This window comes from Bacillus mobilis (assembly GCF_001884045.1).
GTDB classification, from domain to species: domain Bacteria; phylum Bacillota; class Bacilli; order Bacillales; family Bacillaceae_G; genus Bacillus_A; species Bacillus_A mobilis.
Genome location: NZ_MACF01000119.1, coordinates 287,616 through 345,286, shown reverse-complemented (window position 1 = coordinate 345,286; position 57,671 = coordinate 287,616). Strand labels below are relative to the sequence as shown.

Here is a 57,671-nt window from a genome sequence, read left to right as displayed (position 1 = left end):
TTTAACTTCTGAAATAAGAGGGGAGAATGTACCTCATTTTCTAAAAGAAAGTCCATCTGTCGTAGAAAGAATCGGACTAGATTTGCATGTAAATGTTTTACATAGTGATGAAGATTATTTTTGGCTACGTGCACTCATTTGGCCAGAACATAAAGAACGACTTGAAATGTTTGACCAAGCAGCATCTTTAGTAAAAAATGAATCAGTCCAATTAATAGAAGGAGACGGTGTTGAACTATTACCATCTATTATTGGACAAATAAGTGAAGATGCAGTAATCTGTATTTTCCATACACACGTCGCAAATCAAATACCTGAACAAGTAAAATATAATTTAGAAAAACAAGTGCAAGAAATCGGCGCAAAACGTGATGTATTCCACCTGTATAACAACATGTGGGACCGGGATCTTCATATTGATTATTATATTAACGGAAACGAATATCGTGAAACGGTTGGGGAAACGGAAGGGCATGGGAGATGGTTTAGTTGGAAACTTGGAAAGGAGACGCTTTGTTAGTATGTCTTCAAAATGAAAAATAGCTAATGGGAATATACCATTAGCTATTTTTCATGAAACTCATCAGGAGTCCAAGTGGAGATTTCATTACCCGGTGCAGCAACAACAAGCCAATCCTCACATTGAACACCAGCTTGCCAACATTCATAATCATCATAAAAACCATTTATGAAAATAATTTGCCCATTCCTTAATGTAATGATTAAATGAGGTCTTTCTATGCCGAGTTGTATATCTATAATTTTTTGTCTTCTCATTTCAAATATTCTCTTATATTCTTCTTCCTCAGTATAATCGTCATATTCATCTTCATTAGATGGGTATTTATGGGGAGGTTTATTAAATAAACGCCATTTCGTTTCAATACTGATATATAATTGCCCCTCATAATGAACAGGAGTGTAAAAATTTGTAAAATGAATCTTTATTGCGGTTGGAGAAATTCCAAATTGTAATCGATCAACTTGCGCTCCTACGAAGAGATTTTTTAACACGTTTTCAGCGTGAATTTTATCCTCTATATTCATTCTTGAAATCCTCCTTTCCTTAAAAATATAACTTATATTTTTATTGTAATAAATAAATTTCCATGTAAAATGAACCTTTTGTGAGAAACGGGCGAATATAGTGTGAAAGATTATGAGAGGGGAACGTAATTTTGGATGAAGTACAATTAAAAGAATGGCTGTATAAAATGCAGTCTGGGGACCAAGAAGCCTTTCAAGTTATTTATGAGTACACATGTAAAGATATTTATAAAACAGTAGTATTTTTAGTAGGAAGTCAAAACGAAGATGTAGACGATGTAGTGAATGAAGTGTACATACAAATGTGGAAGTCCGTAACAAACTATGATATGAATCGTTCATTTCGTTTTTGGTTACATGGACTAGTTGTGAAGCAAGTACAGGATTGGCGTCGTAAATCGTGGCGAAGGTTTCGGATTTTTGAAAAGAAAAAAATGTATGAACAAGATCGTTCTTACGTAATGCATGAAGATATTTTACATAAGGAAACGCGTAATGAATTAGTGGAGATTGTACAAAAATTATCTTATAAGCATCGTGTAGTAATAATTATGCGTTACTTCCATGAATATAGTATGGAGGATATTGCTGCACTTCTTCAAATCCCTACTGGTACAGTGAAATCCCGGTTACATACTGCGCTAAAACGATTAAGAGCTGAAATGGAGCATATGCCAGACATAAGAGAGGGAGAAGTAAATGGATTTTGAAAAATATGTAACGAATGAATTGAAAAGAAAGGCAGCGAATCTAGAGCCTTCTCCGAATCTAGAAGATAAAGTACAAGCTTCTTTTTATAAATACGAAAAGATGAAAAATAAAGAGAAAACTTCTATGAAGAAAAAGTTATTACTTGGCTTTGTAGCTGCAGCTATTTTAATCCCGACTGGTACTTTTGCAGGTACCACATTAATGGATAAAATTGTTGGGACACCAGAAAAAGCAAGACAAGATATCGGAATGACTGAGGATGGTTATAATTTAGTAATGGAACGTATAGAAATTGCTAAACGTATATTTACAGAAGAGGACTTTGAAAAGTATGTAGCTTTATTACAGGAAACGTACCATTTTTATAAGAAAGTAAGTGTCGTAGAGAATGGTGAGAGACAATATACAGTTACAAATCGTCTAAATGCTGATGAAGAAAAGAGAGATATAGAGGTAATGGAACAATTAAATACATATGAAGAAAGAATAGATCAACAATTTACCTATACATTTGAACAAGCTGAAAAAATAACTGGTTTTCCAATCAAGCATCCAACGTATATTCCGGTTGGACATCAATTAGTATTTGAAGAAGTAAAAGCAGAAGCGACATTAGACAAACCAATGCCGTTGATTTCGATGAGATATGAAAAGCGTAATGTAAAAAAAGAGCCACATACTTCAGATGTAGAATTAGGTTTTACAATTCATCAATTAGAGATCGTTGAGGGAGAATATAAAGATTATTTTCTTGATAGACCATTTGATAAACCATCTAAAAGAGGACATAATTTTACTGGAGATATAAAAAAATATAAATTAAATGGCTATGACGTAACATTCGGTGAGTATAAAGAATCGAATGTACGAGCTATGAAAATAGTGGTGCCTGCAAAAGAAGGGGAAAAAGCATATCAAGTCTATATTAATGGTAGTATGCTTTCTAAAAAAGAGCTTGAGAAAGTTTTACTTTCGATGGTTGAATAGAGCGTAATATGTAAAGAAATGCTACTTTGAGTTCAAGTGTAGCATTTCTTTTTTTATATAGTTAAATAATTGTACTCAAAATCTCCCCAGGCAATCCGTATCTTTTTCCCCAGTGCTCTGGCAAAATCATATAACCAATTTCAGCTTCTCTAACATTCTCTTCTTTTACCGTAACATGTTCAAGACCTACATATTCATTTGTAATAGAATCATACACTTTATAGGAGCCGAATATTTGATGGTTTTCATTGCGTTTTAACAGCCTTGTAAAGTCATTTTGCGCTTCATTTAACGGAATAGTGCGCTCAGTAATTTGTTCCATTACTTGTTCATTTGATACGAGTTGGAAATATAAATTGAAATCTGTTTCTTCAAATTTAGTAAAATACACCTTTTGCATAATATTCCTCCAAACCAAATTTCAATTGTTCTTCAGAAAAGAAAAAGAGACATTAAATCGTAATTTCAATTTGATTACCTTCAGGATCGCTTATTACACTTTCGTAATAGCCATCTCCAGTGAAGCGTGGCCCATTTAGTAAAGGATAACCAGCATCTTTTAAGATTGTAGTAATTTCATTTACACGTTCCTCACTGCCTACTGAAAACGCCATATGTGCATAGCCAGTTATATTAAGATTAGGCTCATTTTCAATACCTTTTTTGCGCATAAGTTCAAGCCTTGCTCCAGTTTCAAACGTAATAAAATAAGATTCGAATTGTTTCGCTTCATTATGATATAAAGAGTTTGCTTTACCATTAAAGTACTTCGTATAGAAAGTACGCATGAATTCTAAATCATTTACCCAAATTGCAATATGTTCTATTTTCATAATTTTCACCAGCCCTAACTTAACTAATTAGGTTTTCACTTTATAAAAATTGTTTTTGCATTGCAAGAATTTTGACTGGGTGTTAAAGAGGGTTGTTAATTTTTGGTTATACATGAGCATATAATGTGTAAGTAAAGAATCAACATAGTTTTTACAGAAAAGGGTGAATGAAGTATATGAATCCATTTGAGCAAATGATGTACGTTGGTGTCATCATGTCTATTGTACTATCTGTAATGATTTTAGGATCTTTATATTATAATCCACGTCTTTCGTTAACTGATTATCCAAAAGATATTCAAAAGGTAGTTTTTCCGAAATCGATTTATGAAAAAAAGCAAACAATCTACTTTAATATTGCATATCATGCGATTCTTTTCGGTACTCCGTTCGTTTCTACATATATACTACATAAACATGAAAAATTATTGTATATAGATGCCTATTTACATACTTTTGGTATTTTAATGATCTTCAATTTAGTTGATTTGTTTATAATCGATTGGCTAATTTTTTGCTGGATTACCCCGGAATTTGTTGTTATTCCTAGTACAGAGGGGATGAAGGGATATAAAGATTATAAGTTTCATTTAAGAGGTGCTATAGTCGGCGCAAAATTTTTAGCAATCGTAAGTTTATTTTTGGCGGGAATTGCGACAACGATTTAGTATGCAAAAGGGCATGAAGGGCTTATAGAAGATGAAGAGATTGATAATGTATAGAATTAGAAATGAGAATTTGATACTATTGAAGTAGGAAGTTTTAAAAACAGTATATTAAGCGGTATTAATATACTATTGCAAATGTTTTGATACGCTGTGGAATTTCCTGGTTTTATGGAAATTTTTCATAGAATACAAAAAACGTAATGGAGGCTAATATGAAAAAAGTAATTGGAGCAGCAACAGCAACTGTTTTTGGGTTGGGGGCTTTTACCACAACTGCTATCGCAGAAACGATCGTAACAGCAGATGTACTCAACGTACGTGAAAAACCGACAACGGAATCAAAAGTTGTTGAAAAGGTAAAAGAGGGACAAGAGTTAAAAGTAATAAATACCGAAGATGGATGGTCAAAAATTGATTTAAACGGTAAAGAAGTGTTTGTAAGTTCAGAGTTTACAAAAGATGTGTATCATGTAACAGCGAATTTGTTAAATGTCCGTTCTGATGCAAATACTGAATCAGAAATACTTGGTAGACTGAAAAAAGATGATGTTATTGAATCAACGCATCAAGTAAAAGACGGATGGCTGCAATTTGAGTATAAAGGAAAAACAGCTTATATAAATGTTTCTTTCCTATCAAGTACAGCACCAGTTGAAAAAAAAGCTGAAGAGAAAACGAAGCAAGTAGCAAAAGTACAAAAAACGGTTAAAGCTAAGGAAGAAGTGAAAACACAAAAGGTAGCAAAGCTTAAGGAAGAGGCGAAAGTACAAGAAGTAGTAAAACCTAAGGAAGAAGCGAAAGTACAAGAAGTAGTAAAACCTAAGGAAGAAGCGAAAGTACAAGAAGTAGTAAAGCCTAAGGAAGAAACGAAAGTACAAGAAGTAGTAAAACCTAAAGAAGAAGCGAAAGTACAAGAAGTAGTAAAACCTAAAGAAGAAGCGAAAGTACAAGAAGTAGTAAAGCCTAAGGAAGAAGAGAAAGCCCAAGAAATAGCGAAGGCTAAAGAAGAAGCAAAAGCCCAAGAAATAGCGAAGGCTAAAGAAGAAGCAAAAGCCCAAGAAATAGCGAAGGCTAGAGAAGAAGCAAAAGCCCAAGAAATAGCGAAGGCTAGAGAAGAAGCAAAAGCCCAAGAGATAGAAAAGGCTAAAGCAAGAGAAATAGCAAAGGCTAAGGAAGAAGAGAAAGCAAGAGAAATAGAAAAGGCTAAGGAAGAAGAGAAAGCAAGAGAAATAGCCAAAGCTAAGGAAGAAGAGAAAGCAAGAGAAGTAGCAAAGGCTAAGGAAGAAGCAAAAGCCCAAGAGATAGAAAAGGCTAAAGCAAGAGAAATAGCAAAGGCTAAGGAAGAAGAGAAAGCAAGAGAAATAGCCAAAGCAAAAGAAGAGTCTAAAAATAACATACAGTCTGCTAAACGTGAATTAACGGTAGTAGCGACAGCATATACTGCTGATCCAAGTGAAAATGGTACATATGGTGGACGCGTTTTAACTGCGATGGGGCATGATTTAACGGCTAATCCGAATATGAGAATTATCGCAGTAGATCCGAAAGTAATCCCATTAGGATCTAAAGTATGGGTAGAAGGTTAGGGCGAAGCTATCGCTGGTGATACTGGAAGTGCTATTAAAGGAAATCGTATTGATGTTTTAATGGGCTCAAAAAGTAAAGCTATGAATTGGGGAAGACAAACAGTTAAAGTTAAAATTTTATAATAAATATAGTTAACTAGATAGAAGTCAGTCCTCTTTATTGAGACTGGCTTTTATTTTTGGATCGCAACATCAGTAAGAATCGCATCAAATATATCTTTTTGCGTGAAGTTATCTGTAAAAATAGCTTCTCTGGTAACTTCAATTGTATCGTGCGGATTATACCATTTTTCTAGGGAATCCTCACCAAATTCATGTCGTTTGTCCCTTGTGTTATGTCGTCGAATCGTTTCTTTTAACGATAAATCAAAGTAATATGTATAGACGTTTCCTTCGAAAAAATGTATTAATTCTTTCAGCATATCACCGTATCTACGACTGTTTAAAATGCCTTCTAAAATAACAAATTTACATTTTCCTTTTCCGTACTTTGTAATTTCAAATAGTAAATCATGTGATAAATTCCCCATCGTATCGTGTACTCTAAGCATATCTCTACGTACAACATCTTGTGATACTAAAAGTGTACCTTGTCCGAAATGTTCTTGTAGTTGTTTTGCGATTGTTGTTTTACCACTTGCGGAGTTGCCTCTAAGAATGATTAAAGTTGATTTAAGTATAGGATTAGACATAATGTATTCCCCCAGCGCGAATGAGTATATAGAAAATTTTAACAAATAAAGTGCGGAAAGTGTATAATTAATAGGATTGAAATAAAAAGGTGGGAGTTAGATGGAACATGAATTAAATAAGGCGCAGCCGATTTGGAAACGGACATGGTTTCGCTATCTAGGGGCATTTATAATTGTTCAATTACTATTTATTATTTGTGAGATTACAGGATGGGCACCAAATTTTAAGCCGAGTGGAGAGTTTTTAAATAGAATTTTACATTCTGAATTTTTCACGGAATGGTTCACTCCATATGAAATTCCTCATTTTAATGTGTTTACAGCATTTTTTGCGATTACATTGTTACCATACGCATTAATTGGTGCAATGAAAGATTTCACAACTAGGAAAAATATAAATAATTAAGAAGAGGTATTATATGCTATTTCAAAAAGATTATGTATCGGTACGGTACGTAAAAGAAGAGGATGCACAGGTCATTTCAAAATGGTTAACAAACCCAGAAGTCTTGCAGTATTACGAAGGGCGAGATAATCCGCAATCTGTAGAAATGGTACTGGATCATTTCATACATAATCCCAATAGTCATGAAAAAAGGTGTGTAATAGAGTTTGATAATATGCCGATTGGTTATATTCAAATGTATCCAGTTGATTCTGAGTGGAAAGCGTTATATGGCTATGAAGAATCTCAAAATATATGGGGAATGGATCAATATATCGGTGAACCGACTTATTGGGAAAAAGGAATTGGAACGAAACTCGTTCAGGCAGCAATTACATATATTATGGAGAACACGGGAGCAGAAGCAATCGCAATGGACCCGAAAGTAAATAATGAACGCGCCATAAACTGTTATGAAAAATGCGGATTTAAAAAGGTGAAGATTTTAAAGGAACATGAGCTGCATGAGGGGGAATTAGAAGATTGTTGGATGATGGAGTATAAAACTATTGGGGGTAGATGATATAAATGAAGGCGCTACTTGTATTAGATATGCAGAAGGCGATTTTAGAGTGTAAAGATTTTTCTGTTGAAAAAGAGTTAATCACAAATCTTTTAAAACGATTTAAAGCAGAAAATGAACCTATTATTTTCTTAAAACACCGAGATAATAATCCAGAAAGTACGTTGTATTTTGAATCAGCCGGCAGCGAATTAATAGAAGAATATGCCAAGTTTGCGGATTATGTAGTTAAGAAGACAACACCTAGTGCTTTTAAAGGAACAAGTGTTGAAGAGATATTAACAAAACATAAAGTTGATCATGTTGTAATCGTTGGATTTAATACGGAATTTTGCTGTTTATTTACAAGTATCGCTGCTTTTGAAAAAGGCTATAAAGTTACGCTCATTGAAGATGCGACAGGAACTGCTAACGATGAAGAAGTATATGAAATGCCTGGGCTTGATATAAAAGATTTTATCGGATCAGTCTTGAATTGGTCTAATGTAATTGAAGTTTTGTATTATGATGAATATATAGAAACATATACAAAAAAGGGAGCTGCGCGAAATGAAAAAAGCTTTAATAGTAATTGATGTGCAAGCAGGTATGTATACAGCAGGAATGCCAGTACATAATGGGGAGAAGTTTTTAGAAATATTGCAAGAACTTATTGGGGAATGTCGGTCTAATGATATTCCAGTTATTTATGTACAACATAACGGACCAAAAGATCATCCGTTAGAAAAAGGTACAGAAGGCTGGAAAGTGCATGAGGCGATTGCTCCGCAAAAAGGGGATCGTATCGTTGAAAAGACGACGCCAGATTCATTCCATAAGACAAACTTAAACGAAGTGTTACAAGAAAAAGGGATTGAACACGTTATGATTTCAGGTATGCAAACAGAGTACTGTGTGGATACGACAACGCGAAGAGCGTTTAGTGAAGGGTATAAAGTAACGTTAGTGAGTGATGCGCATAGTACGTTTAATACAGAAGTGTTACGTGCGGAAGACATTGTAAAGCATCATAATGTAGTGTTTGGAGCATTTGCTAATGTTGTTACGTTAAAAGATTTGAAAGGGACTGCCTCTAAATAAGAGGTAGTTTTTTTATTATATGAACGATATCTTGAAAATATCGTTCATATAATTTCACGTACCATAATGAATACATAAAAAAGGAGCACCACATAATTAAAAGGGCGCTCCTGCATCAAAAAGTTACTTCTTCTTATCTTTATCCAATATATTCTGCTCTTCAGCAAATTCCGTACCATATGCAAAGCGGCGATTAATATGAATGTTATCATTGTTGTGCCTTGTGTGTGAGTTAGAAAAGCGATGCACAATTACTTCAGATAATGTAAAGACAGTAGCGGAAAGGAAACTGCCCCATGCAATTTGCATGTAATTGTCTAATAAAATATTACCGAAAATCCATACGCTTAAATACGTTAGTAAGAAATCCGACATAATGGCGCCAGTATTGCCAATTCGGTTTAATATGATTTTGTCGACGAACATATAGGATACGATTGTAACAAAGAGACTAAATGAAATAATTTGGACGAATGTTGCAGGGAAAAATAAAGCGAGTCCAATACTAAATGCGATAATGCACGATATAAACTTAATAAGTACTACAGTAAAACCATTCAATATTTACACCTCCGATTTATACATAGTTTTACAATAAATTTAGGAGTTCATACATTGTAACAAATATATTTACATAAAACTTTTTCATGTTCGTTTTTTTGTCTAAATATTAAAAAAACAAAGAAAAAATGTTATAGTAAAATGAGAGTATATGACATTTTTAGGTAAGGGGGAATCCATGGTGTGGATTACTTCAGAAGTAGAAATTCCAGATGAGTTAATTGATCATCTTGAACAAGGAAAGTTAGTACTATTTGTTGGAGCGGGAGTTTCTATGAAAGGGAAATCAAACTTACCGAATTTTGATGATCTAGTTGATGAAATTGCGAAAACGTTATATGTGGAAACACGTGAAATAACAGAACCACATGATTATTATCTTGGTAAAATTGCGAAAACAAAAGATGTACATCAAGTTGCAAGAGATTTAGTTCATACTGAAAAGTCAAAGCCGAATCCGCTTCATTATGCGATTCCGAGGTTGTTTCCTTTAGATACAGAAGTCCGTATTGTAACGACAAATTTTGATCGGCATTTTACAACTGCGATGAAAGAAATGAATAGAGAATTAAACGTATATTACGCACCTGCGTTACCTACAGGTCGAGCGTTTAAAGGTCTTGCTTACATACATGGCAATATAGAACAAGAGAAAGAAGCATTAATATTAACAGATGGTGATTTTGGAAGGGCTTACTTGACGGAAGGATGGGCAAGAAGATTTTTAGTGGATTTATTCTCGAATTATACCGTTTTATTCGTTGGATATAGCCATAATGACCCAGTAATGAAATATTTAGCGACGGGTTTACCGCCAAGTACAAGGCGTTATGCATTTGTTGCACAAGGGGAAAATACGTACCACTGGGAGCATTTAGGAATACGGCCGATTGTATATCCGAATAAAGGAAATAATCATCAATCACTCGTTAAAGCAGTGAAGCGATGGGCGGAATTAATGGGAGATAATTATATTACAAAACGAATGCGAATTCGTGACATAGTAACAGTTCCGCCTTCAGTAGAGCAGGAACAATTATCATACATAAAACAATCCATAAAAAAAATTGAAACAGTCCGCTACTTTGTTGAATTTGCTCATGATTATGAATGGGTGGAATGGCTTGAAGCAGAAGGGAAATTACAAAATTTATTTTTAGTTACATCAAATGATAATGAGGTAGATGAACTACTTGCAGAATGGTTAGTGGAACAATTTCTTTTTAGTCATCAAAAAGAATTATTTCAATTAATTTTTAAAAATCATTCTAAACTATCTCCGTTATTATGGAAAACAATTTGTAGCTACTTAAACGAGACGAAAATTGAGATGGACCCGTTGTTGTTTGCGAGATGGACACTTCTTTTACTAGAAACAGCTGAAAAAGATAGTAAATCAATTGAAAAAATTTCTTATTTACTGCAAAAATGTTCTTTTCCTGAGCATAAAGAGATTGCTTTATTGTTACTAACGTTTATTTTGGATGGAAAGCTTAAGTTGAAGCGGGAAAGAAAATGGGGAAATGATACACAAGAATCGATAGAACTTGAGGAATCGAGTCGTTTACCATTGTCTACATTTTCTTATGTGGAGCAAATGTGGAATGAGAAGATGAAACCGTATATTTCCTATTACGCCGTACCAATTATGATGATGGGAATAGAAAAGATGCGACTGTTATCACTACGACAAACGGCTTTGAAAAAAAAGGATAAGGAAAATGCTGAAAAAGAGTTTCAGCAAAATGATCTTGCCTTTTTAATTCAAATTGTAAAAGAGTGTTTAGCTTATTTATGTGAAAACAATGAGAAAAAAGCACATTATTATATTACAGAAATGATAGAAGCAAACAGCGTGCTTCAGACCCGAATTGCAATTGATGCAATGAATAAAAACATATTTGTTAGCGCTGATGACAAAATAAAATGGTTGTTACATGAAGGACTTCTTTTAGATGTCACGTATAAACACGAAGTTTTTCAACTTATAAAAAATCATTTCGCATCTTCTCTAGAAAAAACAAAGGAAGAAGTCATTCAGATTGTACTGAAAGACCTTGCAGAGGAGAGAGCATTTGATGTTTGTTTCGTATTAGATTTATTGTTCACTTGTGATTCAAATAGTCCATCTACAGCAAAAGGTTATGAGGTAATGAAGCAAAAACATCCTCACTTTCATTCTGAGCGATACAGTGTACAAAAGAAAGAAACCGCAGAACAAAGTATTACTTGTAATGTAACTGCTGATGGATTATTACAGCTGAAAGACGATGAAATTATGAAACAAGTTCGGCAATTTTCTCAAGACGGAGTTTTTGAACAACGTCATTTTTTAGAGATGTTATCGAAAGCATGTAAATTGAATATAGAATGGAGTATTTCATTTGCTTATCAATTAGTTAGTATGCATGAAATAAGTAATGAAGTATGGTTTGTTTGTATTAGAGAGTGGCGAAATAACCGAGGATTGACAAATGAACAAATCCAAAAAGTTGTACCATTATTGCAGAAATTTGTTAGAAATACTGCTTTCCATTGGTTAATTAGCAGTTTTCTATATGAAATTAGTAATCGATTAGAGGATCTAGAGGAAAACAGCATACGCAACGTAAAACGGTTTGCTTTTGCGGTATTTCCTCAAGTAATGAAAAGTGATACAGATTTTAAGCTTGGAAAACAAGATTTTTACAATGAATCGATCCAACATCCTGTTGGGAAAATGACAGCTGTATTATTAAAACTGTTATCATATGATCATTTATACGATCGAAACGTGTATGAATATTTATTTTTATTTGAAGAGCAAGTAAGGGTTAGTTCAGAGCGGACAAATTACATGTTAGCTCGTTTAGTAGCAGATATTACATTTCTTTATCATATTGAGAAGCAATGGTGCCGAAAATATTTGTTACCGTACTTAGATTTAAAGAAGGAAAATGAGATTACGAAATATGCATGGGCAGGCTTATGCTACACGCAAATCAATTTACCTTTATTTACAGAAATGAAGCGATTTATTAAGTATGCGGTAGAACATTTGGAAGTATTGCATCCGCATACGAGGGAAGCTTTCTTAAAATGGCTTAGTTTTGTATTTATTAAATGTGTACTGTATTGGGAGCAAAAAACAGATTGGTTATACCCATTGCTTATACAAGAAAATGAAGAAAATAAAATTAAATTTATGCAGTTTTTATGCTATTACGTCAAAACGTTAAGTGTAAAAGAACAACAAAAATTTTGGACAGCTTGGCTCAGTATATTTTTGCGAGAGCGACCGAAAATGGGTGAAATCACAGCTAGAGAATATGTAATGCTTTTACGTATTATTTTATTTATGGATGAAATAGTAGAAAGAGGATTATCGATAATATGTAAATCATTTTCGGACGTGGGTGGAAAAGGGAATCAAACGGAGATAAAACAGTTATTGAACGAAATACTTGAAAAGACAGAGCGTATAAAAATGTCCAAAGATTTGTATGCAAATGTATTTTTTACTTTACTGCAAACGCTTCAGGAAGCCGATTTACTTGAAACGGAAATCATTCGAATAAAAGAAGTATTAATCCGGTACGGAGTAGAAAAGTATGTATTAAATGCAATAGATAATGAGATAATTCGCATCGGAATTGTTATGGAGAATTTACAAGAAGAAATGTAGGGCGAAAGTGGAATTTTAAAAAATATATAAAAAGTTGTTGACAGTGTTTTGAAAAGCGTTCTATAATACGAATCATACTTATTCAATTTCAAAAAACATTTGAATAAACAAAGTGCAATGAAGAGATCACAGTAGTGGTTAGTCTTACTGTAACAGAGAGCTGGTGGTTGGTGTGAACCAGTACAGGGATAATCATGAATTACAGTCTTGGAGCATCTTTTTCGTAATAAAGATAGTTTCGTCTTTATGAAGAAAAAGCGGTCAATTGATCGTTAACAGTGAAGAGAGGTAGACGGAAAGTTAGTCTACAACTAGGGTGGTACCGCGATAAATATCGTCCCTACTGATTTATTCAGTAGGGACTTTTTGTATTTTAGTGGTCCAACTTGAAAATTAAATATACATGCGTTGAAAGGAAAAGCAGTAGTTGTTGTTTCCCTGTAACAGAGAGCTGGTGGTTGGTGCGAACCAGTACAAAAACAAGAGCGAATTACAGTCCTAGAGCATCTTTTTCGTAGTAAAGATAATATTGTCTTTATGAAGGGAAAGACGGTCAGATGATCGTTAACAATGAAGAGAGGTAGACGAAAGAAGTCTACAACTAGGGTGGTACCGCGATAAATATCGTCCCTACTGATTGAATCAGTAGGGATTTTTTGTACAAAAAAGTGGGTTTTTATCTAGTAGATAGTGTCCTTATAGTAAGTATTCGTTTAAAATAAGAAGAGGTATCGATTCCACTTAAAATTTGTATAATTTATCAGTTCAGAAAATAGAGAATTTTTCATTCTCTTACTATACTTTTAAAACATTAGAGGAGGATTTCCAAATGGCAAATCATGAATTAGATCAATTACGTAAACAGGTAGATGAAATTAACTTACAACTATTACACCTTTTAAACAAACGTGGTGAAATCGTTCAAAAAATTGGAGAGCAAAAGCAAGTACAAGGTACGAAACGCTTTGATCCAGTACGTGAGCGTGAAGTACTTGATATGATCGCAGAACATAACGAAGGACCATTCGAAACGTCAACGGTTCAACATATTTTCAAAACAATCTTCAAAGCAAGCTTAGAATTACAAGAAGATGATAACCGTAAAGCATTACTAGTATCACGTAAAAAGAAACAAGAAAACACAATTGTTGATGTAAAAGGTGAATTAATTGGAAACGGAACACAAACGTTCATTATGGGACCATGTGCGGTAGAAAGCTTAGAGCAAGTTCGCCAAGTAGGGCAAGCGATGAAAGACCAAGGGTTAAAATTAATGCGCGGTGGTGCGTTCAAACCGAGAACATCTCCTTACGATTTCCAAGGTTTAGGAGTAGAAGGATTACAAATATTACGCCAAGTAGCAGATGAGTTCGACTTAGCGATCATTAGTGAAATTTTAAATCCGAACGATGTTGAAATGGCATTAGACTATGTTGATGTAATTCAAGTTGGAGCACGTAACATGCAAAACTTCGATTTATTACGAGCTGTAGGTAAAGTTAACAAGCCAGTATTATTAAAACGTGGATTAGCAGCAACAATTGATGAATTCATTAACGCAGCTGAATACATCATTGCACAAGGTAACGACCAAATTATTCTATGTGAGCGCGGTATCCGCACATACGAAAGAGCAACACGTAACACATTAGACATTTCAGCAGTACCGATTTTAAAGAAAGAAACACATTTACCAGTTATCGTTGACGTAACGCATTCAACTGGACGTAGAGACTTATTATTACCAACAGCGAAAGCAGCACTTGCAATTGGCGCGGATGCAGTAATGGCTGAAGTACATCCAGACCCAGCAGTTGCATTATCAGATTCTGCACAACAAATGGATATTCCAGAATTCCATAGATTCATGGATGAGTTAAAAGGATTCAAAAATAAATTATCTTAATTCCATATCATATATGCGCTGAAGAGGAAACAGTAGTGCTTATCTCCCTGTTATAGAGAGCTGATGGTCGGTGTGAATCAGTACAAAGATAAGCATGAATTACAGCCTTGGAGCATCTTTTCCGCCAACTGTTGGAGGTAAAGACGGTCAAATGATCGTTAAAGAAGAAGAGAGGTAGACGAAAGTTGTCTACAACTAGGGTGGTACCGCGATAAAAATCGTCCCTACTGAGCGCTCAGTAGGGACTTTTTTGTACAAAAAAATAGTAAAGGGGCAAGAGAAATGAGATACATTACAGCTGGAGAATCACATGGACCGCAGTTAACAGTTATTTTAGAAGGTGTACCAGCAGGTTTAACATTAACAGCGGAACATATTAATAAAGAATTATTAAGAAGACAAAAAGGGCACGGACGCGGAAGACGTATGCAAATTGAAACTGATACAGTTGAAATTGTAAGTGGTGTTCGTCATGGGATAACACTCGGCTCGCCGATAACGTTAATCGTAAAAAATGATGATTTCAAACATTGGACGAAAGTAATGGGTGCAGAGCCAATTTCGGAAAAAGAAAGTAAAGAAATGAAACGTACAATTACAAAACCACGTCCAGGACATGCGGATTTAAACGGGGCAATTAAATACGGTCACCGTGATATAAGAAACGTGCTAGAGCGCTCATCTGCAAGAGAAACGACAGTTCGTGTAGCTGCTGGTGCAGTTGCGAAACAAATTTTAAAAGAATTAGGCGTAGAAATTGCAGGGCATGTACTTGAAATTGGGGGAGTAAAAGCAAAACATATTTCAAACTTATCAATTGAAGAGATTCAAACAATTACTGAAAACTCACCAGTTCGATGTTTAGATAAAGAAGTAGAACAAGAGATGATGGATGCGATAGATAACGCTAAAAGTAGCGGAGATTCAATCGGCGGCATTGTTGAAGTCATTGCAGAAGGCATGCCAATAGGTGTTGGTAGTTACGTTCATTACGATCGTAAATTAGATGCAAAACTAGCTGGTGCAATTATGAGTATAAATGCATTTAAAGGTGCTGAAATTGGTGTTGGTTTTGAAGCAGCAAGACAGCCAGGAAGTAAAGTACATGATGAAATTTTATGGGATGAAGAACAAGGATACACGAGAAAAACGAATAATGCCGGCGGTTTAGAAGGCGGTATGACAACAGGCATGCCAATTGTCGTAAGGGGTGTTATGAAACCAATACCTACATTATACAAACCGTTAGCAAGTGTTGATATTGATACGAAAGAATCATTCCAAGCGAGTATTGAAAGATCTGATAGTTGTGCAGTACCAGCGGCAGGTGTAGTAGCTGAATCTGTTGTAGCATGGGAACTTGCACACGCACTAGTCGAACAATTCGGAAAAGATCGTATAGAATTAATTCAGCAAAACCTTACGCAACATAACAAATACGCAAAAGAATTTTAATAAAAAGGTGGTTTTAACATGCAAGTAAAAGATCAACTCTCATCATTACAACCATATACACCAGGTAAATCACCTGAACAAATGAAAGAAGTGTACGGAAATCATACATTTGTGAAATTAGCATCGAATGAAAATCCATTCGGCTGCTCACCACGTGTTTTAGATGAGTTGCAAAAATCGTGGTTGGAACATGCTTTATATCCTGACGGAGGTGCTACAACGCTCCGTCAAACAATTGCAAATAAGTTACATGTACAAATGGAACAAGTACTTTGCGGTAGTGGATTAGATGAAGTCATTCAAATAATAAGCCGTGCAGTACTTAAAGCAGGAGATAACATCGTGACAGCTGGTGCGACATTCCCTCAGTACCGTCATCATGCAATTATTGAAGGCTGTGAAGTGAAAGAAATTCCTTTAAATAACGGAGTATACGATTTAGACGAAATTTCGTCAGCGGTAAATAATAATACGAAAATCGTATGGATTTGTAATCCAAATAACCCGACAGGCACATATGTGAATGATCAAAAATTGTCTCAATTTATTGAAGGTATTAGTGAAAATACGTTAATTGTCATTGATGAAGCGTACTATGAATACGTAACAGCAAAAGATTTCCCAGAGACATTACCGCTTTTAGAAAAACATAAAAACATTCTTGTACTTAGAACATTTTCTAAAGCATACGGATTAGCTTCTTTCCGCGTTGGATATGCGATTGGACACGAAGAGCTAATCGAGAAATTAAATGTCGTACGTTTGCCATTTAACGTATCTTCATTAGCGCAAAAAGCAGCGACGATTGCTTTTGATGATGACGAGTTTATTGAAGAAATAGTTCGTGTGAATACAGAAGGATTACAACAATACGAAAGATTTTGTAAGGAAAATGAAATTCCATTTTATCCATCGCAAACAAATTTCATCTTCTTGCCAGTTGAGAATGCTGAGGATATTTATGAGGCTTGTGCACACGCAGGATTTATTATTCGTCCGTTCCCAAATGGTGTCCGTATTACAGTCGGAACAAGGGAACAAAATGAAGGAGTGATTTCAGTGTTACAACAACACTTTGAAAATAAAAAAAGAAAGTCTCGAGATGAGGCAAATGCGTAAAAAGGTAGTTTTAATTGGGACTGGTTTAATCGGAGGCTCTCTCGCATTAGCAATTAAGAAAGAGCACGATGTAACGATAACAGGTTATGATATTTTTCAAGAACAAGTAGAGCGTGCAAAAGAATTACACGTAGTAGATGAAGTAGCTGTAGATTTACAGCATGCATGTGAAGAGGCTCATTTAATTGTTTTTGCTTCTCCAGTTGAAGAAACGAAGAAGTTATTACACAAATTAGCGTCATTTCGTTTACGAGAAGATGTTATTGTAACCGATGTTGGTAGTACAAAAGGGACGATTATGAATGAAGCGGAAGCTTTATTTTCAAAGGAAGTTTCTTTCATTGGTGGACATCCAATGGCAGGTTCTCATAAAACGGGCGTTGAAAGTGCAAAAGCACATTTATTTGAAAATGCATTTTACATTTTGACACCGATGAATCATGTGCCAAATGAACATGTAGAAGAACTAAAGCGTTGGTTGCAAGGTACAGGATCTCATTTTCTCGTTTTAAATACGGAAGAACATGATTATGTAACAGGGATTGTAAGTCATTTTCCACATCTTATCGCCGCTGGATTAGTAAAGCAAGTGGAGAAACATGCAGGAGATAATCCACTTATTCATCAACTAGCTGCTGGAGGTTTTAAAGACATTACACGTATCGCATCTAGTAGCCCAAAAATGTGGAGTGATATTGTTAAGCAAAATCGTGAGCATTTAATGGTATTATTAAAAGAGTGGATCTCTGAAATGGAAGATTTATATGATACAGTTTCTACCGGAGATGCAGGCGAGATTCAAAACTATTTTGCAGACGCGAAAGAATACCGTGACTCTTTACCAGTACGAAAAAGAGGAGCAATTCCTGCCTATCACGACTTATACGTCGATGTTTTAGATAAAGTAGGAGCATTGGCTCACATTACGAACATTTTAGCGCGCGAAGAAATTAGTATTACGAACTTGCAAATATTAGAAGCGCGTGAAGGATTGCTTGGGGTGTTACGTATTAGCTTCCAAAGAGAAGAAGATCGTATGAAAGCAAAGCTAGCGCTTGGAGAAGAAAAATACCAAACTTATGAAACAATTTAAATGAGAAGGTGAAAACGTGAAGGAAAGAACGATACAACCTGTTAATAACGGATTAAATGGCAACATTACAATTCCAGGTGATAAATCCATTTCACACCGCGCTGTCATGTTCGGCGCGATTGCAGAAGGAAAAACAACAATTAAAGGTTTCTTGCCTGGTGCAGACTGTTTAAGTACGATTTCTTGCTTTAAAGAAATGGGAGTAGACATCGTGCAAAATGGTGATGAAGTCACTGTAGTTGGTAAAGGATTAGAAGGTTTACAAGAACCGAAAGTTGTATTAGATGTTGGTAATTCTGGTACAACAATACGTTTAATGTCAGGAATTTTGGCAAATACACCATTTTTCTCTTGTGTACAAGGTGATGCATCTATTGCAAAAAGACCGATGAAACGTGTTACAAATCCATTAAAACAAATGGGTGCAAACATTGATGGCCGCGAAGAAGGAACGTTTACACCGTTAACGATACGTGGCGGGAATTTAAAAGCAATTGAATACACTTCACCTGTAGCAAGTGCACAAGTTAAGTCAGCTATTTTACTTGCAGGACTTCGAGCAGAAGGTGTAACAGCTGTTACAGAACCACATATTTCACGCGATCATACGGAAAGAATGCTTGAAGCATTTGGCGTTAAAGTAACGCGCGAAGGAAAAACAGTAAAACTTGCAGGTGGACAAAAGCTAACAGCAACAGACGTTCAAGTGCCAGGTGACGTATCGTCAGCAGCATTTTTCCTAGTAGCGGGCGCAATTATTCCAAATAGTAAACTAGTATTACAAAATGTAGGGATGAATCCAACTCGTACTGGTATTATTGATGTATTAGAGAAAATGGGTGCTACGTTTACTGTAGAACCAATTAACGAAGGAGCATCAGAACCAGCTGCAAACATTACAATTGAAACATCCTCATTAAAAGGAACTGAAATTGGCGGAGATATTATTCCAAGATTAATTGATGAAATTCCTGTAATTGCTTTAGCAGCAACACAAGCAGAAGGAATTACAGTTATTAAAGATGCGCACGAATTAAAAGTTAAAGAAACGAACCGTATTGATACAGTCGTTGCAGAATTAACGAAGCTAGGAGCTCGCATAGAAGCAACTGATGACGGAATGATTATTTACGGGAAATCAGCTCTAAAAGGTAATACAGTAAATAGTTACGGTGACCACCGCATCGGAATGATGCTTGCGATCGCTGGATGTATCGCAGAAGGAAAAACCATAATTGAAGATGCAGAAGCAGTAGGCGTATCATATCCTACATTCTTCGACGAACTTCAAACGTTAGCTAAATAAAGTGAAACTTTAATCAGTGGGGGGTTCTTCATCTCCCACTAATTATTAGTTGAACCAATCGGACTTTAACGGGCAGTTGATCCCCCACCTAAATTCTTTGCTTTCGCTAAATTATGAGGTGGGGGTCTTACTGCCCGTTAAAGCGGGATAAAGTAATAAGAAGCAGATACGGGATGTATCTGCTTTTTTATATTGGATTCGTTTTGTGAATTTCATTCACCGCACTGTAATATTGAGAATTATGGTACAATTCAAACAAGGAATGGAGGAGAAAGAAACAGTAAAAAAACATAGACAAAAGTGTGCATATATAGCAAAAAAGTAATTATGAAACAATATAAACCGAAAGAATTTTCAGAAATGCTTAATGTCTCTGTTAAGATATTGCAAAGGTAGGACAATCAAGGTGTTTTACCTGCTTACCGAAACCCAAAAGGAAGAAGATATTATACAGAAGAACGGTATAAGAAATATATGGGTATGCAAGAAGAACTTGTTCAGAATTTAATATCTATCATTCATGTATTTAGCTGTAGAATATATGGGTTGAGAAAATACAAAAAGAAAATGTCGGAGGATGAAGACTTATGAAAAGAGCATATTTAATAGAAATCAAACCGACAACTGAACAAGTGAGTAAAATCCATCAAACTATTGGGGTGTGTCGATATGTATATAACCTGTATATCTCTAAAAATAAAGAGGCATATGAGTCGGAGGGGAAATTTCTTAGTGGCTATGACTTTTCCAAATGGCTGAACAATATTCATACAAAAGAGTGTGACCAGTGGATTAAAGAAGTGTCGAGCAAAGCGGTAAAACAAGCGATTATGAATGGAGATAAAGCTTTTAAGCAATTTTTTAAAGGTTTATCTAAGTTTCCACGATATAAAAAAAAGAGGAAGCAAGATGTGAAGTGCTACTTTCCGAAAAACAACAAAACAGATTGGACAGTAGAAAGACATAGAGTAAAAGTTCCTACAATTGGTTGGATAAGGTTAAAAGAGTATGGATATATCCCTAAAAATGCAACTGTAAAAAGTGGCACAGTATACCAAAGAGCAGGAAGATATTTTGTATCTGTACTTTGCGAATTGGAAGAAATGGCAACAAAGTTAGCACTCAATGCAGTAGGTCTAGGGATTGATTTAGGAGTGAAAGATTTTGCTACACGTAGCGATGGTATCGTTCATGAAAACATCAACAAAACAATAAAAGTAAAAAAGATAGAAAAACGGTTAAAACGTGAACAACGCTCTTTAGCACGTAAATTTGAAAATCTAAAAAAGAGAGGTGAAAAATCTGTTACTAATAAAAGAGTGAATATAGATAAAAATGTTCTTAGAGTGCAAAAGTTGCATGCTCGATTAGCGAATATTCGAATAGAGTATGTAAAGTCTATTGTAACGAATGTGGTGAAAACCAAGCCAACGTTTATTACAGTAGAAGATTTGAATGTGAAAGGTATGATGAAGAATAAACATTTATCTAAAACAATTGCCAAGCAGTCTTTTTTTGCTTTTCAAACGTGGCTTTTGACGAAATGCGAGGAATATGGAATTGAATTACGTCAAGTAGACCGGTTTTATCCATCGTCAAAGTTATGCTCATGTTGCAGTCAAAAGAAAGCAGATTTAAAGCTATCTGACCGAGTATATACATGTGAACGTGGCAATGTAATGGATAGAGATTTGAACGCAGCGATCAACCTTTTACAAGCAAAAGAATATACAATACTAACGTAAATAGATTGTATATATGTACGGTGGGCTACATCGGAATTTACGCCTGTGGAGTGTCACAGCAAACTGTAGTAGCAAGTGATTAGCGAGGCAGGGCACGTAGAAGCAGGAATACTCTAAGGATATACATTTGTCTATATTTTTAGTAGCAGAAGTATATGAACGTTATACGATTAAAAGAAGATAAATTCAAAGAAGCAATACGCTTATCAGAATACGCTTTTCAATATAAAGTTGAAGAGGAACGATTGCAGCAGCAACTTACAAAGATGAAAGAAAGTCATGAAATATACGGTATTATGGAAGGGGAAGATTTAGCAGCAAAACTGCATCTCATTCCGTTTCATATATACATAGGCAAAGAAAAATTTAAAATGGGTGGCGTTGCAGGGGTAGCGACGTATCCAGAGTATAGAAGAAGCGGGTATGTAAAAGAATTGCTTCAACACTCACTACAAACGATGAAAAAAGATGGATATACAGTATCGATGCTACATCCATTTGCCGTTTCGTTTTACCGTAAATATGGATGGGAACTTTGTGCGAACCTCCTTGTATGTCAAATGACAAAGAGCGATTTAGTGATGAAAAAACAAGTAAACGGTACTGTGAAACGATTCAATAAAGAAAATCACTCTGAAGAGGTCGAGAAACTTTATGAAACATTTGCAAAACGTTTTTCCGGTATGCTAGTTCGCGATGAAAAATGGTGGTTACAAGCTGTATATGATGATTTAACATTAGCGATTTATTACGATGAAAATAAAAGGGCAGCTGGCTACATGCTATATAAAATTGAAAACAGCAAAATGACAGTAGAAGAATTTGTTCCACTGCATAATGAAGCGCGAAATGGTCTGTGGAACTTTATTTGTCAGCATGATTCTATGATTAAAGAACTTGAAATGACTATAAGTGAAAACGAACCGTTATTATATACACTACAAGAGCCGCGAGTAAAGGCAGAAATAAAGCCGTATTTTATGGGAAGAATTGTAGATGTAGAGCAGTTCCTAAAACAATATGAATTAAATTGGAACAATGTACAGCAAGAAGTGATTTTACATATTACAGATTCGTTTGCACCGTGGAATAACGTATCAGTAAGGCTTGCGAATCATGAAATAACAATTATGAAAGAGGAAACAATAGATAAAGGAATTAAGCTGGATATAAATGCATTATCTACAATAATGTTTGGATACAAACGTCCGTTAGAACTTAATGAACTAGAATTCATTAGCGGAAGCGAAGAGGAAATACAAGCATTTGAAAATATAGTTCCAGCACGTAAAGCATTTATTTATGATTTCTTTTAAGATTTAAATAGGAAATGGGCTGTCCCAAACAAAATTTTGGACGGCTTTCTCTTTCGTTCTCGTTTTTGTCGGTAAATCGATATATTCTAAAAACCGCTGATATAAATTGATTCACAAACAAGGGATTAAAATTGCAACTATACGTAGTTACGCACTTGACTTTTAGTCCCTGTAATTTATAATTAAAAACGGAATGAATTTTCATTCCTGAAAATAGAGGTGGAAAAAATGGCTAAAAACAAACAAGAGGATATTTTTGATGCTGCGATGCAACTTTTTGCAGAGCGTGGTTACGATGGTACGACAATTCCAATGATCGCTGAGAAAGCAAATGTCGGTGCGGGTACTATTTATCGCTATTTTGCAAATAAAGAGGCACTTGTTAACTCATTATTTTCAAAAAGTATGTTACAGCTTTCTGAAATGATAAAAACGGATTTTCCTGTTGAAGCAAATATTCGTGAACAGTTTAGTCATACGTATAACCGTTTATTTGAATTTGCGAGAAACAATGTGGATGCTTTTTTATTTACAAATTCTCACTGCGATAGTTATTTTCTTGACGAACAGAGTAAGAAAATATTTGACGATTTTATAGGCTTCTTTATGAATATTATTGAAGATGGAATCGCAAAAGGTTTTCTTCGTCCATTGCCTCCAGTTGCTTTAATTATTATTGTATATCAACCGTTAGAAAAATTAACGAAAGTAATTGCAACAGGGCAATTAGAATACTCGAAAGAGTTAGTAAAAGAATTGGAAGAAAGCTCTTGGAATGCTATTAGAATCATTTGATTCTATAGCTTTATAAGGACAGGAATGAATATTCATTCCTAAATAGATTTAAAAAATGAAAGTAGGAGAGGATATTTGTGCAACTAAGGGAATGAACATTCATTCCGGGAAGAGTAGTTTAATAGAGTTTATAAAATAAATTAATAGAATGATAGGAATGAACGTTCATTCCTAAAAATAGTTTCGAAATAATAGGAATGAATATTCATTCCTAAATTAACGTGAAGCTTTCAAAACGGGAGATGATTAATATGAGTAAGCTGAAAAATTGGAGAAGTTTATCTTTTCTATTATGGATAGTTATTACTATTACAATGATCGTAACGATGCCTAATATGGATAAATTAGTGAAAGAGAAAGGGCATATTACGATTCCTAATACAGAGCAAAGTAGTATCGCTGACAAAATGATAAGAGAGATGGATAAAGACGGGACAGAAAAATATGATGTTATAGCTGTTTTTAATAGTGGAAGTAAAGCAGCTTTAACAACTGAGCAAAAAGATGAAATAATAAAAACAATCAATGCTTTACAAAATGAAAAAGAGCAATTAGGAATTAAGGAAGTTGTTTCACATTTAGATAATAAAGACTTGGAAAAACAATTAGTTTCTAAAGATAATACGACTATTTTAACGCAAATATCAATAGATAAAAAGCATGGTGAAATATCAAAAGTTACAAATAATCTTCATAAAAAAGTACAAACAAAAGGGGTAAAAACGTACTTAACAGGAAGTGACTTAATAGCGGGTGATTTTCTTAAATCCTCTCAAGAGGGAGTGAAAACGACTGAAGTTATTTCAATCATTTTCATTCTTATAGTATTAATCATTGTATTCCGTTCACCTGTTGTTCCGATTATTTCTCTTCTTACAGTTGGTGTATCGTACTTAGTTTCAATGGGGATTATTGCTCATCTTGTAGATCAATTTAATTTTCCATTTTCAAACTTTACGCAAGTCTTTGTAGTTGTCGTTCTGTTTGGAGTGGGAACAGACTATAACATTTTATTATTTACGAGATTTAAAGAAGAATTAAGTAAACAAGAAACCGCATTTTTAGCTACGAAAGAAACATTTAAATCGGCAGGTAAAACCGTATTGTATAGTGGGATTGCGGTGCTAATTGGTTTTGCATCTCTTGCTTTAGCAAGTTTTAAATTATATCAATCTACTTCAGCGGTAGCAATTGGTGTTTTAGTATTACTACTCGTTTTAACCACTTTAAATCCGTTTTTCATGGTGCTTTTAGGAAAAGGAATGTTTTATCCAGTTAAAACATTTAAAGGTCATGAAGACAGTCGATTATGGGGATTCTTTGCGAAAAACTCAGTAGCAAGACCATTTGTAGCTTTAATTATTGTATGCGTGATATCGATTCCTTTCGTATTAAAATATTCTAGTACACTTAATTACAATGACTTATTTGAAGTAGACAATAAGTACGAATCAAAGATGGGGATTAACGTAATAGAAGACCATTTCCCACCTGGTTTTTCTTCACCAAGTACGTTAGTCATTCAATCGGATAACAAGTTAGACGAGGCGAGTTCTCTTCAAACTTTAGATGAACTAACTGATAAGATTTTGAAAGTGAAAGGTGTTTCAGAAGTATATTCACCGACGCGTCCAACTGGTGAAAGGATAAAAGAACTATATATAAATAAACAAGCGGGAGAACTAAATACAGGTTTAGGAGATGCTAATGGTGGTATAAAGGAAATTAATGATGGATTAACTACTGCGAAAGATAAAATGGGTAGTAAAGACTCAAATAGTCTTGCAAACGTTCAAAAGTTAATTGATGGAACAAACGAAGCGAAAAATGGTGTAACAGCATTAGGAACAGCTTTACATCAACTATCAAATGGTATAAATGACGGAGCACAAGGTGCGCAGCAAATTGAGAGTGGATTAACTTCAGTAAATGAAAATATAAATGTTTTATCTAATGCAACTTCACAACTTCATGCTGGTTATTCGCAGTTAGAAAAAGGTTTAAGTTCTTACGATCAATACTTCGGAAGTATTTCTCAAGCCATTGATGGTGCGAAAAAAGGCTATGAACAAATTGAAATGCTAATGACCAATTTCATTCAAACGAAACCAGAATTAGCAAATGATCCGAACATACAGCAAACGATAGGAATTGCTAAAGAGGCTCAAAAGCAATTAGGCGTGCTTTCCAATGAATTAAATCAATTAGCAACGCAGCATAAAGCAGCGATGGGCTCATTTAAAGAAGCAAATCAATCGTTATTGAAAGTGGATAACGGCTTAAAAGAAATGAATAATGGAGTTACTAAATTACAAAAAGGAGCAGCTGATCTTAAAAATGGATTAGATGAAGGTGCTTCAGGTTCAAAACAAATCGCGAACAAGTCATCTGAGTTACAAACCGGATTAACAAAAATAAATGATGGGCAAGGCCAGTTATTAACCGGGCTGAAAGACTTGCAAGAACAGATGGGGCAATTACAATCAGGATTATCTAAAAGTACAGAAGGGCTTGAAAAGGTAAGTAACGGACTAGGGGATGCTCAGAAATATTTAGGAGAACTGAATGAATCAAAAAGCTCTGAGAAATTTTATATTCCAAAAGAAGTTTTAGACGGAGAAGATTTCCAAAAAGCATTGAATACGTATATGTCACATGATAGAAAGACTGCTAAAATGACAATCATTTTAGACGTAAATCCGTATTCAAAAGAAGCGATGCCAATCATTGAAGATATTAATAAAACGATAGACGGTACGTTAAATGGTACAGAATTAAAATCAGCCAAAAAAGCGATCGGCGGTACAACTGCTAGAAACGTTGATTTAAAAGAAGTAACAGGTCAAGACTTCTTACGTACAGCTACGATTATGTTAATTGGAATTGCGATTGTATTACTCGTTATTACACGGTCATTTTTAAATACAATCTTTATTATTGGATCTTTAATATTAGCTTATTTTGCATCACTTGGTATAAGTGAACAAATTAGTGCACACTTATTAAACGTAGAGTCATTAAGCTGGAATGTACCATTCTTTAGTTTTATTATGATTGTCGCTTTAGGTGTGGATTATAGCATTTTCGTAATGATGCGTTACAATGAGTTAGAGGGAGAACCAGCAACGAAAATTGTAAATGCCTCTCGTCACATAGGAGGAGTCGTATTATCGGCGGCACTTATTTTAGGTGGTACATTTGCTGCATTAATCCCTTCAGGTGTATTGACACTTATACAAGTAGCATCCGTTGTTGGTGTTGCACTGTTACTATTAGCTATCATTGTGATGCCAATATTGTTACCTGCTTTAATAGGGTTAACGAATAAAATGAAGAATTATACGAAGAAATTAAGCAAAAGACAATAAAAGAATCCCCTTTTATAAGGGGATTCTTCTTATTTAATAAATTTATCTATCACATCTTTATATTTTGCAAATTCTTCATCTTTCATATCTCTATTCATTATGAAATTTGCTTCTATATAATATTGTTTCGTTAAAAACATACATTTTATTCAAGGTAGAAAAGGGATGAATAGCAATCAACCGTTGCTATTCATCCATCTTCTACTATATAATAGCTATAGTCTACAATAATTGAGTCGTAATATGCGATTTTTTAAGACAATCGGTGAGAAAACGCTGAAATAAGCGGTATTAGTAGGAGGACACAAATGATTACAGTAAGTAACGTTAGTTTGCGTTTCGCGGATCGCAAATTATTTGAAGATGTTAACATAAAATTCACGCCAGGTAACTGCTACGGTTTAATCGGAGCAAACGGTGCTGGTAAATCGACATTTCTAAAGATTTTATCTGGAGAAATTGAAGCATCAACAGGTGACATACATATTACGCCAGGTGAGCGTCTAGCAGTATTAAAACAGAACCACTTCGAATATGAAGAGTTCCCAGTATTAGAAACAGTAATTATGGGTCACACGCAACTTTATAAAGTTATGCAAGAGAAAAATGCCATTTACATGAAAGAAGATTTTAGTGATGAAGATGGTATGCGTGCTGCTGAACTTGAAGGTGAGTTCGCTGAGCTTAACGGTTGGGAAGCAGAATCAGAAGCTGCAATCCTTCTTAAAGGTTTAGGTATTGGTGAAGATGTTCATGATAAGAAATTGTCAGAATTAACTGGGGCAGAGAAAGTAAAAGTATTACTTGCTCAAGCATTATTCGGTAAACCTGACATTCTATTACTAGATGAGCCTACCAACCACTTGGACTTAAAAGCGATTCAATGGTTAGAAAACTTCTTAATGAACTTTGAAAATACAGTAATCGTTGTATCCCATGATCGTCACTTCTTAAATAAAGTTTGTACGCACATGGCTGATCTTGATTTCGGTAAAATTCAACTTTATGTTGGTAACTATGACTTCTGGTATGAGTCAAGCCAATTAGCTTTAAAATTAACACAAGATGCTAATAAGAAAAAAGAAGAGAAAGTAAAAGAGTTACAAAACTTCATTGCACGCTTTAGCTCAAACGCATCTAAAGCGAAACAAGCAACTTCTCGTAAAAAATTATTAGATAAAATTACATTAGATGATATTAGACCATCATCACGTCGTTATCCATTTGTTGGCTTTACACCTGAGCGTGAAATAGGAAATGACTTATTAACTGTTGAAGGTCTTTCTAAAACAATTGATGGTGAAAAAGTGTTAGATAATGTGTACTTCACTTTAAATAAAGGTGATAAAGTTGCATTTATCGGTCGTAACGATATTGCGATGACAACATTATTTAAAATCCTTATGGGTGAAATGGAGCCAGATAGCGGTTCATTCAAATGGGGCGTTACAACATCTCAATCTTACTTCCCAAGAGATAACTCTAAATACTTTGAGAACAGTGACTCCAACTTAGTTGATTGGTTGCGCCAATTCTCTCCACAAGATGAGTCAGAAAGCTTCTTACGTGGTTTCTTAGGCCGTATGTTATTCTCAGGTGAAGAAGTTAAGAAGAAAGTTTCTGTATTATCTGGAGGCGAAAAAGTTCGTTGTATGCTATCTAAAATGATGTTAAGTGGTGCGAACGTAATCACACTTGACGATCCAACGAACCACTTAGACCTTGAGTCTATCACTGCATTAAACAACGGTTTAATCGCATTTAAAGGTACAATGTTATTCACATCTCATGACCATCAGTTCGTACAAACAATTGCAAACCGCATTATCGAAGTAACGCCAAACGGTGTAATTGATAAAGAGGCTACTTACGATGAGTTCTTAGAAAATGAAGAACTTCAAAAACAAGTAGATGCAATGTACAAAGGTCAATAATAAATGATGAAAAACCTCGCTCTCGTTATGAGAGCGAGGTTTTTTTCTAATAAGTGTTTTTATGAATTGTGAATAATTATACAGAAATAACTTTAGGTGAGGAAAGACCTGTTGATGTTGCAACTATAGAAATGGCTGCATCATGAATAAACTTGAAATGCATGAAGCGATGTAAAATACATCGAAAAAAACAAATGCTTTCTATTGTGAATTTCATTATATTACATTAATGTTCCAGAACTGGAGACATATTTATTTGCGAAGCAGTGAATAAAGGTTTATAGTATGTGGAGTCATAATTAGTGGATGAGACTTGGGAGAAAACAGAAAATGTTACAAAATTATTTTGTTAAATAGAAACCAAGGTCAAAATATTTGTAAAGAAATAGTTGAATAAATAATAGCTTCAAATTATAATTACTAATATTCTTCATATAGTAAAATAAATAAAATCTATTTGGAGATTAAAAATTGAATAGAGAGACAGACTTATATCAAAATAAGCCTTGGATGATCAAAAGAGGTGGAGAGATGAAAAAGTTCTTATTAAAGAGCAAAAGTGTGTTAAGCAATCACTTTGGATTTTTTGTGTTTGCCGTTGTTTTATTCTGGTTAAAAACATACGCAGCATATGTGACAGAATTTAATTTAGGGATATCCAACACAATCCAAAAGTTTTTACTGTTTTTCAACCCGTTAAGCTCAGCAGTTCTATTTTTAGGGCTCGCATTATTTGCAAAGGGGAAACGTGCTTACATTTGGTTAATTGTTATTAATTTGTTAATGTCTATACTTTTATACGCAAACGTAGTATATTATCGCTTTTTCAGCGACTTTATTACGTTCCCGACATTAACACAAACGAATAACTTTGGAGATTTAGGTGGTAGTATTTTTGCATTACTACACGCATATGATCCACTATATTTCTTAGATACAATCATTTTAATTGTTTTAGTCGCAACAAAATTTGCAAGTCCAAAACCTATCCGTGTTGCGAAGCATAAATTATCACTAGTATTTGTAGCAGGTATTTTATTATTCAGCATTAACTTAGGTCTTGCAGAATCGGATCGTCCTGAATTATTAACAAGAACATTTGACCGTAATTATATTGTGAAATATTTAGGGGCATACAACTATACGATTTATGATGGCATTCAAAGTGCGAAAGCATCAACAGAACGAGCGTTAGCTGATGGAGATAATATGACTGAGGTTAGAAATTATCTTACATCAACATATGCAAGTCCAAATCCTGAGTACTTTGGTAAAGGAAAAGGAATGAACGTAATTTATATTCATTTAGAATCATTCCAAAACTTTTTAATCGATTATAAATTAAATGGGCAAGAAGTTACACCGTTCTTAAATTCATTTACAAAAGATGCGAATACGTTATACTTTGATAACTTCTTCCATCAAACAGGACAAGGTAAAACATCTGATGCGGAGTTCATGCTAGAAAACTCAATGTTTGGATTACCACAAGGATCTGTTTTTACAAATAAAGCTCATAACACGTTTCAATCAGCACCAGCTATTTTAGGTCAACAAGGATACACATCAGCAGTGTTCCACGGTAACTATAAAACATTCTGGAACCGTGACGAGATTTATAAATCATTTGGTTTTAATAAATTCTTTGATGCGTCATACTACGATATGAACGAAAAAGATGTAGTAAACTATGGATTAAAAGATAAACCGTTCTTTAACGAATCCATTCCATTATTACAAACATTGAAACAACCGTTCTATACGAAGTTCATTACGTTATCAAACCATTTCCCTTATCCGATTGATAAAGAGGAAGCGACGATTGAACCAGCTAAAACAGGCGATTCATCAGTAGACACGTATTTCCAAACAGCACGTTATTTAGATGAGTCTGTAAAAGGATTCTTGGATTACTTGAAACAATCTGGTTTATACGATAACTCAATTATCGTTATGTACGGTGATCATTACGGTATTTCTGATAATCATGGCGCAGCAATGTCTCAAATAATGGGTAAAGAAATGAACTCATTTGAAAATGCACAACTGCAACGTGTACCATTAATCATTCGTGTTCCAGGAATGAAGGGTGGCGTACAACATCAATACGGCGGAGAAATTGATGTTCTTCCGACACTATTACACTTACTAGGTACAGATACGAAAAATTATGTCCAGTTTGGATCAGATTTATTATCACCAGAGCATAAACAAGTTGTTCCATTCCGTAACGGTAACTTCGTAAGTCCAACGGTTACTGCACTGAACGGCAAATACTATGATACAGCGACTGGTAACCCTGTTGAATTAACAGACGAAGTAAAACAAAATGAACAAATGGTTCAAAAATCACTGAAATACTCTGACCAAGTCGTAAACGGTGACTTATTACGATTCTATACACCGGAAGGATTTACACCGGTAGATCGTTCGAAGTACAACTATAACCATCGTGATAAAAATAAAACGAAGGTAAAGACGACTGAAGACGGAGAAACGAAATAAATATTAAAGAGCGCTACTCCTATGAGTAGCGCTTTTGTTTGTACATATAACGTTGTTATGATATAGAAACATCTTTCTTTTTTTGTTTCATTTTTCCAAAGAATACTACACCGGCAATGATAATAATGATAAAGGCCCATTTTATGAAAGGGTTACTTTCGAAAAATCCAGCGAACCATTTCTCATCTACAATCATTTTCGCGGCAGTATAAGCTAAAACAGCTGCTCCAATTGTAATGATGACAGGGAATCGGTCCACCCATTTTAAAATTAATGTACTACCCCATACTACGACTGGAATGGATACTAATAGTCCGATGATGACTAAAGAAAAATTACCATGCGCAGCTCCTGCAACAGCGAGCACATTATCAATACCCATTAATGCATCAGCAATGATAATGGTTTTAATAGCAGACCAAAATCCTTCTTCTGCTTTAATATCATGATCTTTGCCTTCAGCAATTAACTTGTATGCAATCCATATTAGGAGTACACCACCAATTAGAAGTAGTCCTGGTATTTTTAATAACCAAACGACAATTAAGGTAGCGAGGGCTCTAATCGCGATTGCCCCGATAGTACCCCATATAATCACTTTCTTTTGCTGATCTTTCGGTAATCGCCTTGCTGCTAATCCAATTACAATGGCATTATCCCCAGCTAACACTAAATCAATTACAATGATGGCAAGTAGGGCAGACAAATATTCGGTTGAAAAGAAATCCATATACACATCACTCCTTAAGAGTAATATGTGCTAAAGTGTTGATAATATAAAAATAGGATTGAATTTGTATATTCAATCCATAATTTCTTACTGTATTTTGATATATATGTTTTAATTTCGTACTAGTCGTTTTTAGAATAACATGTTTTGTTTTTTAGTTAAATTAATGTGGTTTTTATATCCCATTGATATAAAGGAAGAAGGGGGAATCGAATATAAGAGAAGTAATGCCCAATACGAAAAAAAGACTCAATAACCTACTAGAGGAAATAGAGTCTTTCACATTACATACGATTATCGTGCCAGAAGTTTAATGGGAAGTGTTCGTTCTCATTATAACTTTCTAATTCATATCCTTTTTCTTTCAGTCCTTTAATAATTCCAGGTACTGCTTTAACGGATTGTGGATGAATATCGTGCATTAGAATAACTTCTGTTGGCTTGTCAGCTCCATTTACAACGTTTTGTACAATTTTAGCTGATGCAGCATCAACAGGCATTTTGTTGTATGTCCAGTCTAAAGAATCAATTGTCCAATCCCAAACTTTTAATCCATTTTCGACAACTTTGTTGCGAAGTGCTTCGTTTAACCCTGGCATTGAGCCGTAAGATGGGCGAGTTAATACTGGTGATTTACCTAGAACGCCAGCGATTAAGCCTTGATCTTCTTTCATTTCATCTACGTAATGACCTTCAGTGTAAAGTTTCTTGTAGTTATGAGTCATACTGTGCATCCCAACATAGTGGCCTTCAGCATCTTCACGTTTTACAAGTTCCGGGAATGCTTTTACATTTGAACCGATTAGGAAGAATGTTGCTTTTGCATTTTCTTTCTTTAACATATCTAAAAGCTCGGCTGTGTATTTTCCAGGACCATCATCAAATGTTAAGTAAGCGACTTTTCTAACTTGCCCGTTATATTGTTTTGGAGCTTCTTTCGGTGCAAGAGATGATTGAATTTCACTTACAAGTTGAACAGATTTTGTTTCATCCTCTGTACTTGCTAGAGCAGTATGTGTTGATCCTAAAGTTGCTTCGTATGTAAATAATATCCCCGCGCAAATCAACATAGCCCTTTTTACTAAAGTTGTCATTCGAATTCCATTGTGCATAATTTTCCTTCTCTCTATAAAAGTTCTACTCTACTATATTAGCAATTATAGGGCGGTAATTGCAAAAAAACTTTTTTACAAGCACAAAAAAGTTTGGTCAAAAGTATGCAAGATTTCAATGTTTTACAGGTGACTAAAATGAAACGAGAATTGAATGAGAATGCATGTAATTTGTGTATCCATATATGGTAAATTCAATGAGTGTGCTAGTGGGGGATTATGCTAATAAAAAGAGTGTCTGTTGCTTAAAAGCACGTTTGTAAAATTTCACTTACCGAACTTAAAAAATAAATATAGGAAAACAAGAAAATAATGTAGAATATAACGTACATACATATGTGGAGTCAACAAAATATAAAAGAGGTGGGCATATGTTACTTGAAGAAGTAATGCAGCAACTAGAGGAATATGGAACAGAACAAAATCGTAAGATCTTTAAAAATCATGGGGCGAAAGAGCCGTTATTTGGAGTTAGTTTTGCTAATTTAAAATTGTTAAAAAAGAAGATAAAAAAAGATCATGATTTAGCGATTTTATTATGGGAAACAAAAAATATGGATGCAATGACTTTAGCGACTATGATTTTAGATCCGAAGAAAGTTACGACAGCACAACTAAATAAATGGGTACAGGAAGTTGATTATTATTGTTTAATGGACGTTTTGATGAACGCTATTTGTACGTCGCCAATCGCGATAGAAAGAATGGAAGAATGGACAAAGTCTGATGATGAATGGATTGGAAGAGCAGGCTGGTCTTTATTAGCAAATATAGCGATTAAAAATAAAACGTTACAAGATGATTTCTTCTCTCCGTATTTAGAAGAAATTAAAGTAAATATACATAATGAAAAAAATAGAAAAAAAGAAGCGATGAATAGTGCATTAATCGCGATAGGAATTCGTAATGAAGACTTAGAGCAAACAGCGATTGAAATTGCACGTGAAATTGGAAAAGTAAAGGTTGATCACGGAGCAACGTCATGTAAAACACCTGATGCAGAAGCCTATATTAAAAAAACAAAAGAAAGAGCTGAACAAAAGAAAGTGAAATAAGAATAGGAGAACGGCTATGAAACCAATGGAAGCGGCACAAAGCATCATTACATCACAATTTTCGAATTGTGATGTAGCTTTACTGGGAGGAAGTGTTGTACGAGGAGAAGCGACAAAAACATCTGATTTGGACATTGTAATAATAGATCGTAGTTTGTCATCTTGTTATAGAGAATCTTTTTATAGTAATGGATGGCCCGTTGAGGTGTTTGTACATAATTTTGAAACGTATAAAACCTTTTTTAAAATGGATTGTGATCGCGGAAGACCCTCATTGCCACAATTAGTTTCAGAGGGAATTGTATTAAAAGGTGAAAATGAAATTGTTGAGGAATTAAAAAGAGAAGCAAATGGTTTACTAAATAAAGGACCAGCTAAATGGACTGAAGAAATGATGAAGCAGAAGCGATATTTTATTACGGATACTTTGGATGACTTTATCGGGGCGACAAAAAGAGAAGAAGAATTGTTTATCGCGAATTTATTAGCTGATTTAGTACATGAATATGTATTAAGAGTAAATGGTAAATGGCTCGGAAATTCAAAATGGTTTATAAGGGTACTTAGAAGATATGATGAACAATATGCAGATCAATTTGTAGCGGCGTTCGATCATTTTTATACAACGGGAGAGAAAAGTAAATTAATTACTTTTGTAGAAAAAACGCTAGAACAGTATGGAGGAAGGATGTTCGAAGGGTTTTCTATAGGAAAATAAAAAGGGGATAGCACAATGAATGTACCATTCGTTCAATTAAGAGAACTGACACTAGATGATGTAGAAAGTCGTTATCAATGGTCATTAGATACAAAAGTAACAAAACATCTAGTTGTACCAGATCAATATCCACCGTTCACTCGTGAAGATACGAAAAAATGGATTGAAGCATGTATAAATCGAAAAAATGGTTATGAACAAAGAGCTATCACTGAAGAGAACGGCATACATATTGGATGGGTAGATCTTAAAAACTTTGATAAAACAAATAAAAATGCAGAACTGGGAATCGCGATTGGTAATAGAGATTACTGGGGGAAAGGGTATGGAATAGCGGCCCTATATAGTATGTTACATGAAGCATTCTTTGAATTTGAATTAGAAAAAGTTTGGCTACGTGTAGATGAAGATAATTTTCAAGCTAGAAAGAGTTATGAAAAGGCTGGCTTTGTTTGTGAAGGATTAATGAGAAATGATCGATTACGTCAAGGAAAGTTCATTCATCGTTATCGTTATAGTATGTTAAGAGAAGAATACAAATCTATAAATAGTAGTTTATAAAAATATTATGTTAACTTAAAGGGGATGGAATAGTATGATTCGATTACTTACGAAAGAGGATGCGAAACAATATTGGGAGTTACGTTTACAAGCATTACAAGTAAATCCAGAGGCATTTGTAACAACTTATGAAGAGGCGATTCGCCAGCAAAATCCGATTAAGCGAGTGGAAAGTAATTTAACAGCTAATACTAGCTGTACATTTGGTGCTTTTAATGAGGATCAACAATTAGTTGGAGTTGTCACTTTACTAACAGAAGAGAAAGAGGCGTATAAACATAAAGGTCATATCGTTGCGATGTATGTAGATGCAAGTAATCGAAGAAGTGGCCTTGCACGTGAGTTAATACGTAAGGCAATTGAAAGGGCAAGTGAAATGAATTTGGAACAATTAAATCTAGGTGTTGTGTCCACAAACGAACCAGCAAAAAAATTATACGAATCAATGGGCTTTCAAACGTATGGAATCGAAAAAAGAGCTTTAAAAATGAACGGTGTATATAGTGACGATGAATATATGGTGTTATTCTTGTAAGAAAGGGAGTTTAGTATGAAAGATCTCCATTTAGATAAAAATATGAACCCACAAGTAGCGATTTTGTATGCGATGGTTACAGATACATATAAACGATTGCAAAAGTTAGTAGAAGGTACTGGTGAGAAAGAACTGTCTTTTAAAGGGGCAGAAAATATTGAAAATAATATTGGGCAACTCCTTCAACATTTATCAGTTGTTGATTTACATTGGGTGTATCGCTTAAAAGGAGAAGCAGTTCCATTAGCACTTGAAAATATATATGGACCTATGTTAAATGAAGTAGGAAAACTGCCAATTTTAAGAAAACATACGCTGCAACAATTAATGCAAGATTATGAAGCTGTGCAACGTATGTTATATGAGGAATGTATGAAACTAACAGAAAATGATTTAACACGGGAAGTTTTTTATGAAATGGGAGAAAATGCAACTATAAGGTGGGGGATATGGCATATAGCCGATCATAATCGGTACCATCAAGCTCATATTAGTCAGTTAAGAAAACTATATAGGGCTAGAATAGATGTGAGATAAAGATTTCGAATTTTAATTATATTTAATTTGTTGTATAGTATTAAGAAGAAACTAAACAAGGGGTTTTATAATGAAAGCTATTGCAGTAGGAATATTGGCATCATTTTTCTTTGCCTTTACCTTCGTTTTAAACCGGGCAATGGACTTAGAAGGTGGAAGCTGGATTTGGAGTGCTTCATTACGGTACTACTTTATGGTTCCAATGCTTTTACTTATTGTCATGTATAGAGGTAATTTAAAGCAACTCTTTCAATATATGAAAAATAATCCGAAAGAATGGCTAGTGTGGAGTATCGTAGGATTTGGTCTCTTCTATGCACCACTTAGTTTTGCTGGAGCTTTTGGACCTGGTTGGCTCGTTGCATCTACATGGCAAATTACGATCGTTGCAGGGATTTTGTTAACACCATTTTTTGCAGTAGATCCATTACATAAAAAACTTCCAATGAAGGAATTAGTTATGTCGGGTATTATTTTATGTGGTGTTGTACTCATGCAAGTAGAACATGCTTCTTCATTAGGAATTCGTGAAACTGTTTTATGTGTAGTTCCTGTCTTTATTGCAGCGTTTGCGTATCCTCTTGGAAACCGGAAAATGATGCAAGTTTGTAAAGGAGAGTTAGATGTATTCCAGCGAGTTCTCGGTATGACATTAGCAAGTTTACCATTTTGGTTTTTACTATCTGGTTATGAAGTATCAACAGGCGGGCTACCGTCAAGTAGCCAGGTTTTCCAATGTTTTATTGTAGCAGTTAGTTCTGGTTTAATCGCGACAGTATTATTCTTCTTTGCGACAGATCTTGTAAAAGATGATCCGCAAAAACTAGCAACAGTAGAAGCAACACAATCCGGTGAAGTTTTATTTGCGCTAGTAGGAGAGCTCATCTTACTATCTGCTCCAATTCCGTCATCTTTATCTTGGATTGGTATGAGTCTTGTTATTGTCGGAATGATACTACATAGTTATGTAGCGGTCGTTGTGAAGAAAGAAGAAAAAATAACGGCGTAATGAGATTAGCTCTTTTTATAAAGAGCTAGTCTTTTTTCATAGAAAGGGATGGAAGAATGAATTTACAGCGTGTTGAACAAATTGAAAAAAATCCAATTTTACATGTACTACAGTATGCAATTGGTCCAAGTGAAACTAGCTTAAAGAAAGCAGTTTTATTTTATGAAAAGAATAAAGGGACTTTTTATAAATATGAAGAAAAAGCTTGTATAGGTATTGAAATAATCGGAGCAAATAAAGCGAGAATTTGCCATATAGCAGTCGTTCCGCAATATCGTTATAAAGGAATTGCGTTGCAAATGATCAAGGACGTATTAAGACTACATCAATTGACTTATGTAGAAGCAGAGACAGACAAAGAGGCAGTAGAATTTTATAAGAAAATTGGTTTTCAGGTTAAAAGTTTAGGAGAAAAGTATCCGGGGATTGAAAGGTTTCATGTGTATTTTAAAAATAAAACATATTAAAATCATCTTAGAATATAATATCCGGAATAGGATTTGAAGAAATAGTTCGTTTTATATGTATCCCGCTATTAGTGGACAGTAAAACTCCCACCTCAAAATTCGGCTGGAGTAAGGAAGCTGCTAGGTGGAAGCCTTGAAGCCCGTAAAAGCCCAATTGGTACAGAATAATAATCAGTGGGTGATGAACGATACCGCCACTGCTTAAAGTTTCACTTAATGGGTTCTAATTTTAATAGCAACTAGTTGTTAGTTTTTGATAAAAATGTAAGGGGGATCGGAATGGTTAGTTGCTGCTAAGGAAGGAAGTAAAATATGAGTAAATCAATAAATAATGGAGCAATTGAGAAGAAGCGTGCAGTCTCATTAGATTTAGCAAGAGGTACTATGTTACTATTAATCGTACTTGCCCATGCGCCGCTTTACTTGTATGCTGCAGATCCTGGAATTATGCATAGGGTGGAAAGCGGTAGTTTCTTTGATCAAATTGTAAACCTTTTTGGTATATTCATAATTGATAACCGTGCAAGAGCGATGTTTGCCGTATTATTAGGCTACGGTTTGGTTCTAGCACTCGAAGGGCAAATATCAAAAGGGAAAAATGAAAATCATGCTGTAAAAATAGTAAGAAGACGCTCTTGGTATTTAATACTGTTTGGGGTTGTGTTAGCAGTTTTAATTGGAGGGCAAGATATTCTTATGGCCTATGGTGTAGCGGGGCTTCTTGTTAGCCCGCTATTAAAGTGTAAAATGAAAACATTAATTCGAACATTTACGTTTATCACTATATTGTATATCATTTTTATTCCAATAATATGGGGATTTAATATGCAAGCAATAGGCGATTATGGTTTTTCACCAGATGTTTCAACAAAAGACACGTATCTAAGTACTACAATGATGCGATTACTTTTCTTTCCTTTTATACCTGTTCTCATCCATTTTATGTTCCCAATTCTTCCTTCGGTAATTCTTGGTTTGTGGATTGCTAGATATCAATTATTAATAAAACCAGAGCAACATTTGAAAAAATTATATTTTATAACAATTATAGGATTAGTAATATCCTTAATAGGTGCTTTGCCTCTATCTTTTATAGGGACTATATGGTATCCAAGTGTATTTACAGCTGGAATGATAAATGGAATCCACATTTTAACTGGAATTGTTGGAGGATTAGCATATGCAACGGGTTTCGGTATAATAGGGAGCAGATTGAAAAATCTAGGGTACTATAGCCTTTCATTAATTGCTTTGGGAAAGCGCTCATTAACATTTTTTGTTTTGAATGAGGCACTGCTTGTTATACTTTTATCACCTGTAGCATTTGATTTAGGAGGGCATGTAAGTAACGCTCTTGCTGCATTGGTAGCTATAAGTATTTGGATATTGTCTGTCATATTAGCTATAATAATGGAGAAAAACAATCTGAATGGGCCATTAGAGATTTTATTGAGACGTTTAATATATAAAAATAAAACAATTGAAAGACGACCTGGGTATTAGGTCGTCTTTCAATTTATTATAGTCTATAAATAAAATTATAATCTAATGGTAGTTTGTTTTCATTCATGGAATAAAAAGCATAAAATATGCAAATGTGCATATAGGGTTTAGTTTGAAAAAATTAACATATACATTATATAATAAAGATATCTGGAAAAATATAGATAAAAGGAATTAGGTGTATAAAACATGAGAATGGATAAAAGTAAATTTATAAAAATTGCTACTTCAATAGGGGTGTCATCTTTTTTATTAACGGGTTGTGGCGATTACGAAGAAGAAACGGCCCAGAAAGAAAGTACAGCTGTTAAAACAGATGGTGGAAAACAAGGTAATGAACAAGAAACATTAAATTGTGACGATAAAACTCCTACTAATGAAAATGTCGAAAATGATGAGTTATGTCAGGAAATGAATCCGTCATTTTCATCGTATAATGAAAATTCACATTTACCAATACTTCCATTCGTAGCAGGATATTTACTAGCAAGCAGAACTACAAATATGAATTATACAGCAAAACCAAATATAATGAAGAAACCGTATGCAAATAATGTTATTCCATATCGTGAAAAAGACCAAAGTAGAACTGGTGGAAGCGGTGGTGGAGGTTCTTACGGCGGAACTAACAGTAACAATAATAACTCTTCCAATAAAGTGGATTTAAATAAACAACAGCCAAATTCCTCAAATAAAGTGACGCCAGATACAAATACGCCGAAATCATCTACGACACAAACGCCGAAAGTGAATTCTGGTTCCAGTGGAATTGGGAATGCAAAAGCACCAGCTGGATCATAATACGAAAGGAAAATGGAGTCATGTATACAGAACAAGAGCAAAAAGAGTATATGAAAGTATGGTTTTCACTTGCGGAAGAGGCTGGTAGGAATGGATTTACATGGCCGAGCCTTTTAGAGAAAGAAGAATGGAATCAATATATGGCAACTGGTATGTATCGTATGCCAGTAAACACGTATACTGCAATTTCAAAAGCGACAGAGGAAATTATGTATGTATTATATAGAACGTATCAATATATTGTAAATACGACAGAAGATTTCCAAAAACTAGGATACCCAGCTGAAACGTGGGAAATTGCGAGAATGAAACATATTGGTTTGTTTTCATATTTTACAAGGTTTGACTTTATCGTAAATGGTGAAGATATAAAATTAATAGAAATAAATTGTGACACACCAACAGGTTATTTAGAGCCGTCTGTCGCAAATGAAGTGTTGTGCCGTTATCACGATGTGAATCATCCAAATCATATAGAAGAGCATATTGTGCAGGCGTGGGAACAAATTAAACATGACTATAATATAAGTCCTATCGAGACGATATATTTTACTAGTTATGATTGGCACGATGAAGATCATCAAACAGTTCAATTTTTAAGAAGCTATTGCTTAGCTCAATCAACGGACTATATAGGAATACAAGATATCGTCGTTGCAGATGATGGTATATATGCGCAAAATGGTGAACGAATCCATTATTTATATAGACTATATCCAATTGAATATTTAGTTTCAGATACTGATAAAAATGGGAAAAGAATTGGACTTCAGTTTTTAGATCATATAGCGCAAGGAAGAGTGAAAATCATTAATCCACCTGCAGCTTTTCTTATGCAAAATAAAAGTGTACTCGCATTAATTTGGCAACTGTTCGAAAAGGGAGTTTTCTTTGAGAAAGAAGAGAGAGAAATCATTCAGAACTACTTCATACCAACATATTTTACAAATAAGCCATTTTTAGAAAGAAATGAACCATATGTTTCTAAGCCTTTATACGGCCGTGAAGGTGGAGGGGTATCTATATACGAAAAAGATGAACTATTAGCTGGAGATAAAACGGAGTATTACTTTGAACAGCGAAAAATATACCAGCAATACATAGAAATGCCTGACTATACAATTGACACATGGGATGGTCCGTATACTGGTAAACTATTAATTGGTTCACACTGTATTAGTGGGAGAGCCGCAGGGTTATTTTTACGTGTAGGTGAGAAAATCACGGGAAACTTATCGATGTTTACAGGGGTTACAATTGAAGGATAAACGAAAGAGCTCATCATTTTTGATGAGCTCTTTCGTTTATATTAGTGTTATTATTGTTTGACGTAATGCCTTTATTTTTCTTCTGTTGTTATATAAAATTAATATATTACCATTTGTTGTGTGGATGAAAATGATTAAGTTAAAAATTAAGAAAAATATGATAATATATGTATGTAGTAGTTTAAAACAAAATGGGGGAACAATCGTGAAAATGAATGACATAGTGGCAAGTACACCATTGCCAAATACAATCAAAACAATTTCAAATGATTTAAGAAAATTAGGGTTAGAAAAAGGAATGACGGTTATTGTGCATTCTTCGCTAAGTTCTATTGGTTGGGTATCTGGCGGAGCAGTTGCTGTAGTAGAGGCGTTAATGAAAGTGATTACGGAAGAGGGAACAATTATTATGCCAACTCAATCTTCGGATTTATCTGATCCGAAACATTGGTCAAGACCACCTGTACCTGAAGAATGGTGGCAAGTTATCAGGGATAATGTCCCGGCATTTGAGCCACATATTACACCAACAAGAGCGATGGGAAAAGTAGTTGAATGTTTTCGTACATATCCGAATGTAGTACGTAGCAACCATCCATTAGGAAGTTTCGCCGCATGGGGAAAGTATGCAGCAGAAATAACGATGAATCAGTCGCTATCAATGAGTTTAGGAGAGGAATCTCCATTAAGAAGAATATACGATTTAGACGGATATGTATTATTAATTGGTGTTGGGTATGATTCCAATACGTCTGTACATTTATCTGAAGTACGTACTGGTGCATGTGAGTTAATAAAAGTAGGAGCACCTATTATAGAGAATGGTGAAAGAGTATGGAAAGAGTTTGTTGATATGGATTACGATTCTGATAAGTTTGTAGAAATTGGTGTAGAGTTTGAGCGAAAAGGAACTGTAACAAATGGAAAAATAGGAAATGCAACGTGTCGTCTTATGAAGCAACGAGATATCGTTGACTTTGGAACAGAATGGTTTCGTAAGAAAAATTAGTAAGGGATGGTTACAATGAAGGGGAAAAAAGTATTAATTACGAGTGGTGGTTGTTTAGAAAAATGGGACCAAGTACGCGGTCATACGAATATGGCGAAAGGCACAATTGGGAGGATAATTGCCGAAAAGCTTATTAATAAAGGGGCACATGTTATATATTTACACGGTTATTTCGCTGAAAAACCGAAAGATATAAATAATCAATTGGAATTACATCCATTTGAAGGAATTGTTGATTTACAAGATAAAATGAAAAGTATAATTACGCATGAAAAAGTAGATGCGGTTATTATGGCAGCCGCTGGATCAGATTGGATTGTAGACAAAATTTGTGATCAAAATGGTAATGTTCTTGATATGAACGGGAAAATTTCAAGTGATATAGCACCAATTATTCATTTTCAAAAGGCTCCAAAAGTATTAAAACAAATAAAAGAGTGGGATCCAGAAACGGTACTCGTTGGCTTTAAACTTGAAAGCGATATAAATGAAGAAGAACTGTTTGAAAGAGCGAAGAAAAGAATGGAAGAAGCGAAGGCAAGTGTAATGATTGCGAATTCACCACATTCTTTATATTCACGGGGAGCGGTACACCACGTAATTGGACAAGACGGTAAAGGGAAGTTATGTAACGGGAAAGATGAAACAGCGAAAGAAATTGTCAAAAGGTTAGAAGTACTATGTAATCGTATCACTACTATGTAATTAAAAGTATTTGGATAAGAATGGATCTGCATAGTATATATAGGTAAGCGAAACTTTAATTTATGAGAATTTTACTTTTACACGAACGTTAACCATTCAAGTTGGATACATAGAATAATTGGTGAGGAGTGGATTCTATGGAACATTTATTAAAGCAAGCTATAAAACTAAGAAATGAAAAGAAATATGCGCAATCGAGAGAGATACTTATAGGGTTAACAAACTTTACGAGGGATGCCGAAGTGCTGTTTCAATGTGCCTGGATACATGATGTAATGGGACTTGAAACGGAGGCTTTGCCGTATTATGAACAGGCAATTGCAAATGGTCTTGATGGTGAGTCACTTTGCGGTGCATATATCGGTCTTGGCAGTACATATCGTTGTATAGGTGAATATGACAAAGCAATTACAGTTTTAGAAACAGGTTTGCAGCAGTTTCCGGATAATGATGTGATTAAAGTGTTTCTCTCATTAGCAAAATATAACGTAAACGATCATGAATCCGCGATGAAATTATTACTTGAAACAGTTTTGAAAGTAGAGGAAGTAAAAGAATATGAACGTGCCATTTCATTTTATAAAAATCATTTAGACGAGGTTTTTAAATAGAGGGTGAACGTATGAATGCCACACTATCACGAAGGCGAAAAGGTATTTGGTTTGGACTAATATTTTTCATCTTGTTATCAAACTATTTATTGTATGCCCTTCCGATTGTACCAGCTGCTCCGAAAGAAGTAGTGCTTGGCTCTTTGCTTGATTGTATGTTTGTAATTCCAGTCATCACGTATTTCTTTATTATTCGAAAAAGATACTCGTTAACGTATATATTTCCGGTTGTAATAGCTGGTTATATTTTTGCGAGATTTATTATTCCAAATAACTATTTACAAGCTTTTTCAAACGTTTCTTATATAATAGTTGTGGGAGAAATTGCTTTTGTAGGTCTAGAATTATTCCTTCTTTATAAAATCGTTAAAGTGCTTCCTGAAACATTCAAACGATTTAAAGAATATAGAAGAGAATATTCTTCATTTTCTTATGCCATTGATGCAGCGTTTGATGCTACTATGAAAAGAAATAAATTAGTAGATATCATTGTAACAGAGTGTAAGTTAATCTATTATGCATTGTTATCGTGGCGTGAAAAAGTGCCAAAAGGTGAATCCGTATATTCTTATCACAAAAAGACTGGTGCAATAGGTGTATATATTATGATCATTCATGCTACCTTAATAGAAAGTATCGGTTTTCATTATTTACTTCATCAATGGAATCCAGTACTAGCATGGATTCTACTTGTCTTAAACATATATGCAATGTTTTATTTTTTAGCTGAAATACAAGCAATGCGTAAAAATCCAATCATTGTTGTGGAAGAAAAGTTAATCATTCAAATCGGATTAGGAAAGAAAATTGTTATACCATTTACACAGATTGATAAAATTGCGTTTTATAAAGGCGAATCTTTAAAGAAAGAGAAAGAGGTCCTTGACGCAACTGTGATGGAATTTATAAAGGAACCGCCAACATTTGAAATAACACTAAAAGAGCCAGTGGAAGCACAATTGTTATATGGATTTTCTAAAACAGTAAGTCGTGTCCACTTAAATGTTGATGAGGAACGGAAGTTTTATGATGCGGTTTTGGAGAAGTTGAAGCATGAATAATGCTACTAATTTTCATCGTGCGTTTGGTGTGTACGGCATTTGTATTGAAAACAATAACATATTAGTAATTGATAAAATAAAAGGTCCATATAGAAATCGGTATGATTTACCTGGAGGCAGTTTAGAACAGGGGGAATCATTATTAGCTGGACTTCATAGAGAGATAAAAGAAGAGACTGGGCTGAAAGTGAAGGTAGTAAAACAAATAGGTACAGTTGATTTTCAATTCCCATCAAAATTCAAGGAGTACACACATGTTCATCATATCGCAGTTTTTTACGTTGTTGAAAGGTGTGAAGGTGAATTCAAAGTACCGGAACAATTTGAAGGTCAAGATTCAATAGGAGCTAGATGGATTCCAATAGAAAGTATTACTGAAGATAATTCATCTCCTCTTGTATGTAATGCTGTAGAGTGGCTAAAAGAATCTAAGTTTCGTTTAGAAGTAAAGGCATATAAATCATGGGTTATAAAATAATGATACAACTGGAGTTCCTTCTAACTTAGAAGGAGCTTTTTTGTGGGCAAGAAAATGAGATTATATTAATAAAACAAGAAACGAATTCACTGAACGGCTTCTTAGTGGAAAAAGGTTTATAATGAAAGAACTACAACTAAAGGGGAATTTAAAAATGAGTTGCTTACATACAACAGGGATTGAAATTATTGAAAGGAAAATTCGCTATGATGCTACAACTGTAGATCATGCTTGTTTATTAATAGAAACGCAGCAAGATAAAATTGTTTTATATCATGAAGTACAGTACTCTTTTACTATGACAGCAAACGATACGAAGTTAACGATCCCAAAAGGAAGTTATACGGTTGCATATTACTGGGGAAATCGTCCATATAATTTATACGTTTGGAGAGATCGGGATGGGAGTTACCTAGGTTCTTATTATAATATTGTAAAGAATACTTGTATAACGGATGAAGAGGTAACCTTCGAAGATTTAATCCTTGATATTATGGTACTTCCAAGTGGAGAGTTTTTTATATTGGATGAGGATGAATTGCCTGAGCCGTTAGAACAATTTGAAGACGGATATGTAGAAAAAGCTCTTCATACAGTCAAAAATACAATTCAAGAATCGCTTCCGAACATCATTTCAGAAACTGCTACCATTGTTAAAAATAAATAACGTTCATTAAAACCTAGTTGACTTATCGGAAATATTTGTATAATATGTAGGTAATTCAATAACGTATAGCTGATTGGAGAAACCAAAGGCATTTCATTTTGTAATGAAATGCCTTTGGTTTTTTTATTATATAAATACTGAATCTGTTCATTTAAATGAATCATTTCAAGGAGGGGGAAAAGTGACTGTTTCAATTAATGGGGTATCAAAATATTTTTCGAAACAAACTGGTACGGTCCAAGTATTAGAAGATATTAATTTTCAATTAGAGAGAGGAGATTTTGTCACTGTAATCGGACCGAGTGGTTGTGGGAAAAGTACGCTTTTGAAAATTGTTGCGGGATTAGATGACGAATTTGAAGGTAAGGTTGTTATTGATGGGGAGCAAATCGTAAAACCGAGTAAGAAACAAGGGTTTATTTTTCAAGAACACCGCTTGTTTCCATGGCTAACAGTTGAAGAAAATATTGCTGCAGATTTGTCGTTAAAAGATAAGTATGTAAAAGATAAGGTAAAGGAATGGGTTGAAATTGTTCGGTTAGACGGTTTTGAAAAATCTTATCCGAAAGAAATTTCAGGCGGGATGTCACAACGTGTTGCGATTGCGAGAGCCTTATTAAGAGATCCGAATGTATTATTACTCGATGAACCATTCGGGGCACTTGATGCTTTTACTAGAAGTCATTTGCAAGAAGTACTGTTAAAAATTTGGGAGCAGAAGAAAACGACAATGTTATTCGTCACTCATGATATAGACGAAGCGATATATCTTTCAAACCGAATGATTATCATGAGTGCAAAGCCTGGAAAAATACATAAAGTGATTGAAAATAATTTGCCTTACCCTCGAAATAAAACTTCTCAATCGTTCCAACAACTTCGAACGAAAGTGCTATATCAGTTTGAATATGGGGGACTGGTTCAAACGAGTATATAGGAAAAGGGTGGATTATATATGAATAAAACATGTAAAGTTCTTTCATTTGCGTTAGCTATATCTCTATTTTTATTTGGATGCGAAAAAAGTACAGCAAGTAGTAAGAAAGAAGATGTAACCATTCAAATAGGTATACAACAAGGATTAAGCCCGCTCTTACTGGCGCAGAAAAAGGGATGGTTTGAAGAGGAGTTTAAAAAAGAAGGAGTTAAGGTGAAATGGACAGAGTTCCAAAGCGGACCTCCTTATTTTGAGGCAATCGCATCAAATCGATTAGACTTTGGTGAAGTTGGCAACTCTCCAGTTATTTCCGCTCAAGCAGCAGGTATCGAATTTACTGAAATCGCCAATACAAGTTATGCGAGAAAAGGAACAGGCATTCTTGTACAAAAAGATAGCAAGATTACGAGTGTAAAAGATTTAAAAGGTAAAAAAATCGCAGTAGCAAAAGGAAGTAGCGCATTTAATTTATTATATCGAGCATTAGATAAAGAAGGTATCAATACGAAAGATGTAAATGTCATTCAGTTGCAGCCAGATGAGGCACAGCCGGCATTTGAATCAGGATCAGTAGATGCATGGGCAATTTGGGATCCATTCATTTCGTTACATACGTTAAATAAAGGTGCCAAGGTTATTACAGATGGTGAACAATTAAATGTTTCTTCTCCGGAATTTTTAATTGCGCGAACAAAATTTGCGAAAGAACATCCAGAATTAGTTGAGAAATTCCTTAAAGTTTATGAAAAAGCACGTGTGTGGCAAGAGTCAAACTTAGATGAAGCAATAAAAATATATACTTCTGCAAAGAAAATAGATGCTGAAATTGTAAAAGAAGTGTTTGATCACGACAAGCCAATTTTAGTTCCAGTAACGAAAGAAATAATAACCGAACAACAAAAGACAGCGGATTTTCAATATAAACTCGGTTCTATAAAGAAAGAAATAAAGACAGATAAAGTTGTAGACAATTCTTACGTAGAAAAAGCGTTAAAGGTGAATTGAAAAGAGGTTTTGTAAATTGGAGAATACGAAAGCTGTTATGAAAAGGGCGAGTATAACGATTGGCAAAAACAATGTAAAGAAAGTACGGAAAACGAATGTAAGGGTGTTAGTAAGAGCGATCACGATACCAATTGTCGTATTAATTATTTGGCAGTTAGCTGGCGTATTCGATCTAGTTTCTAAAACTGTTTTACCAACGCCATTAGATATATTTCTAGCTTTTCAAGAACTTATAAAAACAGGAGAGTTATTCGGTCATTTAAGTATTAGTGTATTCAGGGCTGCGGCTGGTTTCTTTATTGGCGGGAGTTTAGGAATTATTTTAGGAACGATTGTTGGATTTTCAACGAGAAGTGAGCAATATTTAGATCCGTCTGTACAGATGTTAAGAACTGTGCCCCATTTAGCAGTTGCACCGCTTTTCGTACTATGGTTCGGTTTTGGAGAGACATCGAAAGTATTATTAATTGCGGACGGCGCATTTTTTCCTTTATACGTAAACGCGTTTTTAGGGATACGAGGTGTAGATTTAAAATTATTTGATGTTGCGAGAGTTTTAGAGTTTAGTAAAAGAAAATTAATTTCGAAACTGATTTTACCCGCCGCATTGCCAAACCTATTACTTGGAGCAAGATTATCTTTAGGTGTTGCATGGGTGAGTTTAGTAGTAGCAGAACTTATGGGATCTACTGAAGGTATCGGCTATATGATTATGGATGCAAGGCAATTTTCAAACACAGATATCGTATTTGTCGGTATTATTATCTTTGCATTCGTCGGGAAGTTTTCTGACTCCCTCGTACGTTTACTAGAAGTGAAATTTTTAAGATGGCGAGATAATTTTAAAGGAGAGACAGGGAATTAACATATAAATTATTAGGGGTAATTTATATAGAGTATTTCAGTATACGTTTTAATAAAAATAAGGGATGTGTAAAGTTATGGATTTGTTATGGTTTATTCCAGCTTATGGAGATGGTCGATATTTAGGAACGACAAAAAGAGGAAGAGCAGCTGAATATGGTTATTATAAACAAGTTGCACAGGCAGCTGATTATTTAGGATATACGGGTGTGTTACTTCCAACTGGTCAAGGTTGTGAAGATCCATGGGTATTAGCATCGGCACTTGCCGCTGAGACAGAGAAATTAAAATTTTTAGTAGCAGTTAGACCCGGACTAATGTCACCGACAGTAGCAGCGAGAATGGCAGCTACATTTGATAGAATTTCAGATGGGAGGTTACTTATTAATGTAGTAGCTGGAGGAGATCCAGTCGAACTGCAAGGGGATGGATTATATCTTGAACATGATGAAAGGTATGAAGTAGCAGATGAATTTTTAAAAGTTTGGAAATCTACGCTACAAGGAGAAAGTATTTCTTTAGAAGGAAAACATATTAAAGTTACAGATAGTAAAGTCGTGTTCCCGCCAGTTCAAACACCGTATCCACCAATTTATTTTGGCGGATCGTCTGCTGCAGGTAAAGAAGTTGCAGCTGAACATAGTGATGTATATTTAACGTGGGGCGAACCACCAGAGCAAGTGAAAGAGAAAATCGAAGAAGTAAGAAAACTTGCAGAAGAGAAGGGGCGTACAGTAAGATTCGGTATCCGATTACATGTAATTGTAAGAGAAACAGAAGAAGAAGCATGGGAAGAGGCTGAGAGGTTAATTCAATATGTAGATAATGAAACAATTGAGCTCGCTCAAAAAACATTTGCAAGATATGATTCAGTCGGTCAAAAACGAATGACACATTTAAATAAAGGTACGAGAGAGTCGTTAGAGATAAGTCCTAACTTATGGGCTGGCATAGGGCTTGTAAGGGGTGGTGCAGGTACTGCTCTTGTGGGAGATCCGCATACAGTAGCAAATAGAATAAAAGAATATGAAGCGTTAGGAATTGATACGTTTGTTTTATCAGGATATCCACATTTAGAAGAAGCGTATGAAGTAGCAGAATTATTATTCCCATTATTGAAAGACGAGAAGAAACAAGAAAATAAAATTGTTGGTGAAATGATTGCTGATGCATATGCATTAAAAAAATAGTGAGGATTAAAGTTTCACCTATGTTTTGCTTCATTTGGTTTACTTCCTGTTAATACAGCATAAAAAACCCGCAAGTATTTCACTTGCGGGTTTTCATCGTAAACTATTAGAAAATATGGTAAAATTAAATAGTAACTTAAGGTACGGTTGGTTGTTCAATTATCACTTCTCCAAAGTAGGAGGGGGGTGATAATACGTGAGTGAAATAGCGTTGCTACTGCAGGGTGGACTGTTTCTCGTTGCATTGTTAACGTTCGTCGTCGTTTTAATAGACAAGCTCAAAAAATAACAACCCACCTATGCCAATAGAATGTGGGTTGTTTTGTTTGTAAGAAACAAATAGGATAAATGAACAATCCAATCTGCTAAGTTACGTGGACTAGTGTGTAGCCGCACACTAGTCTTTTTTATTTATATACAATTAATAATTGGTTTATGTGATTGTATTGTTCTTTTCATACTTATTATAACACAGTGTCTTTTCATCAAGAAAGGAGACCGTATGTTCTGGTTCGGATTAAATAGAAGTAGTTTTTTCTTTAAATAGCCCATCCATATACTGTTTTAAAGTTTGGACATAAAATTCCTGCCTACTTACATTATTTACGCCGACAATAGGCGATGAAAGTTCATATCTCTTTTCTGATAAATGAACGACAACGTCAAAAATATCAAATAGACGAATGAAACAGAACAGGCCATCTTTATCACTTAATAAAATAAAGTAATGGTTTTCGCTATTTGTATTTAATGTATTCCATAAAGAACTTTTACTTAAATCACGAACAATGCTCTTTTCTTTTAATTCTATGAAATCCGCATTTGATAGAATGTTAGAAATATCAATCGCATCTGGATCTTCCAAATAGCCATCAACAGCTTGAACAGCGAAAGTATAAGCCATTTTTAATACACTCATTTTGTATTTACGGTTATCTAAAAGTAATTCACGTTGAATAGAGCTAGCTACCTTCGTTACACGTTCTTCTTTCCAAATTTCATTATGTAGTGAAATATCGTGTTTTTTACATAGTTTCATAATTAATGCATTGGAATAAAGTATTTCATCACTTACTTCAACAACATCTGTCTCAGCAGCCGCAAGTTCCTCACCATGCTCATTCGTATAGAGAGGGGAATCAATTTGTTTTTTCATTTGCTCAATCTTAAATTGGCTTAATTTATGCCGAATTAAGGGACGATCAATATTTGTTGTCATTTGTTCATGACAAGTATCACAAATTGAGTTTGTGAAATAATATCCACATAATATTTCTGGGATGACATATTGTTCACTAAGTTCTTTCGTATCTTTTCTGCAAATGATGCATTGTGTCATTTTTATCACCTTTACCTGCAAATTTGTATGTAATCTCATTGTAGTGTATTTATTGGCATTTTGGAATATTGTAAAGGAAAATATTATGTGAAATTGTAGTGTATTTTGGTACAATAAAGAGAAGTGCTAGTTTAAAGGAGGAAGTTTTTTGAAATCGAAAGTGCACTTTTGGACATTAGAAGTGCTAATGGTTGTAGCGATCATATTTATTTGCACAAAAATATCGTTTTTATTTCAACCGATTGGTATCTTCATATCAACGTTGTTTTTCCCAATCTTAATCGCGTTATTTTTATACTTCATATTTAACCCATTGTTAGTCTTTTTGGAGAATAAAAAAGTACCTAGAAATTTAGCGATTTTACTGTTATATCTTTTTATCATAACATTAACTGCGGTTGGAGTTGGAGTTGTTGTTCCAACAATCTCACAACAGCTAATGGATTTAGTGAAAAATATGCCAGGTTATATTAAAGAGGGAAAACTATACATACAAGATTTATCCCATCATAGATTGTTTGAATGGTTATCTACACAAAACTATGTTTCCATTGAAACAATTGAAAAAAATGCAATTGAATACTTAAAGGATATACCAAACACGATTACGTCGAGTGCAACGGCTTTATTTGGTATTATAACGAACGTCGCATTAGTAATCTTCACAGTACCGTTCATTTTATTTTATATGTTTAAAGATGGACATGCATTCCCAGGGAAAGCAGTTAGTCTATTACCTGAGTCATACCGTGAAGAAGGACTTCGTATCATTAAGGAAACGAATGAAACATTATCTGCATATATTCAAGGGCAAGCGCTCGTTTGTATATTTGTAGGTGCGTTTACTTTTATCGGTTATTTAATTATCGATTTACCGTACGCTTTCGTTTTGGGAATTATAGCAGCATTTACAAATATTATTCCTAACTTAGGTCCATTTATCGGTGCAGCACCAGCTGTTATCGTAGGTCTGTTCGTATCTCCGATGCAAGCGTTGTACGTAATTATTATCGTAACAATTGTACAACAGTTTGAAAGTAACATCATTTCACCGCGTATTATGAGTTCAAAATTAAATATCCATCCGTTAACAATTATTATTTTAATTTTAGGGGTAGGTAACTTTGCGGGAATTATCGGAATGATTTTAGCAGTACCAGTTTATGCAGTTACGAAAACAGTTGTATCGAACTTAGTGAGACTGTTTAAGACGAAACGAAGTAATCGAAAATAGTATATGTTGAGAAAGATACACCGCTTTTTAAGTGGTGTATCTTTTATTTAATTACTCAATATTAAAAGTGCATTGGTGTAATTTTATTATATATTTATTACACATCAAATATAACGATATACTTGTGTGTTATTCTGTCTATAAAACTATGTGGAATCCCTCTGAACTATCCAAATCATTTCTTTAGAACGTGCTATCAACATCTTAATCGACTCCTTTCAAGTTTTATATTTTTAAAGGATTATAGGTGAGAGTAGTATTTGCTTCTACGATCTCGAATTTCGTCTATAACTTGTTTGTATTGTCGTTCTTGTTTTAATTCAGCTTCAGAATAGTTTTTTTTCTGAATTGTAATTGTTAAAAAGAAAAGGTGAAACTTCATAATACATTCCTCCTTTCGAAAGGAATTATAGATGGCTACAGTAGTGACTTTGACGTTCTTTTACATTTTCCATAGCTTTATTGATTTGATGATCATGCAATATTTCACTGTCGGAGAACTTAGTTTTTTGAATCGTAATGGTTAAAAAGAATACTTTAAATTTCATTTGTTTTTACCCCTTTAAAAGTTATTTAGAAAAGACGGCTGTAATAAGAAGCTTGGCGCTCCTTCACTTCGTCCATAATAGATTGAATGTGTTGTTCACGTAAAATTTCGTTTTGAGAAAGCTTACGCTTTTGAATGGTAATCGTTAAAAAGAACGCTTTAAATTTCATGAAGGTATTGCTCCTTTAAAAGTTATTTAAAATAGTCGGCTGTAATAAGAAGCTTGATGCTCTTTTACTTCGTCCATAATAGATTGAATGTGTTGCTCACGTGAAATTTCTTTCTGTGAAAGCTTACGTTTTTGAATGGTGAGCGTTAAAAAGAACGCTTTAAATTTCATTAGGAAATTGCTCCTTAAAAATATATTTTTAATACATTTGCGTATAGTATGAACTTTTAATGTCAGTCATTTTATCAGTCAGTTGTTTTATTTGTTGTTTACGATTGATTTCAGCTTCAGTTAAAGTATTTTTCTGAAGTACAGCCGTAAAAAAGAAAATATGAAAAGTCATAAATGAATTCCTCCTTTCGAAAAGGAATTACATGTGATCACAATAAAGTGCTTGGCGCTCCTTAACATCATTCATAGCTTTTTCTATTTGCTCATTATGAAGAATTTCATTTTTGGAAATTGTATTTCTTTGAATCGTAATACTTAAAAACAATACGCTAATAGTCATCGAATGTTGCTCCTTTCTTAACAAAATGATATAAGAGGCTAAAAAATCGCACAAAAAAGCCACAGGAAGATATAGTTCTCCTATGGCAGGGCGCGAAAAAGCCACAGGAAAGTATACGACCTCCTGTGGCGAATTTATGAATTAATCGAAACAATGTACGATTTTCAATTCTCCATTAGGGTGGTCGAATTCATATTTAATTGTCCGAAAAACAAAGGTGCAGTTAACGCTAAAGTTAAAGCATGTAATTGTAATTTCATCATTTTATTCGACCTCCTTTTAGAATATTTTTCTTACGTTAGTAAGTATATACAATTAATGGATAATTGTAAACAGGAAAATTGAAAATTTTTAATTTTGATTAAAATGCGTATATTTCAAAGGGTTTTGAGAAGATGTATTATAATTAACTAAATATTGATAAAAATGGGGGAAGCTAAATGAAATATATGCATCGTGATGTGATTGTTATGCTAACAATTTTTTTATTTATTGCTGCTTGTTCTAACGGAGAAAGTATAAAAGAAATATCTGATGTTGAACCTAGTGATTTTAAAAAATATGCTGGGACATACGTTGGTAATAACTCAGATGTGGTTACAATTGTTAATCATTTACCCGGTGGCGAAACATTTCAAAGTATTAGTTTGGAGAATGAAAGTATAAAGGTAAACTATGGTGCAAAAGGGAATGGAACCCTTACAGAAGAAATGGTTGAGACGTATTGGTTTGATAGTAAGGATACGATGAAGAAGAATTTTCTCTTTAACGTTATTTATTTAGCGATTTTAGTACCAAATGCGAAAAGTTACGAGTTTCATGTAGAAAATAAAAATTTCGCGATAAAGAGAGAAGAAATACTATCATTCTTGTATGAAAAATTTGATGATTTTCCAAAAGAAAATGATATATGGGATAAAAAGAAAGTAGTAAAGTTCCTTAACGATAATAACGAAAAAATTACAATGCTTATAAATGATAAAGATTTTCGGAAATCTTTATTTGCTAAATATCCAGTGCAGCAGTTGGAATAAAATGAAAAGAATTTGAGAACAAGAGTTGAAACTTCAAAATTTTAGAAAGAGAGTCATTCTTAAACGAATGACTCTCTTTTTTATAAAAGAAATTTATGGAAATAAATATTTTTATGTGATATGGTTAATTACATAAGTAATGAACCTATGAACCTAAGGTGGTGAAGTTGTGAAACCTACTCTGGAGCAAAATAAATTAATATACTTACAAATTGCAGAAACGATTGAATCTGATATTTTAAAAGACATATTACTGGAAGAAGAACAAGTTCCATCAACAAATCAATTTGCGAAGATGTTACAAATAAATCCAGCTACTGCAGCTAAAGGGGTAAATGTATTAGTGGACGAAGGGATTCTATATAAAAAGAGAGGGATCGGGATGTTTGTTGCAAAGGGAGCGAAAGAAGTCGTACTTAAAAAAAGACAAAATACTTTTATGACCGAATATTTACCTAAAGTATGGGAAGAAGCAAAAGTATTAGAAATATCCAAAGACGAATTGATGGATATGATTCAAAAAATTATGAAGGAGGGGAAAGAGGGATGATTGCACTTGAAACGAAAGATGTAACGAAAAAGTACAAAAAGAAAGTAGCAGTAAATGAAGTAACGATTTCATTGGAAGAACATAAAATATATGGTTTACTCGGTAGAAACGGAGCAGGAAAAACGACACTATTAAATTTACTTGCAGGCCAGATTACTTCAAGTAGTGGAAGTGTATCAATATTTGGTGAACATGTTTTTGAAAATAGTAAAGCGATGCAAAACATTTGTTTTGTTAGAGTGAAAGAAGAAGCGCATTTCAGTTATAAAGTAAAAGAAATATTTAAGATGTGCAGCATGTTTTATAAAAACTGGGATGGAAAGTATGCTGAAGAACTCGTTGATAAATTTCAGCTTAATATGACAGTGAAATATCATACACTATCACACGGCATGCAAACAGTTGTCGGAATTATTCAAGGATTAGCAAGTAGGGCACCAATAACAATTTTTGATGAACCGACTACAGGTTTGGACGCAGCACATCGAGAGTTGTTTTATAGTTTACTACTAGAAGATTATGGTGAGTATCCACGAACAATTATATTATCAACACATTTAGTAGAAGAAGTAACCCATGTGATTGAAGATGTAATCATCATAAAAGAAGGAAAACTAGTTGTTCAATCATCAGTGGAAGATTTATTGCAGCAAGGTCATATTATTTCAGGAAAAAAAGATAAAGTAGATAAATTTTCGGTAAATAAGAAAGTAATAAATCGAGAAGTCTATGGGAATAAAGGCATTAATGTTATATGGGAAGAACTTTCTAATGAAGATTATTACTCTCTTGAAAAAGAAGGTTTAGTAATCGATAGAATTACATTACAAAAACTATTTATACATATAACTGGTGGTGAAGTGAAATGACGATGTTAATGAAGCAGTTGAAGTTACATATAAATTTTCATTATAAAGCAATTATAATATTTTGGATTGTAGCTTTATTAATAAAAGGGGCTTTAAATGCTGCTCATTTAAATGGAGTAAACATTGGTTATTTACCTGAAATTATAAATAATCCTTCAATAGCAATTATGTTATTTATAGTAGGGAGTGTTTTCAACATTCAAGATGAGCTTTTTCGTTTAGCTGTTTCATTTGGTGTAACGAGAATACAATATTTTATCGGGGCAATTTGTTATATCGTATTGCAATCTGCATTATTTTCATTTCTTCAAGTTATGCTTTTACAAGACATAAAATATAATTTAGTAAATGTTAGTTTTGGGGAGCAATCGGTACAACAATTTATTTTGCAATTTTTATTTTATGTTACAACAGCATGTTTCTTCCAAGTGGTAGTAGTTTTTAAACAAAGATTTCAGTGGATTGGTCTGATGATTGGTGGATCCCTTTTCTTATCAACAAATAGTGTGCTTTATGGGGAAGCAGGGATAACTGGTTTATTATTTACCAGTGATGGATCTTTAGTAGATATTCCATATTTTACTGTTATTTCAATTGGATTAACTGTTCTTTATATCGTAACTAGTGGTATATTTATTCGAAAAGTATCATTCGAAAAAACGATTTGAAATAGTATTAGATTACTAAAGAGAGAAGGATAGCGAATGAGAGATACATCTTCACTCATTACCGTATTTTTATGTATTGCACTACTAATATTTTGGCGTCGTTATCGTTCTATGCATAAGCCAATTAAGGGGACGGGAAAACGTATTTTGTGGCCATTATTATTATTAACACCAGGTGCTTTATGGTTTTTTGGTCCTATGCATCCAGCTATTTTACAAGTTATTATAGCAGCATTCATTGGAGTTCTTTTCGCCGTACCACTTATAGTTTTAACAAATTATGAACGGAGAGATGATGGGAATATTTATACGAAAAAAAGTGCTGCTTTTTTAATTACTTTTATTGGACTTGTCATTTTGAGATATGGTTCAAGACAATTTATTGTTGATTTAGATCAACAAACGATTGGTTTATTATTTTATGTTGTTGCAGTATCGTATATTATTCCTTGGAGGATTGCTTGTTATATAAAGTTTAGGAAAGTTTGGCAGGAAAATAATAATCACACTATATAAAAACTTCTCATTTGAGAAGTTTCTTTATTTTTATATGTAGGTAAAACGAGCTGTTGAAGGGCAGGCTGTCAT

Annotated in this window: 60 protein-coding genes, 3 pseudogenes and 3 other annotated features (1 of these 66 only partly in view); of the genes and pseudogenes, 49 read left to right on the top strand and 14 right to left on the bottom strand. The window is 34.2% G+C overall.

Annotation, left to right across the window (positions count from 1 at the left end; translation table 11 throughout):
* Positions 1 to 520 carry the 3' end of a DUF2332 domain-containing protein gene (locus BAQ44_RS21450; protein WP_071723614.1) on the top strand. 527 nt of this gene lie to the left of the window's left edge, so 520 of the gene's 1,047 nt are visible here — the last part of the coding sequence; its start codon lies off the left edge, out of view; it ends in the stop codon at positions 518 to 520.
* Between the two features lie 44 nt (positions 521 to 564).
* Here BAQ44_RS21450 and BAQ44_RS21445 read toward each other — a convergent pair whose 3' ends face one another.
* Positions 565 to 1,047, bottom strand: coding sequence for a hypothetical protein (locus tag BAQ44_RS21445; RefSeq protein ID WP_071723612.1), 483 nt, complete (start codon positions 1,045 to 1,047; stop codon positions 565 to 567).
* A gap of 131 nt (positions 1,048 to 1,178) precedes the next feature.
* Here BAQ44_RS21445 and BAQ44_RS21440 point away from each other — a divergent pair, with 131 nt between their 5' ends.
* Both BAQ44_RS21440 and BAQ44_RS21435 read left to right on the top strand, forming a co-directional pair.
* Positions 1,179 to 1,757, top strand: coding sequence for a sigma-70 family RNA polymerase sigma factor (locus tag BAQ44_RS21440; RefSeq protein ID WP_071723610.1), 579 nt, complete (start codon positions 1,179 to 1,181; stop codon positions 1,755 to 1,757).
* Positions 1,747 to 2,745 carry a hypothetical protein gene (locus tag BAQ44_RS21435; protein ID WP_071723608.1) on the top strand — a complete coding sequence of 333 codons (999 nt, stop codon included), beginning with the start codon at positions 1,747 to 1,749 and terminating at the stop codon, positions 2,743 to 2,745. The genes BAQ44_RS21440 and BAQ44_RS21435 overlap by 11 nt, the downstream gene beginning before the upstream one ends.
* A 94-nt stretch (positions 2,746 to 2,839) precedes the next feature.
* On the opposite strand, the pseudogene BAQ44_RS21430 reads toward BAQ44_RS21435, so the two are convergent.
* Positions 2,840 to 3,145: pseudogene (locus BAQ44_RS21430) on the bottom strand (GNAT family N-acetyltransferase); the annotation flags it as partial.
* A 52-nt stretch (positions 3,146 to 3,197) separates the two neighbouring features.
* Positions 3,198 to 3,578, bottom strand: a complete 381-nt coding sequence (locus BAQ44_RS21425) for a VOC family protein (protein ID WP_063259471.1) — start codon at positions 3,576 to 3,578, stop codon at positions 3,198 to 3,200.
* Between the two features lie 176 nt (positions 3,579 to 3,754).
* Between BAQ44_RS21425 and BAQ44_RS21420 the strand changes: the two genes are divergently transcribed.
* A complete protein-coding gene (locus BAQ44_RS21420) occupies positions 3,755 to 4,246 on the top strand; it encodes a hypothetical protein (protein WP_063259472.1) in 492 nt (163 codons plus the stop codon).
* 212 nt (positions 4,247 to 4,458) lie between these two features.
* Positions 4,459 to 5,955 (top strand): annotated as a pseudogene (entB, locus tag BAQ44_RS21415) (cell wall-binding protein EntB).
* A 50-nt stretch (positions 5,956 to 6,005) separates the two neighbouring features.
* Here entB and BAQ44_RS21410 read toward each other — a convergent pair.
* On the bottom strand, positions 6,006 to 6,524 hold the full coding sequence (locus BAQ44_RS21410; RefSeq protein WP_071723606.1) for a kinase: 519 nt from the start codon (positions 6,522 to 6,524) through the stop codon (positions 6,006 to 6,008).
* A gap of 100 nt (positions 6,525 to 6,624) precedes the next feature.
* Between BAQ44_RS21410 and BAQ44_RS21405 the strand changes: the two genes are divergently transcribed.
* Genes BAQ44_RS21405 through BAQ44_RS21390 form a run of 4 tightly spaced genes read left to right on the top strand, consistent with a single transcriptional unit; the run spans position 6,625 to position 8,572 of the window.
* A complete protein-coding gene (locus tag BAQ44_RS21405) occupies positions 6,625 to 6,930 on the top strand; it encodes a YfzA family protein (protein ID WP_063260555.1) in 306 nt (101 codons plus the stop codon).
* Between the two features lie 13 nt (positions 6,931 to 6,943).
* The gene (locus BAQ44_RS21400; RefSeq protein WP_071723604.1) at positions 6,944 to 7,492 is read left to right on the top strand and encodes a GNAT family N-acetyltransferase; all 549 of its coding nucleotides are present in this window, start codon (positions 6,944 to 6,946) and stop codon (positions 7,490 to 7,492) included.
* A 5-nt stretch (positions 7,493 to 7,497) separates the two neighbouring features.
* Positions 7,498 to 8,067 (top strand): isochorismatase family protein, encoded by a 570-nt coding sequence (locus tag BAQ44_RS21395; protein WP_071723601.1) that lies wholly within the window; start codon positions 7,498 to 7,500, stop codon positions 8,065 to 8,067.
* Positions 8,042 to 8,572, top strand: coding sequence for a cysteine hydrolase family protein (locus BAQ44_RS21390; RefSeq protein ID WP_071723600.1), 531 nt, complete (start codon positions 8,042 to 8,044; stop codon positions 8,570 to 8,572). Before BAQ44_RS21395 ends, BAQ44_RS21390 begins: the two co-directional genes overlap by 26 nt.
* A gap of 123 nt (positions 8,573 to 8,695) precedes the next feature.
* On the opposite strand, the gene BAQ44_RS21385 is transcribed toward BAQ44_RS21390, so the two are convergent.
* Entirely contained in the window at positions 8,696 to 9,133 is a 438-nt protein-coding gene (locus BAQ44_RS21385; RefSeq protein ID WP_001013095.1) for a YndM family protein, read from the bottom strand.
* A gap of 151 nt (positions 9,134 to 9,284) precedes the next feature.
* Between BAQ44_RS21385 and BAQ44_RS21380 the strand changes: the two genes are divergently transcribed.
* From BAQ44_RS21380 to ltaS, 13 genes and pseudogenes are all read left to right on the top strand, one after another.
* Positions 9,285 to 12,797: a DUF4020 domain-containing protein gene (locus BAQ44_RS21380; RefSeq protein WP_084669597.1), complete on the top strand. Its 3,513-nt coding sequence runs from the start codon at positions 9,285 to 9,287 to the stop codon at positions 12,795 to 12,797.
* 108 nt (positions 12,798 to 12,905) lie between these two features.
* Positions 12,906 to 13,142, top strand: a binding site (T-box leader).
* Between the two features lie 54 nt (positions 13,143 to 13,196).
* Positions 13,197 to 13,432 (top strand) — a binding site (T-box leader).
* Between the two features lie 194 nt (positions 13,433 to 13,626).
* Entirely contained in the window at positions 13,627 to 14,703 is a 1,077-nt protein-coding gene (locus BAQ44_RS21375) for a bifunctional 3-deoxy-7-phosphoheptulonate synthase/chorismate mutase (RefSeq protein WP_001273575.1), read from the top strand.
* A 9-nt stretch (positions 14,704 to 14,712) separates the two neighbouring features.
* Positions 14,713 to 14,932, top strand: a binding site (T-box leader).
* Positions 14,933 to 14,985: 53 nt separating this feature from the next.
* Positions 14,986 to 16,158: a chorismate synthase gene (gene aroC / locus BAQ44_RS21370; RefSeq protein ID WP_061679623.1), complete on the top strand. Its 1,173-nt coding sequence runs from the start codon at positions 14,986 to 14,988 to the stop codon at positions 16,156 to 16,158.
* 18 nt (positions 16,159 to 16,176) lie between these two features.
* Positions 16,177 to 17,277: a histidinol-phosphate transaminase gene (gene hisC / locus BAQ44_RS21365; protein ID WP_071723598.1), complete on the top strand. Its 1,101-nt coding sequence runs from the start codon at positions 16,177 to 16,179 to the stop codon at positions 17,275 to 17,277.
* Positions 17,270 to 18,370 carry a prephenate dehydrogenase gene (gene tyrA, locus BAQ44_RS21360; protein ID WP_071723597.1) on the top strand — a complete coding sequence of 367 codons (1,101 nt, stop codon included), beginning with the start codon at positions 17,270 to 17,272 and terminating at the stop codon, positions 18,368 to 18,370. The genes hisC and tyrA overlap by 8 nt, the downstream gene beginning before the upstream one ends.
* Positions 18,371 to 18,386: 16 nt before the next feature.
* On the top strand, positions 18,387 to 19,676 hold the full coding sequence (gene aroA, locus BAQ44_RS21355) for a 3-phosphoshikimate 1-carboxyvinyltransferase (RefSeq protein WP_071723595.1): 1,290 nt from the start codon (positions 18,387 to 18,389) through the stop codon (positions 19,674 to 19,676).
* A gap of 327 nt (positions 19,677 to 20,003) precedes the next feature.
* Positions 20,004 to 20,267: pseudogene (locus tag BAQ44_RS21350) on the top strand (MerR family transcriptional regulator).
* Positions 20,264 to 21,421, top strand: coding sequence for an RNA-guided endonuclease InsQ/TnpB family protein (locus BAQ44_RS21345; protein WP_071723593.1), 1,158 nt, complete (start codon positions 20,264 to 20,266; stop codon positions 21,419 to 21,421). Before BAQ44_RS21350 ends, BAQ44_RS21345 begins: the two are co-directional and overlap by 4 nt.
* A 155-nt stretch (positions 21,422 to 21,576) precedes the next feature.
* Positions 21,577 to 22,737 carry a GNAT family N-acetyltransferase gene (locus tag BAQ44_RS21340; protein ID WP_063260015.1) on the top strand — a complete coding sequence of 387 codons (1,161 nt, stop codon included), beginning with the start codon at positions 21,577 to 21,579 and terminating at the stop codon, positions 22,735 to 22,737.
* A 228-nt stretch (positions 22,738 to 22,965) separates the two neighbouring features.
* Positions 22,966 to 23,532, top strand: coding sequence for a TetR/AcrR family transcriptional regulator (locus BAQ44_RS21335; RefSeq protein ID WP_001107306.1), 567 nt, complete (start codon positions 22,966 to 22,968; stop codon positions 23,530 to 23,532).
* Between the two features lie 251 nt (positions 23,533 to 23,783).
* Complete coding sequence (locus BAQ44_RS21330) at positions 23,784 to 26,900, top strand: MMPL family transporter (RefSeq protein WP_063260014.1); 3,117 nt, start codon at positions 23,784 to 23,786, stop codon at positions 26,898 to 26,900.
* 308 nt (positions 26,901 to 27,208) lie between these two features.
* Positions 27,209 to 28,834: an ABC-F family ATP-binding cassette domain-containing protein gene (locus BAQ44_RS21325; RefSeq protein WP_063260013.1), complete on the top strand. Its 1,626-nt coding sequence runs from the start codon at positions 27,209 to 27,211 to the stop codon at positions 28,832 to 28,834.
* Positions 28,835 to 29,365: 531 nt separating this feature from the next.
* Positions 29,366 to 31,339, top strand: coding sequence for a lipoteichoic acid synthase (gene ltaS, locus BAQ44_RS21315; RefSeq protein ID WP_071723833.1), 1,974 nt, complete (start codon positions 29,366 to 29,368; stop codon positions 31,337 to 31,339).
* A 55-nt stretch (positions 31,340 to 31,394) separates the two neighbouring features.
* Here ltaS and BAQ44_RS21310 read toward each other — a convergent pair whose 3' ends face one another.
* Together BAQ44_RS21310 and BAQ44_RS21305 are read right to left on the bottom strand one after the other, a co-directional pair.
* Entirely contained in the window at positions 31,395 to 32,069 is a 675-nt protein-coding gene (locus tag BAQ44_RS21310; RefSeq protein ID WP_063260012.1) for a TerC family protein, read from the bottom strand.
* 284 nt (positions 32,070 to 32,353) lie between these two features.
* Complete coding sequence (locus BAQ44_RS21305; protein ID WP_061679632.1) at positions 32,354 to 33,181, bottom strand: peptidoglycan-N-acetylglucosamine deacetylase; 828 nt, start codon at positions 33,179 to 33,181, stop codon at positions 32,354 to 32,356.
* Positions 33,182 to 33,552: 371 nt separating this feature from the next.
* Here BAQ44_RS21305 and BAQ44_RS21300 point away from each other — a divergent pair, with 371 nt between their 5' ends.
* The 21 genes from BAQ44_RS21300 to BAQ44_RS31475 all read left to right on the top strand — a co-directional run bounded on the left by BAQ44_RS21300 (position 33,553) and on the right by BAQ44_RS31475 (position 50,451).
* Complete coding sequence (locus BAQ44_RS21300; RefSeq protein WP_071723591.1) at positions 33,553 to 34,236, top strand: DNA alkylation repair protein; 684 nt, start codon at positions 33,553 to 33,555, stop codon at positions 34,234 to 34,236.
* A gap of 16 nt (positions 34,237 to 34,252) precedes the next feature.
* Positions 34,253 to 34,954, top strand: coding sequence for a nucleotidyltransferase domain-containing protein (locus tag BAQ44_RS21295; RefSeq protein WP_071723589.1), 702 nt, complete (start codon positions 34,253 to 34,255; stop codon positions 34,952 to 34,954).
* A gap of 15 nt (positions 34,955 to 34,969) precedes the next feature.
* Complete coding sequence (locus BAQ44_RS21290; protein ID WP_071723587.1) at positions 34,970 to 35,515, top strand: GNAT family N-acetyltransferase; 546 nt, start codon at positions 34,970 to 34,972, stop codon at positions 35,513 to 35,515.
* A gap of 34 nt (positions 35,516 to 35,549) precedes the next feature.
* Positions 35,550 to 36,050 (top strand): GNAT family N-acetyltransferase, encoded by a 501-nt coding sequence (locus tag BAQ44_RS21285; RefSeq protein WP_061679636.1) that lies wholly within the window; start codon positions 35,550 to 35,552, stop codon positions 36,048 to 36,050.
* Positions 36,051 to 36,065: 15 nt separating this feature from the next.
* Complete coding sequence (locus tag BAQ44_RS21280; protein ID WP_071723585.1) at positions 36,066 to 36,587, top strand: DinB family protein; 522 nt, start codon at positions 36,066 to 36,068, stop codon at positions 36,585 to 36,587.
* A 70-nt stretch (positions 36,588 to 36,657) separates the two neighbouring features.
* A complete protein-coding gene (locus tag BAQ44_RS21275) occupies positions 36,658 to 37,596 on the top strand; it encodes a DMT family transporter (RefSeq protein WP_071723583.1) in 939 nt (312 codons plus the stop codon).
* A gap of 56 nt (positions 37,597 to 37,652) precedes the next feature.
* Complete coding sequence (locus BAQ44_RS21270) at positions 37,653 to 38,063, top strand: GNAT family N-acetyltransferase (RefSeq protein ID WP_071723581.1); 411 nt, start codon at positions 37,653 to 37,655, stop codon at positions 38,061 to 38,063.
* Between the two features lie 312 nt (positions 38,064 to 38,375).
* Positions 38,376 to 39,566 (top strand): DUF418 domain-containing protein, encoded by a 1,191-nt coding sequence (locus BAQ44_RS21265; RefSeq protein WP_071723579.1) that lies wholly within the window; start codon positions 38,376 to 38,378, stop codon positions 39,564 to 39,566.
* A gap of 189 nt (positions 39,567 to 39,755) precedes the next feature.
* The gene (locus tag BAQ44_RS21260) at positions 39,756 to 40,367 is read left to right on the top strand and encodes a hypothetical protein (protein WP_071723578.1); all 612 of its coding nucleotides are present in this window, start codon (positions 39,756 to 39,758) and stop codon (positions 40,365 to 40,367) included.
* Positions 40,368 to 40,387: 20 nt separating this feature from the next.
* Positions 40,388 to 41,635 carry a glutathionylspermidine synthase family protein gene (locus BAQ44_RS21255; RefSeq protein WP_071723577.1) on the top strand — a complete coding sequence of 416 codons (1,248 nt, stop codon included), beginning with the start codon at positions 40,388 to 40,390 and terminating at the stop codon, positions 41,633 to 41,635.
* A gap of 211 nt (positions 41,636 to 41,846) precedes the next feature.
* Positions 41,847 to 42,644, top strand: a complete 798-nt coding sequence (locus BAQ44_RS21245; protein WP_131801867.1) for an AAC(3) family N-acetyltransferase — start codon at positions 41,847 to 41,849, stop codon at positions 42,642 to 42,644.
* 15 nt (positions 42,645 to 42,659) lie between these two features.
* Positions 42,660 to 43,349, top strand: coding sequence for a phosphopantothenoylcysteine decarboxylase domain-containing protein (locus BAQ44_RS21240; RefSeq protein WP_071723575.1), 690 nt, complete (start codon positions 42,660 to 42,662; stop codon positions 43,347 to 43,349).
* A gap of 137 nt (positions 43,350 to 43,486) precedes the next feature.
* On the top strand, positions 43,487 to 43,960 hold the full coding sequence (locus BAQ44_RS21235; protein ID WP_063259998.1) for a tetratricopeptide repeat protein: 474 nt from the start codon (positions 43,487 to 43,489) through the stop codon (positions 43,958 to 43,960).
* An 11-nt stretch (positions 43,961 to 43,971) separates the two neighbouring features.
* A complete protein-coding gene (locus BAQ44_RS21230) occupies positions 43,972 to 45,021 on the top strand; it encodes a hypothetical protein (protein ID WP_071723574.1) in 1,050 nt (349 codons plus the stop codon).
* Positions 45,014 to 45,499, top strand: a complete 486-nt coding sequence (locus BAQ44_RS21225) for an NUDIX hydrolase (protein WP_071723572.1) — start codon at positions 45,014 to 45,016, stop codon at positions 45,497 to 45,499. The genes BAQ44_RS21230 and BAQ44_RS21225 overlap by 8 nt, the downstream gene beginning before the upstream one ends.
* A 154-nt stretch (positions 45,500 to 45,653) precedes the next feature.
* A complete protein-coding gene (locus tag BAQ44_RS21220) occupies positions 45,654 to 46,166 on the top strand; it encodes a ribonuclease FAU-1 family protein (RefSeq protein ID WP_071723570.1) in 513 nt (170 codons plus the stop codon).
* Between the two features lie 181 nt (positions 46,167 to 46,347).
* Positions 46,348 to 47,103, top strand: coding sequence for an ABC transporter ATP-binding protein (locus BAQ44_RS21215; protein ID WP_071723568.1), 756 nt, complete (start codon positions 46,348 to 46,350; stop codon positions 47,101 to 47,103).
* Positions 47,104 to 47,121: 18 nt separating this feature from the next.
* Positions 47,122 to 48,108 carry an aliphatic sulfonate ABC transporter substrate-binding protein gene (locus tag BAQ44_RS21210; RefSeq protein WP_071723566.1) on the top strand — a complete coding sequence of 329 codons (987 nt, stop codon included), beginning with the start codon at positions 47,122 to 47,124 and terminating at the stop codon, positions 48,106 to 48,108.
* A gap of 16 nt (positions 48,109 to 48,124) precedes the next feature.
* Positions 48,125 to 48,973 carry an ABC transporter permease gene (locus BAQ44_RS21205; RefSeq protein WP_071723564.1) on the top strand — a complete coding sequence of 283 codons (849 nt, stop codon included), beginning with the start codon at positions 48,125 to 48,127 and terminating at the stop codon, positions 48,971 to 48,973.
* 76 nt (positions 48,974 to 49,049) lie between these two features.
* Positions 49,050 to 50,162 (top strand): FMNH2-dependent alkanesulfonate monooxygenase, encoded by a 1,113-nt coding sequence (gene ssuD / locus BAQ44_RS21200; RefSeq protein WP_063259991.1) that lies wholly within the window; start codon positions 49,050 to 49,052, stop codon positions 50,160 to 50,162.
* Positions 50,163 to 50,358: 196 nt separating this feature from the next.
* The gene (locus BAQ44_RS31475) at positions 50,359 to 50,451 is read left to right on the top strand and encodes a putative holin-like toxin (protein ID WP_001289320.1); all 93 of its coding nucleotides are present in this window, start codon (positions 50,359 to 50,361) and stop codon (positions 50,449 to 50,451) included.
* A gap of 228 nt (positions 50,452 to 50,679) precedes the next feature.
* Here the strand turns inward: BAQ44_RS31475 and BAQ44_RS21195 are convergent, their stop codons facing one another.
* On the bottom strand, positions 50,680 to 51,501 hold the full coding sequence (locus BAQ44_RS21195; RefSeq protein ID WP_063259990.1) for an HNH endonuclease: 822 nt from the start codon (positions 51,499 to 51,501) through the stop codon (positions 50,680 to 50,682).
* A 148-nt stretch (positions 51,502 to 51,649) separates the two neighbouring features.
* On the opposite strand from BAQ44_RS21195, the gene BAQ44_RS21190 reads away from it, so the two are divergent.
* The gene (locus tag BAQ44_RS21190; RefSeq protein WP_000837880.1) at positions 51,650 to 52,735 is read left to right on the top strand and encodes an AI-2E family transporter; all 1,086 of its coding nucleotides are present in this window, start codon (positions 51,650 to 51,652) and stop codon (positions 52,733 to 52,735) included.
* Between the two features lie 241 nt (positions 52,736 to 52,976).
* Here the strand turns inward: BAQ44_RS21190 and BAQ44_RS21185 are convergent, their stop codons facing one another.
* The 6 genes from BAQ44_RS21185 to BAQ44_RS21160 are packed head-to-tail and all read right to left on the bottom strand — an operon-like array spanning position 52,977 to position 53,962.
* A complete protein-coding gene (locus tag BAQ44_RS21185; RefSeq protein WP_071723562.1) occupies positions 52,977 to 53,117 on the bottom strand; it encodes a YrzI family small protein in 141 nt (46 codons plus the stop codon).
* A 25-nt stretch (positions 53,118 to 53,142) separates the two neighbouring features.
* A complete protein-coding gene (locus BAQ44_RS21180) occupies positions 53,143 to 53,283 on the bottom strand; it encodes a YrzI family small protein (protein ID WP_071723560.1) in 141 nt (46 codons plus the stop codon).
* A 25-nt stretch (positions 53,284 to 53,308) separates the two neighbouring features.
* On the bottom strand, positions 53,309 to 53,452 hold the full coding sequence (locus BAQ44_RS21175; protein WP_000668972.1) for a YrzI family small protein: 144 nt from the start codon (positions 53,450 to 53,452) through the stop codon (positions 53,309 to 53,311).
* A 26-nt stretch (positions 53,453 to 53,478) separates the two neighbouring features.
* Positions 53,479 to 53,622, bottom strand: coding sequence for a YrzI family small protein (locus BAQ44_RS21170; RefSeq protein WP_071723558.1), 144 nt, complete (start codon positions 53,620 to 53,622; stop codon positions 53,479 to 53,481).
* A gap of 28 nt (positions 53,623 to 53,650) precedes the next feature.
* Positions 53,651 to 53,794: a YrzI family small protein gene (locus BAQ44_RS21165; protein WP_071723556.1), complete on the bottom strand. Its 144-nt coding sequence runs from the start codon at positions 53,792 to 53,794 to the stop codon at positions 53,651 to 53,653.
* Positions 53,795 to 53,821: 27 nt separating this feature from the next.
* The gene (locus tag BAQ44_RS21160) at positions 53,822 to 53,962 is read right to left on the bottom strand and encodes a YrzI family small protein (RefSeq protein ID WP_071723554.1); all 141 of its coding nucleotides are present in this window, start codon (positions 53,960 to 53,962) and stop codon (positions 53,822 to 53,824) included.
* A 440-nt stretch (positions 53,963 to 54,402) separates the two neighbouring features.
* On the opposite strand from BAQ44_RS21160, the gene BAQ44_RS21155 reads away from it, so the two are divergent.
* The 5 genes from BAQ44_RS21155 (at position 54,403) to BAQ44_RS21135 (ending at position 57,599) form a co-directional block, all read left to right on the top strand.
* Positions 54,403 to 54,996 carry a DUF4825 domain-containing protein gene (locus tag BAQ44_RS21155; protein ID WP_071723553.1) on the top strand — a complete coding sequence of 198 codons (594 nt, stop codon included), beginning with the start codon at positions 54,403 to 54,405 and terminating at the stop codon, positions 54,994 to 54,996.
* A 169-nt stretch (positions 54,997 to 55,165) separates the two neighbouring features.
* Entirely contained in the window at positions 55,166 to 55,546 is a 381-nt protein-coding gene (locus BAQ44_RS21150) for a GntR family transcriptional regulator (RefSeq protein ID WP_071723552.1), read from the top strand.
* Positions 55,543 to 56,415 (top strand): ABC transporter ATP-binding protein, encoded by an 873-nt coding sequence (locus tag BAQ44_RS21145; RefSeq protein ID WP_071723550.1) that lies wholly within the window; start codon positions 55,543 to 55,545, stop codon positions 56,413 to 56,415. Before BAQ44_RS21150 ends, BAQ44_RS21145 begins: the two co-directional genes overlap by 4 nt.
* Positions 56,412 to 57,083, top strand: coding sequence for a DUF4052 family protein (locus BAQ44_RS21140; RefSeq protein ID WP_071723549.1), 672 nt, complete (start codon positions 56,412 to 56,414; stop codon positions 57,081 to 57,083). Before BAQ44_RS21145 ends, BAQ44_RS21140 begins: the two co-directional genes overlap by 4 nt.
* A 36-nt stretch (positions 57,084 to 57,119) precedes the next feature.
* Entirely contained in the window at positions 57,120 to 57,599 is a 480-nt protein-coding gene (locus tag BAQ44_RS21135) for a CcdC family protein (protein WP_063259981.1), read from the top strand.
* The last annotated feature ends 72 nt before the right edge of the window (positions 57,600 to 57,671 follow it).

Bases quoted from the DNA above. Each gene is read 5' to 3' on its own strand.
- BAQ44_RS21145 (WP_071723550.1), top strand. From the start codon at position 55,543: ATGATTGCACTTGAAACGAAAGATGTAACGAAAAAGTACAAAAAGAAA.
- BAQ44_RS21270 (WP_071723581.1), top strand. From the start codon at position 37,653: ATGAATTTACAGCGTGTTGAACAAATTGAAAAAAATCCAATTTTACAT.
- BAQ44_RS21390 (WP_071723600.1), top strand. From the start codon at position 8,042: ATGAAAAAAGCTTTAATAGTAATTGATGTGCAAGCAGGTATGTATACA.
- BAQ44_RS21265 (WP_071723579.1), top strand. From the start codon at position 38,376: ATGAGTAAATCAATAAATAATGGAGCAATTGAGAAGAAGCGTGCAGTC.
- ssuD (WP_063259991.1), top strand. From the start codon at position 49,050: ATGGATTTGTTATGGTTTATTCCAGCTTATGGAGATGGTCGATATTTA.
- BAQ44_RS21210 (WP_071723566.1), top strand. From the start codon at position 47,122: ATGAATAAAACATGTAAAGTTCTTTCATTTGCGTTAGCTATATCTCTA.
- BAQ44_RS21230 (WP_071723574.1), top strand. From the start codon at position 43,972: ATGAATGCCACACTATCACGAAGGCGAAAAGGTATTTGGTTTGGACTA.
- tyrA (WP_071723597.1), top strand. From the start codon at position 17,270: ATGCGTAAAAAGGTAGTTTTAATTGGGACTGGTTTAATCGGAGGCTCT.
- BAQ44_RS21340 (WP_063260015.1), top strand. From the start codon at position 21,577: ATGAACGTTATACGATTAAAAGAAGATAAATTCAAAGAAGCAATACGC.
- BAQ44_RS21275 (WP_071723583.1), top strand. From the start codon at position 36,658: ATGAAAGCTATTGCAGTAGGAATATTGGCATCATTTTTCTTTGCCTTT.
- BAQ44_RS21300 (WP_071723591.1), top strand. From the start codon at position 33,553: ATGTTACTTGAAGAAGTAATGCAGCAACTAGAGGAATATGGAACAGAA.
- BAQ44_RS21395 (WP_071723601.1), top strand. From the start codon at position 7,498: ATGAAGGCGCTACTTGTATTAGATATGCAGAAGGCGATTTTAGAGTGT.
- BAQ44_RS21280 (WP_071723585.1), top strand. From the start codon at position 36,066: ATGAAAGATCTCCATTTAGATAAAAATATGAACCCACAAGTAGCGATT.
- BAQ44_RS21295 (WP_071723589.1), top strand. From the start codon at position 34,253: ATGAAACCAATGGAAGCGGCACAAAGCATCATTACATCACAATTTTCG.
- BAQ44_RS21235 (WP_063259998.1), top strand. From the start codon at position 43,487: ATGGAACATTTATTAAAGCAAGCTATAAAACTAAGAAATGAAAAGAAA.
- ltaS (WP_071723833.1), top strand. From the start codon at position 29,366: ATGAAAAAGTTCTTATTAAAGAGCAAAAGTGTGTTAAGCAATCACTTT.
- BAQ44_RS21435 (WP_071723608.1), top strand. From the start codon at position 1,747: ATGGATTTTGAAAAATATGTAACGAATGAATTGAAAAGAAAGGCAGCG.
- BAQ44_RS21410 (WP_071723606.1), bottom strand. From the start codon at position 6,524: ATGTCTAATCCTATACTTAAATCAACTTTAATCATTCTTAGAGGCAAC.
- BAQ44_RS21240 (WP_071723575.1), top strand. From the start codon at position 42,660: ATGAAGGGGAAAAAAGTATTAATTACGAGTGGTGGTTGTTTAGAAAAA.
- aroC (WP_061679623.1), top strand. From the start codon at position 14,986: ATGAGATACATTACAGCTGGAGAATCACATGGACCGCAGTTAACAGTT.
- BAQ44_RS21345 (WP_071723593.1), top strand. From the start codon at position 20,264: ATGAAAAGAGCATATTTAATAGAAATCAAACCGACAACTGAACAAGTG.
- BAQ44_RS21325 (WP_063260013.1), top strand. From the start codon at position 27,209: ATGATTACAGTAAGTAACGTTAGTTTGCGTTTCGCGGATCGCAAATTA.
- BAQ44_RS21245 (WP_131801867.1), top strand. From the start codon at position 41,847: ATGAATGACATAGTGGCAAGTACACCATTGCCAAATACAATCAAAACA.
- BAQ44_RS21305 (WP_061679632.1), bottom strand. From the start codon at position 33,181: ATGCACAATGGAATTCGAATGACAACTTTAGTAAAAAGGGCTATGTTG.
- BAQ44_RS21380 (WP_084669597.1), top strand. From the start codon at position 9,285: ATGACATTTTTAGGTAAGGGGGAATCCATGGTGTGGATTACTTCAGAA.
- BAQ44_RS21180 (WP_071723560.1), bottom strand. From the start codon at position 53,283: ATGAAATTTAAAGTATTCTTTTTAACCATTACGATTCAAAAAACTAAG.
- BAQ44_RS21330 (WP_063260014.1), top strand. From the start codon at position 23,784: ATGAGTAAGCTGAAAAATTGGAGAAGTTTATCTTTTCTATTATGGATA.
- BAQ44_RS21445 (WP_071723612.1), bottom strand. From the start codon at position 1,047: ATGAATATAGAGGATAAAATTCACGCTGAAAACGTGTTAAAAAATCTC.
- BAQ44_RS21420 (WP_063259472.1), top strand. From the start codon at position 3,755: ATGAATCCATTTGAGCAAATGATGTACGTTGGTGTCATCATGTCTATT.
- BAQ44_RS21155 (WP_071723553.1), top strand. From the start codon at position 54,403: ATGAAATATATGCATCGTGATGTGATTGTTATGCTAACAATTTTTTTA.
- BAQ44_RS21175 (WP_000668972.1), bottom strand. From the start codon at position 53,452: ATGAAATTTAAAGCGTTCTTTTTAACGATTACCATTCAAAAGCGTAAG.
- BAQ44_RS21225 (WP_071723572.1), top strand. From the start codon at position 45,014: ATGAATAATGCTACTAATTTTCATCGTGCGTTTGGTGTGTACGGCATT.
- hisC (WP_071723598.1), top strand. From the start codon at position 16,177: ATGCAAGTAAAAGATCAACTCTCATCATTACAACCATATACACCAGGT.
- BAQ44_RS21140 (WP_071723549.1), top strand. From the start codon at position 56,412: ATGACGATGTTAATGAAGCAGTTGAAGTTACATATAAATTTTCATTAT.
- BAQ44_RS21170 (WP_071723558.1), bottom strand. From the start codon at position 53,622: ATGAAATTTAAAGCGTTCTTTTTAACGCTCACCATTCAAAAACGTAAG.
- BAQ44_RS21335 (WP_001107306.1), top strand. From the start codon at position 22,966: ATGGCTAAAAACAAACAAGAGGATATTTTTGATGCTGCGATGCAACTT.
- BAQ44_RS21220 (WP_071723570.1), top strand. From the start codon at position 45,654: ATGAGTTGCTTACATACAACAGGGATTGAAATTATTGAAAGGAAAATT.
- BAQ44_RS21195 (WP_063259990.1), bottom strand. From the start codon at position 51,501: ATGACACAATGCATCATTTGCAGAAAAGATACGAAAGAACTTAGTGAA.
- BAQ44_RS21425 (WP_063259471.1), bottom strand. From the start codon at position 3,578: ATGAAAATAGAACATATTGCAATTTGGGTAAATGATTTAGAATTCATG.
- BAQ44_RS21290 (WP_071723587.1), top strand. From the start codon at position 34,970: ATGAATGTACCATTCGTTCAATTAAGAGAACTGACACTAGATGATGTA.
- BAQ44_RS21255 (WP_071723577.1), top strand. From the start codon at position 40,388: ATGTATACAGAACAAGAGCAAAAAGAGTATATGAAAGTATGGTTTTCA.
- BAQ44_RS21165 (WP_071723556.1), bottom strand. From the start codon at position 53,794: ATGACTTTTCATATTTTCTTTTTTACGGCTGTACTTCAGAAAAATACT.
- BAQ44_RS21160 (WP_071723554.1), bottom strand. From the start codon at position 53,962: ATGACTATTAGCGTATTGTTTTTAAGTATTACGATTCAAAGAAATACA.
- BAQ44_RS21310 (WP_063260012.1), bottom strand. From the start codon at position 32,069: ATGGATTTCTTTTCAACCGAATATTTGTCTGCCCTACTTGCCATCATT.
- BAQ44_RS21285 (WP_061679636.1), top strand. From the start codon at position 35,550: ATGATTCGATTACTTACGAAAGAGGATGCGAAACAATATTGGGAGTTA.
- BAQ44_RS21260 (WP_071723578.1), top strand. From the start codon at position 39,756: ATGAGAATGGATAAAAGTAAATTTATAAAAATTGCTACTTCAATAGGG.
- BAQ44_RS21400 (WP_071723604.1), top strand. From the start codon at position 6,944: ATGCTATTTCAAAAAGATTATGTATCGGTACGGTACGTAAAAGAAGAG.
- BAQ44_RS21405 (WP_063260555.1), top strand. From the start codon at position 6,625: ATGGAACATGAATTAAATAAGGCGCAGCCGATTTGGAAACGGACATGG.
- BAQ44_RS21375 (WP_001273575.1), top strand. From the start codon at position 13,627: ATGGCAAATCATGAATTAGATCAATTACGTAAACAGGTAGATGAAATT.
- BAQ44_RS21135 (WP_063259981.1), top strand. From the start codon at position 57,120: ATGAGAGATACATCTTCACTCATTACCGTATTTTTATGTATTGCACTA.
- BAQ44_RS21185 (WP_071723562.1), bottom strand. From the start codon at position 53,117: ATGAAGTTTCACCTTTTCTTTTTAACAATTACAATTCAGAAAAAAAAC.